Source organism: Paenibacillus sp. MAH-35, from assembly GCF_058135425.1.
The window spans coordinates 1-57,671 of record NZ_JBYUPU010000025.1 but is presented as its reverse complement, the minus strand read 5'-3'; the positions used below and the strand labels follow the sequence as shown (position 1 = coordinate 57,671).

Below are 57,671 nucleotides of genomic sequence, written 5' to 3'. Positions count from 1 at the left end.
ACAACAATCGTTCAAACCTAGGGAGATGTTAGAAAATAATATTGTTCCATACGACAATTTTGAAACGCTATACTCCTTATTCGAACCGGCTCATTTTCTTGTAACTGTAAATTATCCAAGCACTATTCAATTAGAAAGCAACTTGAAAAAGATTAGCGAAAACGTAATAGATGATACTCAGTCCGTTCACTTTGAAGGTGCCGTATATGGAGTATCATTGTTTGGCGGCAGTTTGAAAACGATCGCGCATGAAACACCAGAGTTGAAAGTTAAGGCAATCGCAAGCAAGTTGATCTCAACCGACCATATGAAACAATTTGTTAGAAGTTATCACCGGTTGGCGGCAGAGCTGTCCCGAATACTACATATTCCGATACCGGATAAAGAAATAACACTCGTCATTGTAGACAATGCCACCACCAGCGACAATATCCGCCAAACCGATTCGATCGTAAGAGTTAGCAAATATGTATTGCCGGAAGCGGATTTTGATTTTTCATCACCTACAGCAAATTTTATGTATACGAATATGCTTAGCTTAAACGTAGGCGATGTATTTTCGGCTCACACCCTGTTATCCAGGGACAACCAAAATCTTTGGGCCTTTATGCTGAAAGATTACATGTCGCACAAAGATTCTCCTCCGTACCGGTTATCTGAAAACGGGAGCAGATATAGGACTTTAGCCGAATCGTTTCAGAAAATCGAGGCGTATATGAATGCTCACTCTAACGAGGAAATCGAAGCAATGATTCGACGGCTGCACAAAACCATTCGCGACTATCCTCTGGAAAACGTCGATGTAACTACTATACTGAAGGGTTAGGCTGTGATCGGATTTGGACTTGAATGGAATGTTGAAGCGGTATTACTTGCACGGGAAAATAATTAGCTCCGGGATCGTCTGGGCTGCTATTGCTTTCGCAGCAGCACTCGCCGTCATTTGCTTCTATTTGCCGGAGCTTGGACTGGTTAGGACCGTTACGGTTAAAAATATCCGGATCGCCTACGAAGTGGCCTTTCCCGTATTCACAGTACTTATATTCTCCCAACTGCTCGCCGAGGATATGGAATCAAAAGTGATGCTGTGGCTGAAGTCGCTCCCCATCCATACCTGGAGCTTATTATTGGAGCGATGGCTGATGGGCGTCGCGCTCGTGCTGATTGTTTATGCAGGCTCCATACTATCAATCAGCAGGTTTGTTATCCCGCTTGAATTTGGCGATTTCATGTGGTCGATTCTGGCTCCTTCCATGCTTCTCGGGCATCTGGCTTTATTGCTGACCGTGCTTGGAAGAAACGGCGTTGTCGGCATGGCGGTACCATTGTTTTACTGGGTGATGGAGATGCTTACGAACGGGCAAATTACGGTCTCGCTTTATTTGTTTAACGAGAGCTTTCCCAAATTCGGTATAGATCCGCAATGGAACCGCACTTTGATCTGGATTTGTTCGGCTTGCCTGCTCGTGTTAAGCGTTTTTGCAATGAGCAGTCGGTTTCGAAAATAAGGTTCGTTTTACGGCTTTTTTACGGCTGCCCATGCCGAAGTGCACAACAAACCCGGAAGCTCAACGGCTTCCGGGTTTGTCTTGTCTATCTATGTTATGTCCCGACTAATACATATTCCTCAAGGCAGCACAATCTGCTGATCCGGGTAAATCCGGTTCGGATTCGCCAGCTTGTTGAGCTGCTGCAGCAGCTGCCAGGTTGTGCCGTACTGCTTGGCGATTCTCCACAAGCTGTCTCCCTGCTTGACGACGTATACGTTCGGCAGCGCCTCCGGAGTCGTAACGCCGCCCGGCGCTGCTGGAGAAGCGCCGGCATCGGTACCGGCGGCGGCTACCGTGATCCGCCCGCTCGCGCCTACGTTCACTTCGCCGGTCTTCTGAATGTAACGGATGACCGATTCTTCGAGTGACGAGTAGTCGCCGGCGAGCGGCTGGTCTTTAAACATCGTATATTGATCACCGCCTGCCGCCATGAAGTCGTTTGTCGCCATCAGATACGTTTTGTTCAAGTCCACAGGCTCGCTGCCGATTTGGAGCGACTGTACCCGGGCGCCCTTCGGCTTCGACGGATCGATCGCGAACGTCATGCCGCCTACATGCGGGAAGGAGCCTGCCGAATCGGGATACGCTCCGACACCGTGCTCGAGCGCCGCCAGCAAGTCCGCACCGGTAACGCGTTTGGTCTGAATATAGTTGCCGAACGGCAGCACCGTAATCACTTGGCCTTTCGTAATCGAACCGGCCGGGATCGAGGCGCGGATTCCGCCGCCGTTGGTGATGGCCACGTCGGCGCCAGTCTCGTCCAGCATCGCATCGGTAATCAGATTGCCGAGGTTCGTCTCGCTTGTACGCACGTTATCGCGTTCCCCGACCAGGTTCACCGCCGAGCGGCCCACCACTTCGGACAGCACAATCTCCTGCTCTTCCTTGACCTGCTTCACGATGTCCGCCACCGCCGGGTCGGGCTGGACGGCGTCCGCCTGCTTGCGGCTGATTAACCGCGCTTCCTTGCCCGTTACGTCTTGACCGCTCACAGTCAACTCCACGACGCCGACATGTTTGCCGTACTCGCCGGTTTGCGCGATCAGCGTGCCGCCCGCGGCACGGCCGTTCTCCAGCATCGTATGGCTGTGGCCGTCGATGATCACGTCGATCCCTTTCACCTGCTCGGCCAGCTTCAGGCTCGTGTCAACGCTCGAAGCGTCCAGTCCGAGATGGGACAGCGCCACGACGACGTCCGCTTTGCCATCCAGCTCCGCCACCATGCGGAGGCCTTCCTCGACCGGATCGGCGAACGTTAATCCTTCCACATTTTTCGGATGCGTCTTGTACAGCGTCTCCGGCGTCGCCAGCCCGAAGATGCCGACACGGACGCCGCCGACGGTCTTCACCACATACGGCTCCAGAAGGCGGCTGCCATCGGCTTTGTACACGTTGGCCGCCAGCATCGGATAGTTCGCCTGACCGGCCAGCTCCACGAGACGGCCGCTGCCGTAGTTGTAATCGTGGTTGCCGGTCGTCATCGCATCGAAGCCGATCGCGTTCATGATGCTGACGATGCTTTCGCCGCGCACCAGATTGGCGATCGTCTGCCCGTGCAGCGTATCGCCGGCGTCCAGCACGAGCGTGTTCGGATTGGCCGCGCGAATTTCTTTTATCACAGACGACAGCTTCGCATAGCCGATATGTTCGGCCGATTCTTCCACGCGGGAGTGCATATCGTTCACATGCACGATCGAGATTTTAGTTCCTTGGCTGCCGCTGCCAACACTGCCTGAAGCGGGAGTGATCTCGTACACGCCGACCGTGCCGGACACCTCATAGCCGACGAGCAGCAGCGCGTTGCCGGTCGGGCTTTGCTCCGCCGGTACGAAGCGGAGCCCCTCCGGACCGCTGTCGCCGCCATTCTCCTGCGTAAAGTCGCGGGAGTTGAAATACGTGGCGAATAACGGCTTCGCCGGATCGCTTATGTCGTATACCATAATGCCGCCGACCCGCTCCAGACCGATGAACGCGTACGTCTTCCCGGCGATCTCGCCGATCTTCACGTCTTCCGGCTCCGGACCCTTGTCGTCGCTCCGGTCGTCGAAGCCGAGCTTGCTGTTGCTCACATTGAACTGCTTCGGCAGCGCTTCTGCCGTAATCCGCTCGAAATCTTCGCCGCTGTCATACACGAGGCTCATGTCGCTCGTATCCCAGATCGAGAAGGACCGGGCGCCCAGGCCATAGATCGCGTTATACTTGCCGTCCGCACCTAGGCCCATCGTGTTCGTCATCAGCAGCCTTCCCAGCTGCGATTCGTCGTACAGCCCTTCCGCGACCATCGCGTCAAGCTGCTCCTGCGAAAAGCCTTTGTAAAACTCGGCTTTCAGCGCCAGCTTACCCGTCTCGTCCGCGACCCGGGTCTCTTCGCTGAATGTCTCGTAGTCCCGCGTATCGCCTTCGTTGGCGGTAACGAGATACGTTTTGCCCTGGGCGCTGTACGTCTCGGCTCCATCCGGCATGTACAGACCGAGCACCGGCCATGGACGAATGTTGACCGCCTTGTCTTTGTTCGACGCGTCGAATCCGTTGCCGCTGACGGAATGATCTTTGACGCCGAGTCCTTTGACCCCGGTGAATTTGTTCGTGCCCAGATCCAGCACGGCAACCGCATTGTTCTCCTGCAAAGTCACATAGGCGGTTTTGCCGTCCTTCGCAACCGCGATATATTCCGGTTCGAAATCGAAAGCCGCCGCCGCTCCCGGCTTGCCGATCCGGACATCGTCCGCGATGACGGACGGATCGTCGAAGCGTACCGTAGTCGCCTTCGCCTGCGCCGCTCCAGCGCTAAGATCGATTACCGTGACGGAGCCTTCCGGGTCAATCGTGTAATCGGCTGACGGCTGCCCTTCATTGGCCGTAAGCACCTTGCTTCCGTCCGGGGTGAAGATCAGCATGTCGGGCAGCGCTCCGACCTCGAGCACCCGGATCAGCTTGCCGTCCCGGTCGAGCAGCGCGACATGGCCGTTCTCCTGCTCCGGATCGTTCGGTACGGCTACCGCGACCACGTCGCCTTTCGGACTGACGGCCACGCTCGTAGGGCCGGTCGTCTTGCCGAGACGGGCATCCAGATCGCCCAGCGTTATTTTTTGCACGTGGGTCAAGGAGGTCAAGCTCTGTCCCGCTTTTAATCCGGACAAGTCCAGAATCTCCAGCCGCTTGTCATAACCGTTTACGACATAAGCCCGTTTCAGCCCCGCATCGTATGCGATAATTTCCGCACCGCTCTTGTCCCATTTCGCACCGCTCGAATAACTCGCTACATGTTTGACGCCCAGCACGCCGGTGCCTTCCTGCACCCAGGACGCCGGTTCCGCCGCATACGCATAACTTCCGAACTGGGCGAAGACAAGCAGTCCCGCGACCGTACCTGTCAGTTTTCCCCTCCACGATATCATTCCTGTACCTCCAAAGGTTTGTATGAAGCGATCCAACGCCCTTATTGTAACGAAGGAATGTAAACGGAAAGCCGGGGATTTGTTAAGCGGATGTCAATTATGCGGACGACCGGCTGCGGCAGGCGGCGCTAAAATTGTATATATCCAACTAAGATTCTGCATGTTAACCGATTCCGGCATGTTATAAGCTAAATGGTGTAAGGCATTCCGATCACGCTGATCAGAGCAGAAAGAAGGGGAAAACGTGACCGATTTCAGCCTATTGCGCTACTACGCTCCCTCTGAAAAAAGGGACAAACCGGAGCGCGTGCAAGCCGATTTGTGCATATACGGCGGATCGCCGGCCGGTATTGCTGCCGCTGTGCAAGCAAGCCGGATGGGACTAAAAGCCGTTATCGCCGAGTTCGGACAACACTTGGGCGGATTGACGGCCAGCGGCCTCGGACGGACCGACTTCGGCCACAAAACGTCGCTTGGCGGCATCGCCAAAGAGTTTTACCAAAAACTCGGGCGCCATTACGGAAGCGACGAGCCGGAAGGAACGGCCTGGTTCATGGAGCCGCATGTCGCCGAGCGCATTTTTACCGAATGGGTGGAACAAGCCGGCGTGCCGGTTTACTACGGACAGCACCTGTCGGGCGTGGAGAAGCAAAACGGTAAAATCGTGCAAATTACGATGGAAAACGGCAACGTATTCCGTGCCGAAGCTTTTATCGATGCGACGTACGAGGGAGACTTGTTCGCCCGGGCCGGAGTCTCCTATCATGTCGGCAGAGAAGCGAACGAAGTGCATAAAGAAACGTGGAACGGCATCCAATTCGGCTCGCCGTGGCATACATTCAAAGCTTGGGTCGATCCTTTCGTAAAGGAAGGAAAACCCGACAGCGGCCTGCTGTACGGCGTCTCCGACGCTGCGCCGGGTATCCAGGGACAGGGAGACCGTTCCATCCAGGCGTACAACTTCCGGATCTGTCTGACCGACGTCCCGGACAACCGGGTCGCCTTCCCGGCGCCTCCAGGGTACGACCCCGGCAAGTTCGCCCTGTTGTCCCGTTACCTTCAAGCGGGCGTATGGGACGCGCTGACCCTGCACAAGCCGATGCCGAACGGCAAAACCGATCTGAACAACTTCGGAGCGGTCAGCACCGATCATATCGGAGCGAACCACGCCTGGCCCGAAGCGGATTACGCCGAGCGCGAGCGGATATTCCAGGAGCATGTTCATTACAATCTCGGCATGCTGCACTTTTTGGCCAACGATGAAAGCGTTCCCGAACCGGTACGCCGGGAAGTAAGCCGCTGGGGACTGCCTGCGGACGAGTTTACAAGCACGGCCAACTGGCCTCACTACTTGTACGTCCGTGAAGGAAGACGGATGATCGGCGAAGTGGTCATGAACCAGAATCATTGTCTCAAATACTTGAAAGCGGAAGATTCCGTCGGTCTCGCCTCCTACGGCATGGACTCGCATAACTGCCGCAGGATCGTGCTGGACGGCCGCTGCGTCAACGAGGGAGACGTCGAAATACCGGTAAGCGGTCCTTACCCGATCTCGTACCGGTCCATCGTCCCGAAGGGAAACGAATGTACGAACCTGCTCGTACCGGTCTGTCTGTCTTCCTCCCATATCGCATACGGATCGATCCGGATGGAGCCGGTGTTTATGGTGCTCGGCCAATCTGCGGCTACCGCGGCGGCACTTGCACTGAGAGACGGCCGCGCCGTGCAGGATGTCGATTACGCCCTGCTGCGCAAACAGCTGCTTCAGGACGGTCAAACTTTAGATGTCCAATAAAATGAACGAAAAGAGGGGTCAACATGCTTAACAAACAAAAACCGTTCCGTCGAACTGCAACGCTCGCCTTGACCCTCTGTCTGTCGGCCGCCGCCTTGGCGGCCTGCAGCCAGGGGTCCACACCGCCCGCCAGCACCGCAGGCGACAACAACCAGCAGCCGAAGGCGCCGGAAAAACCGAAAGAGCCGGTGGAACTCGTCTTTTACGCCATTAACGGCGATCCCGAGGACAGCTTCAACTACCGGTTCGGGGACGATATCCGCAAAAAGTTTCCGGACTACACGATCAAATATATTTTCAACCAAAAAGGGATGACGCTGCCGGAGATGATCGCTTCCGGAACGCGGTTCGACATTACGTACCACGCAGTCGGGTTTTATGAAAACTTCCTGATCCCGAACGGGCTTCACTACGACATGACCGAGCTGATCAAAAAGCACGGAGTCGACCTGAACCGGTTCGAAGCCACCTCCATCGACGCCATCAAGCAGCTCTCCGGCGGTAAAATGTACAGTCTGCCCGTCTACGGCAACAATCTCGTCTTGTATTACAACAAATCGATCTTCGACAAGTTCGGCGTGGCTTATCCGAAGGAAGGGATGACCTGGAAGCAAACGATGGATCTGGCCAAAAACTTGACCCGCCAGGACGCAGGCGTGCAGTATCACGGGTTCGGCATGACGCCCACCTTGCTGACTCGGATGAATCCGCTTTCGATACCGAATGCCGATCTGGCATCGAATACGCCGACGATTAACAAAAACGAATCTTGGAAGCGCTTTTACCAAACGTTTTTCCTCGACCCGCAGCTTTCTCCGGGAGCGCTCCAAACGATTCCTGACGTGAACACGTTCACGAAAGACAAAAATGTGGCGATGATGGCTTACCTGTCGAGCGTCATTACGATTTTGACCGATCAGTTGAAGCAGATCGACTGGGATATCGTGCCGCTGCCAAGCTTCGAAGACATTCCGGGAACCGGGTCCCAGATCAATTCGATCAACTTCGGCATTACGAACATCGCCAAAGACAAAGATGCCGCCATGGAAGTGCTCGCTTACATGACTTCGGACGAATTCCAGACCCGCTTGTCCAAAAAAGGGATTATGCCGGTGCTCAAAAACGAAGAGGTCCGCAAAGTGCTCGGATCGGAATCCGAGTTCAAGGATAAAAACTTCAAGGCGATCTTCCAAAACAAGCCGGCCCCGATTCCGCCAAAAGCGCTTTACGACGCCGAGATGGTCAATATTTACGCCAAGTACGGAACCGAAATCTGGAAAGGAACGACCGACATCAACACGGCTTCCCGCCAGGCGGAAGAAGAAGCGAAGAAAAAAATCGAGGAGTTTCTGAACAAACCGAAATAAGCTTGCTGCCGCTTGCAGCCGGCAAGTATCGTTAGTCCGAGCGGGACGATCCGCCGACATGGCCGGTTGTCCCGCTTTTTCTCATGCAGCGCAGCCTCAAGGGGTCGCCAGACCGTTCAGCTTGCGGTAATGCGACGGGTTCATTTTACTGTAATGGGTAAAGACGCGGCTAAAATAAAATCCGTTCTCATACCCGCACAACCGGGCGATATGATCAATCGTATATTCCGTCTGCACGAGCAGCGTTTTAGCCTTCTCCATCCGCACCGAGATCAGGTAACGGGACGGAGCGATCCCGAACACGTGCTGAAACCTGCGGGTCAGCTGAACCGGGTGAATATGAAGCTTGGCCGCTACGTCCTGCAGCCGGATCTCGCGAAACGCATGACGGTCGATGATCGCCTTCGCTTCCTTCATCAGTTTGTCTTCAGCCAGCAGGCTGGAGATCGCCAGCGTCTCCGCATCCATCTGGAACAGCATCCAGATATCGTTGAGGAAATGCTGCTTCCATATCCCCCTTTGCGCGTGATCCATCCGTTCGAGGACGAGGAGATGCCGGAAATTGTTATACAGGCGGCTCTGCTCGCTTGTCGTATATTTAAAGGAAAACAACCGGCGAAGCAAATCGATCGAGCGCTCCTCGGCTGCCGCATAGCTGTCGTGCATTTTACATATGAAATAATGAAACGATAACGGGACGATCACCTCGCGCTTGAACTCCATGAAAGGCGGGCAAAACACCACATCGCCTCCCGTCGCTTCCCCTTCCACATTATCGATCGAGTAGCGAAATCGTCCGTTCTCGATGGCGAACATCGTCCAGGCCGGTTCTTTTGCGACCCGTTTCACAAATTGCGGTTTCTCTTTCCAATAATCACCGTAAATGACTGACACCGGATATGCTGTTTCCACCTGTTATCGCCTCCTGGTCTCCGTTTCCGTCACTTCCCGTTGTTTTCGACGAAAAGCCTCCCGTTTCCTCCATCATAGGCGGTGCAAATCCGATTCATGCCAACAAAAAAACCGTCCCTGCAAAATGGTAAGCAGGCAACGGTTGTTGATGCGATCCGGCGCCGGGAGTTAAGCTCCGCAGCATTTCTTGAATTTTTTGCCGCTCCCGCAAGGGCAGCGGTCGTTCCGTCCAACCTTCGCTTTCGTCGCGAAATCGTATACGACTGCTTTGGCCGCATCGTCGGACTCCTCGCCGGTTGCGGCGGCTGCCGACAGCTCGACAGAGGTGAACCCTTTGAGAAACCATTGTCTCGTACTGTTAAACAAAACGGTCGTGTAGTCCATAAAGGCCCGGACCGTCTCGATATCGCTGATGTCCAGCTGTGACTGCAGAAACTGGATGGCGTTGCCCGGATTGTCGCCGATCCGGACCGCAAATACGCATTCCTCCACGAGACTGTCCGCTTTTTCCCGGTCGACCTCGTATTCTCTCCGGATATAGTCGCTCATCGCCTGGAAGCCCGGATTCCGGTCGACGAATCCCGGTTCTCCCGCAAGCAGCAGTTGCTCCTTGGTGAACGGGTAGAACGGTATAGACGCCCTCGCCTCATGCTCCTGCTTGACTTTGCCGGAGTCCCATACCCGGATATTGGAATACCCGAGCTGGTCCAATTTGATCTCCAAATGATACTCGATGGAGTGTTCGATTACCGAGATAAACTCGATCCGGTCAACCTCTTCGCCGGTATAACGCGCGATCAGAGCGAGCAGCTCGTCCTCAGTCAGCGTGCCGTAATAATACAGCATTCCTTGCGTAAGCTTGATCCACGTCGTATTGCGCTGCACCGTATCCCGGTACGCCTTGGGAGACAGCTCGCGGAAGCTGTGAACAATCTCCTCCGGCATGACGAGAGAGCGCTTGCCGTTCACCGTCCCGGAGAACAGGATTCCCCAGCTAGTAAAATGCTGAACCTGATGGTTGCCCAGCGTCGTTACGGCGACGCCGCCGCGCTCCGCAACTTGCTTGATAACCGCCAATCGAGCGTCGTCCAGCTTCGATATATACGAATACAGCCGCTCCGGGACGCTTCGCTCCAGCACGCCGATCAGATCCTGCTTCTTCAAGGAGCTTGCTCCCGTTATATGATGATTCGACCGGATGGCCGACAATTCTTGCTTGTTCAGTCTGGAAAGCCCGCCCGCCAAGCCGATCGGCGCCTCGATATCCGCCCACCGCTTCTCGTCTTCCTTGCTCTCCATTTTTCGTCTGCTTTCTTTGGCAGCTTGCAAGGCGTTAAGCAGTTGCTGTTCTTCCTTCTTGCTCAGTTGTTTATTCATGCTACACCCTTTCCGAAAACGGCGAATCCTATCTCTGTAAGCCGCCGAGCTCCTTACTGAAATCCTGGTACAACCTGTCCAATTAGCCGAACTATATAATACCAGTATACCCGGATAGGAGCAAGACCCGGATTCGGGCGATGTTCCGGCTCCGCCTCAGCGGCGGCGGCCGCCCGGTCTGTGAACAAGATAGACTTCCGCTATGTCACACATCCCGGAATGCGTCATAATGTACAACTATCGGCGCCAATCGGAACCGAATCCGTGCGGGTTAGGATCGAGAAAGGGGGAACGCCCAATGATCGGCCTGGTAAGTTATGCCACTCCGCGTTTTTTCGCGTCACAGGACAAATTGGAGCAGTCCGCTCTCCGATACGGAGCGGACCGCGTGTTGGCTTATCGGGAAGAGGATCTGCTCGCCTCTTCGTTTTACCGGGACAATCCGTCCATTCTCCGGCAGCCACGCGGAGCCGGCTATTGGATCTGGAAGCCCTATTATATTTTGCAGGCGATGTCGGCGATGAAGCCCGGTGATACGATCATTTACAGCGACGCCGGCATCGAGATTACCGGGCCGCTGGACCCGCTGATCCGGCTGTGCCGCGAACAAGGGATCATCCTGTTCCAAACCCATAACCAGCTCAACCGGATGTGGACGAAACGGGACTGCTTCGTGCTGATGGACTGCGATTCCAGCCGGTACTGGGACGCGCAGCAGCTGATGGGCTCGTTCTCGCTATATCTCAATAACGACCGGAGTCGGAAATTTGTGCAGCAATGGCTGGACTACTGCTGCAACGAACAGATCGTGACCGACAGTCCCAACCGCTGCGGCTTGCCCAATTTGCCTGAATTCCAAGATCATCGGCACGATCAGTCGGTGCTGTCGCTGCTGGCCGTCAAGCATAAGATCGAGATTTTCCGTTCGCCGAGCCAGCAGGGCAACCGGTACAAGATGAAACCGTTTCGTCACCCGGGAGAATGCCGCAAATATGCGTCCAAGCCGTACCGCAATTCCCGCTACGATACGCTGCTCAACCATCATCGCGCCAAATAAGGCTGTCCGTGCCGGTTGAAGACCGAAACGGAACCGTATGGGACGGACGAACGGTTAATGGCCTGCATGCCCGCCGCCGCCCGAAGATTGGCCTCCCTGCTGCGCGCCGTCCGCGCCGCCCATGCTGCTATGCCCGCCTCCCGAAGCCGAAACGATCTCCAGCATCGAATCGATCTCGCCTTGAGCCGCACCGGCGAGCAGCTTTTCGTCCCCGGTGATCCAAGCGTGGTTATACGGCCCTTCCGTAGGCGTCTTTTCGTACTTCGGCTGGATCGACATCACATAAGCCATAACCGAATCCGGCATCTTGTCTTTGCCCGTCCAGATCAGAGGCGCGTGCTTGCCCAGATGCGAGAAGGGAGCCGCCGCGATTGCGATTGCGTTCGAATCGGCCGGCACGAACGACAGGTTGCGGCCAGGCACGGCGATGCCCCATCCGAAGCCGGTCTGCGGGTCGGAATACCGGGCGAACGCAATGGAGTTTTCGTAAGCGTCTTTGCCGGCGATCCGCTGCACCCGCCCGTACGGCTTCAACTGTTCCTCGACCTTTTTGGAAACGACGCTTTCCGGCCCGAGAATATACACGTTCGCCGCCCCGTTCCGCTTCGCGAGCGCTTCGGCCGTTTCTTGGGGAACCTCGTCTTTCTTGACGTACAGCAGCGGCTCCGGCATATGCGCGATCCAATTCACAGCAGGCAGCGTGAACGCCGGATCGTCCATCGAACCGACGATAACCGACTTCGGCAGCTCGTTTGCCGCTTTGGCGTAATAGGCGTCGATATTTTTGGCGACATCCGCCGGGTTCGCTCCCGTCACTTTATCCGTTTTCAGGCCCAGCTTCGTTAGCTGCTGCTCGATCTGCGGGGCCAGATCGCCGACCAGCACGACCTGCACCCCGTTATTGGAAGGCACCCCGGCCGGCTTCAGCCTTTTAATCTCGTTTAGCGTCACTTCCGGAATCGAGTCGTTGTTGACGAACAGCACCGGCCCGTTGTTCGGATGATGGATCAGATCGGCGCTGGCGGCCGCATGCTGCCATTGCCCGGGATTCGCAAGCACGATGCCGCCCGGACGGTTATCGTCCCGGTTGGCCATCCATAACGACCGGGAGACGAGCACAGCCGCCTCGTACGGATCGCCGGTATTGATCCGCGTCGTATTTTTCGTAGCGATCCACGGCATGTTAGCCGCCGCTCCTTCTCCCGGCAAGCCGGCCGCTGCGGATGGATCGTTTTTCCCGTTGCCGTCGAAGCAGCCGGCAAGCAGCATGGCGGTCGCTCCGACGAGCAGACCGTTCAGCACTAGCTTTCGTTTCATACAGTCTCTCCTTCTTCAAGCTTTACTGCGGACACGGTTGTTCGGCAACCAAGCGTCCGTACCACACAGTGTAGCCGCAACTTTTGAAGAACTTGTGAAGGAGATCCGGTTATTGCGGGATTACGGCAACAAATTCGCTGCCTGCCTCCGGGCCGTCCCCGCTAACCGCCCATACTTCCCCTTGATGCGCCTGTACGAGCGCTTTGACGATGGCCAGTCCGATCCCCCTGCCCCCCGTTTTCCGGTTCCGGGACTTGTCTCCCCGGTAAAATCGCTCAAAAATAAACGGCAAGATTTCCTTCGTTATACCCGCCCCCGTATCTTTTACGCTAAACCGGATCTGTCCGTTATCCGGCCGTGCGGACATCACAACCTTGCCGCCCGCCGGTGTCGCCTTCAAGGCGTTCGACAGCAAATTGACCAGCACTTGCCTCATCCGGTCCGGATCGGCCCGCATGACAAGACCGTCATCAACCGGCTCCGTCCGCAGTCCGACGCCCTTCTCCGCATAAGCCGGAGACAACAGCTCCGCACAACGCTCCAGCAGTTCCCCGACGCGGACGGTCGTGTACGATAGTCCGAAATCCCCCGACTCCAGCGCATTCAGATCCTCGAGATCGGATACGAGTCCGATCAGCCTGCCGATCTCGTCCAGGCATACCCGGTACCGCTCCGGCGAAGGCTGCCATATGCCGTCCCTCAGGGCGGACAGATGACTCTTGAGCGTAGTCAGGGGCGTCCTCAGCTCATGGGCGATATTCTCGGTCATCGCGATCCGGAGCCGTTCCTGCTCCTGAAGCTGATCGGCCAGCCGGTTCAGCGCCAGTCCGAGGGCTGCCAGCTCGTCCTCGCCCTGCACCTCGGTGCGGGTGCCAAGCTGGCCTCTTGCCATCATCTCCGCCGAATATTTCATCCGGACCAGCGGTCCCGCCAGCTTTTTACCAAGCCAAATACTGACCGGCACGACGATAAGTATCGAGCCGAGCAGCGTCCAGCCGATCGCCTGCATCACCGCCCGTTCGAGATGACTGCTCCAGCCGGCAGCGCCTCCTGCCGCTCCGCCGGACTCGAGCTGGTACATATTGAAGTGATAATGGATGCCCGCAACGAGCGTAACCGAAGACAAAATTAAAATGAGCGATACGACGGCGCCAAGCGTAACGGCTATGCGGACCCGAAGCGACTGTTTCATCTCAGCCTCCGCTAAACCGGTAGCCGATTCCGTACACGGTGACGATATAGTCCGGATTTTTCGGGTCGGCTTCTATTTTGTGCCGCAAGTTTTTGATATGCTGATCGATCGTCCGGGCATCGCCGTCAAAATCAAAGCCCAGCACCTTGCCCACCAGATCGTCGCGGCTGAACGTCCGATTCGGGTTACGGGCAAATACGAGCAGCAGCCTGTACTCGTTCGGCGTTAACGCAACCGTCTCCCCCCTCAGCACCACCTTTTGCTGCAGCGCATCAATAAGCAGCTCCCCGCCGCGGAACGGAATCCGGTCCGCAAGCAGATCACCTCCGTCCGTACGCCGTAGGATGGCGCGCACTCTGGCGATCAGCTCCAGCGGGTCGAACGGCTTGGTCATATAATCGTCCGCTCCGAGCGACAAGCCCAGCAGCCGGTTGCGCTGCGCGGTTTTGGCGGTCAGCATCAGGATCGGTACGGGACTGCGGCCGCGGATCGTCTCGCACACCAGTTCCCCGTCCCCGTCCGGGAGCATCAGATCCAGCACCACCAGATCGACGTGCCGGTCCCGAATCTGATCCAGCGCCAGTCTCCCCGATTCCGCCTCCAGCGTCCGATACCCTTCGCTGGCCAGGTAAGAGACGATCACCTCCCGGATATTATCGTCGTCCTCGACGACGAGTATCGTCTTCACGATCCACCGCCTCCTTCGCTTGTTCGTTACCCTCATCGTAATGCAAATGCGGCTGCAAGCTCAAGCGGGGGGAGGATTCTGTGGACGTTTAGTTTGGCTTGTATAGGTTACATGCTCTTCGGCGCTGGCATACCAAGAATATCCAGCGCGTCTTGGAGCACATCGCGGAATCGCTTTGTCAGCCACAGACGAATCTCCCTCTTGGGCGGTTCCACTTTTAACACCGGACAAGTCGCGTAAAAATGATTAAACAGCGTGGCGATTTCATAAGCGTAGGTGCATATGAGATTAGGCGCTAGCTCGCGAATTGCTTTTTGAAACACATCCGGCCAATAAGCAAGATGTCGGATCAGCTGCAGTTCCTGCTCTTCGAGTTCACGTATAACCGGTACTACATCGGCCGTGGAGTCTGCACCAGCTTTATGCAGAATGCTGCGAGACCTGGCATACGAGTAAAGCAGATAAACACCCGTATTGCCCGTTATTTCAGTCGCCTGCTCCAGATCGAATACCACTTCTGTCTGCAGATGAAATTTGAGCAAATAGTAACGCATCGCCGCGGCGGCGATCGCCCGGCTAGATAAACCGGTACGGCGTGAACGTTTGGCCTCGATGGAACGCTCCATTCGGTCGAGGAAGTCGGTTACGCGAATGCCGATCCCTTGACGCCCGGACATCGGATATGATGTCTTACCGTCCGATGTATCCACTCCTAGTTTCCTCGCCGTATCCGGACTTAGGGAGACGACACCGTAGCTGACATGCTTCAGTTTCTCAGCTTGTTCGCTGTAACCCAATGCAACCAGCGCTTGCCTCACCATCTCCTGCGGATATTGCTGTCTATGGTCGATTACGTTAATGACAGTGTCCGCTCTTCCAATTTTTCGGGCGCTGCCGGAAGAAGACGTCGTCCATAACCCGGCCTCAAATTTCTTATACTTGAAATCTTTGCCGAGCAAACCAAATTTCCATAGATGGTAGGCGATATCCTTCGCCGTATACGTCAAAATGCCGTTTGACCGGACCAGCACTTTATCCGCTTGATAGTCGCCTTCTCCGCATGCATCCCCGCCATCTTCCGGCTGCTTTAACACCCAGCACCCCTCCAGCTTGCCTTTTGTTTCACGATGGAATAGAGGTGTTCGTTGCAACAGTTGGAACGCTTGCTCCCAGAATCCTTCCCGGACGATGCTGCTTTCCCATACCAGGACGTCATAACGAATACCGAATTGGCGCATTTCCTTCACATGCTCTCTGACGATTCTTTCCGCGACAAGCAGTCCTGCCCATGCCAGATTGGAAGTGCCCCCCTCCAACTCGTGAAGAACGACGGTACGCTGTTGTTGCAGCGCCGGATTGTCTTTATACGCTCTGTTGACCTCGGCGTAAGTATCCCAGCAATAATCGCCGAATCGCTCGTATGACCCCGTAGACGGAGTATGAAGGAGCCCGACAACCGTATCCGCCAACTGGTTGCCCAAATCGTCAATGTAATTATGGACTTCCACTTGTCTGCCTTCCCGGACCAGCATTCTTGCCAAAGTATCGCCTATGCACGAATTGCGCAGATGTCCGATATGGGCCGATTTATTAGGGTTAATCGACGTATGCTCAATGACGATCTTCCCCTCTCTCCCCGTCGGAATGGCCGGTTCATAAGCCGCGGAGTCTGCCCACTTCTGCCAATTCATAAAAAAGTTTAGAAACCCGGGCGGAGCGACCTCCACTCTCGCAAACCATGTTTTAATCATCTCTTCCTCCCACAGGCGCTCGCAAATGTCGTGTGCGATGGAGATCGGGGATCGGCGCAAGGTTTTAGCGAGCAGCATCGCAGCATTTGTGCTGAAATCCCCATGCGACGCTTGATGCGGATGCTCGATGCCGATTTTTAAGTCTGTCGGCCATGCTTGGCCGGATTGCCCTACCAGTTGGGCGGCAATCCGTTCGACTGCCGAAGCGATAATTGTGCTGGCCATACTTATTCCTCCTGTCTGCATAAACTAAAATAAGCCCTCGTCTCTATAGTTAGAGACGAGAGCTTTTATGTTCCCGCGGTACCACTCCAAGTGTCCGGCCATACAGAGCCAGACCCCTCTTTTGGTAACGGTCTGTGACCGGATCTACCTACACTGCAAACACAGCTTCTGTAGATCATCTCCCGGGTCCGATTCATCCAAAACTTCCGTACCGGCTTTCACCTTCCCCGGCTCGCTGCGACTGGTTGTCTTTGACTACTATCCCGTTCCTCGATGCTGGATATGAACTTTTTACAATACTTTACAACATTTATACCGGAAGCCGCCGCCTCTGTCAAGCTTCAAACCTCAAGGCTCGAGATGTCCCGGAGCGCAGCGATGCTCCAGCGACCGGCTGAAATACTCGTCAAGCTTCTCCAGGCCGAACTCCTCGATAATCGCCCCGACGCCGAACTCGTCCGTTTCGCTGGACAGCAGCACCGAGCCGAGCAAGCCGGGATCGTGAATCGACACTTGGGGTCCGTACTTCCGCTTTATTTCCCGGAAGCGCGCCCCATTTTTGTCGATATGCAGAACTTCGCAGTCCAGATTGATCGTCGTCGTGACGAACGGGTAATAATTCGTGCTCTGCGCGACCACTTCGCCGAGCGGAGAAATAATCGCGCACGGCAGCCCGGCTATCGCTCCGGCGAAATGGGCCCGGCACGAATACGCCCAGTAGTTCTGCATGATCGCTCCGTGGTACATGGAAGGAAACACGATCAGATCGGGACGGGCTTGGACGTATTGCTGCCGCAGCTCGTCAAAGTTCAAGTCGAAGCAGATCGCGACCGCCACCGTGCCGAAATCGCACTGGAATACCGGAGCGTCCTTGCCGTACAAAATGCCGTTCTGATCGTACTCGGCAGGCACGAGATGGTTTTTGTGATACGCGCCGATCACCGAACCGTCGCGGCCGATGAGCTGTGCGGTGTTGCGCCAGCTTCCGTCCTCGGCCTGCACATGCGACGGGTACACGATATGGCAGCGATGGCTCGCCGCCTTCTCGGCCATAAAGTCGCGAATCCGGTTGCCCCTTACCCGGTAATATTCCAGCCTCTGTTCCTTCGGATACACACTGGAGAGCGGACGGTCGCACGCCTCCGGCAATACGATCAGGTCCGGCTTGTCGGGCAGGACGCTGTCAAGCTGCTTCTCCCAATGCGCCATCATGCGCGCCAGCGCTTCCTCGGCAGGAACCCCCGCCTCGATTCTGCAAGGGGCGGGGCCCAAGCAGCTCACCTTCACATAATTGGCCATAACCCATCTCCTCCGGTGCGTGTCTTCCGGCGTCCAAGCGCCGTCTGCTCCGTATTTCGTCCGGCCTTAGCTTTAACGGCCGCCGCCGCGCATATCCTTGGAGACGTTCAGGTTCACGCGTTTCTCGGCATATTCGTGACCCGGCCTTACGTCGGGCCTTAAAAGGGAGCGTACCGCAGCACGTGGAAAATCATCGCTTTGCGGCCTTATTCGGCCGCCGTCTCGTACAGTTCCCTGACCCCTTGCTCCGATACGCCACTCCCCCTCGTCCTCTGCCAAAGCTCAGGCAAGCACGCTCATCTGCTCGGCCAGCACTTCACCGCGCAGCGGCCGGCCTTCGGCATACGCTCTCAGATCGTCCAGCACCGCTTGAGCGATCCGCTGCAGGCCGTTATTGACAGCTCCGGCAATATGCGGGGTCAGCATAACGTTAGGCAGTGTGCGGAACGGGTGATCTGGCGCAGGCGGTTCCGGATCGGTTACGTCGAGACAAGCGAACAGTCGTCCCTTCTCCAGCTCTGCGACGAGAGCCGCCTCGTCGATCAGCGAGCCCCGGGCCGTATTAATCAGAATCGCGCGATCTTTCATCAGCGCGAGCCGCTCGGCATTCAACGTCCGGTACGTCTCCGGCAGCGAAGGGGCATGGATGGAAACGACGTCGCTTTGCGCCAGCACTTCCTCCAGCTCCGCTTTTTCGGCGCCCATCTCGCGAGCCTTCTCCTGGCTCACAAACGGATCGTACAGCAAAATCCGGACGTCAAAATTGCGCATCAGCTTGACGTAGTGCGAACCCGCCTTGCCCGCCCCGATCACGCCGGCCGTTATTCCGTACAACTCCTGCACGCCTGATACCGGCCCCCAGGCTCCTTCCCGGGTCTGCTTGCCCAGTCTCCACATATCCTTCAAGGAAACGATCGTAAACCCAAGCGCCGTCTCGGCCACGCCTTTGCCGAGCGCTTCCGTTGCATTCGTCACGCGGATTCCCCGCTCCCACAGCTCCGGCGTGACGATCGGCTTCACTGTCCCGGCAGCATGCAGAACAAGCTTAAGGCCTGGTGCCTGCTCCAAAACGTTCCCGGTAAGCGGGGTGCAGCCCCACGATGTAATCGCTACGTCAGCGCCTTTAATGAGAGATGCAAGGCGCGACTCGTCCGGCGGCCCGGGCTGGTCGTTCACCACGACGTCCCCCAGCATCCGCAGCTGTTCCATATGATTGCTCCGAAAGATTCGTTCTCTCTGTTCCTTTCCTTGCAGCAGTACGATTTTCATTGTGTTCCCCTCCATGTCGGCATTGTCCGTTCGACGCCGTTCATTCGGCGTCGCCCGTTGCGAGACTAGTGAGCCGGTTCGGCATTACTTCGGCCAAGCTCCGCACATTCCCCTTTATCATTACCGCTAATTGATCCAACCCTTTTCACATAACGATCCAGCGAAAACTCTGGTTCATTTTTGATTATATTTTGGATGGGAAGGACTGTCAAACAGTATTTTCATATGATTCACACCTGTTTAGCAAGAAGGAATCGTGACAACAATGGTGTTGTAGGCTATAATATCACTCAAGCCATCCTAAGGCGCGAAACTATATTTAACTATAAGTATACCAGTGAGTCGCCCGGCACTACGACGCGACCGGCACATAAGGTTGGAGGAATAACGAATGAAGCCAAAACGGACGACTTCCAGAAGCCGTCTGGAGGAAATGATCGCCGTACTAAAAGATGACATCCTTACCGGCAAACGGTCTGAAGGCGAATTTCTGCCCTCGGAGCTGGATCTCGGCGAGATGTACACGTTAAGCAAAAATACAGTGCGCAAAGGACTCGACGTGCTCGTCTCGGAAGGTTTTATCGAGAAGGTGCCCCGGATCGGCGCCCGCGTCATACGCAAGAAGCAAAAAACCGGAGAGCTGATCCGCTTCGGTTACTACCCGACGATGAACAACGAGATGGAACTGCTCGAGCTTGTCGAGCGGTTTAACGAGGCGAATCCGGACGTCCAGGTTGAACCCGTCCCCGTCGTGTATCCCCGGGATTACGAAGCGGTGCAGAAATATTTGCGGGAAGGCACGCTTCTCGACATCATGACGATCAATCTGTACAATTACGAATTTATCCGCGGCGACTCTCCCGAGAAAAGCGTGCTGGAGCCGCTGGAGCCGCGGGACGACCTGTATCCGTTCCTGAATGCGCCGTTTCAGTCAGGCGACCGGCAATACCTGCTCCCGTTCGTCTTCACTCCCGTCGTGCTTTGCTACAACAAGGATCACTTTCGCGAGGCCGAGCTGGCCGAGCCGGACAGCGGCTGGACGTGGGACGATCTGAGCGCCGCTGCAGACAAGCTGGCGTCCGGAGGAGACCGCCTCGGGTTTTATTTCCACCTCATGTCCGAGAACCGCTGGCCGATCTTCCTTCTTCAGAACGGGGTACGGTTCGGGCGGCGCGAGGATGGAAGCCGCCTATTCAGCGACCCTCTTGTCAAAGAAGCGCTCGAGGCCTGCATGAACATCGTGAACACCCATTTTCCGTATCATCTGTCCGAGGACGATAACGATGCGGTCTCGCTGTTCCTTAACGGCAAAGCTTCGATGATCATCGCCACCTATTCGTGCCTGAACGCCCTGAAGGAAGCGTCCTTCGAATACGATATCGCACCGCTTCCACACCTGAAAGAGCTGAAGACGATGCTGGTCGTCATCGGTCTGGGCATCAACAAAATGTCGGCCCATAAAGACGCCGCGAAACGATTCGCCGATTATTTGCTGTCCTATGAGACTCAACTGCACATCCGCAAACAAACCCTGAACTTGCCGAGTGTGAAGCGGGCCGCCGAATGGACCGGCGAGGAGGAGGTCCAACGACGTCCCTACCGGTTCCATATGTACCGGGAAATCATCCATACGTTCCGGACGTATGCCGATTTGAACCTCTCCGTGCAAGATATGATGGCGATGCGCAACGAGCTTCGGTATTACTGGTCCAAGCTGGAAAGTCTGGATACGGTGCTGGAGCGGCTGGATCAACAGTCGTAAGGAGCGGGGCGGCGGAGGCCGCCCCTTATTTTTAACGTACCCCTGCATCTGGGCAGGAAACTGTTCCGCACCCGGCTACACCCGCGTCCTCCCGGTCAGATCAAACGTATCGTGTCCGCACGAAGGGCAGCCTGCGCGTTTCAACTCCTCTATCGTTCCATGTGCCCCTCCGTACCCGACAGCTTCCGCACGGCCGCACCGTTTGCAAATATACGTACGGCGCGTCCGCTTCACGTCGCCGGTATATATCGCGTCTTCGAACGGCAAAGTGATCGGCGGCGCGGTCGAATCCGTCGTCTGGAGGACGATCATCTGACTGCGGTTGCCGATGATCTCCGCCCCTTCATACTCGTTGAAAAAAGGGATCATTTCCTTGACCGTCAGCCCCATCCGGACCAGCTCGCGCTGCATCTCCAACGAAGCGTCCGGCGACTTGTGCGCAAACGACAAAAAGATCGACAACCCCTTTTTCCTTCTCAGCGCCTCAATCCCCCGCGACAAAAACAACGTCATCCCCTGCAGCGTGTAAGGCGGATCGGTAAAAAAACAATCGAACCGGCCGCGCAGCGCCGGGGGAAGAGACTGCCGCAAATCCGCCTGATGACACTCGGCGACAGCCCCCACCTGCTCCGACGCACTCCGGATGTAATCCAAAAACCGCAAATCGATATCCGCGACCTCGATCCGGGTCCGATGCTTCCCCGCATTTCCCGGAAAAAGCCGGGTAAGCAGAAAACCGATCGATATGCTGACCAGATCGTCGTCGCCGACGCACAAGATCCGCTTGCCGATCAGCGACTGCTCGCGCAAGCCTAATATGGCGCGCTTCAGGCTGGACTCCATCGTACATTTGGACTGGTCGATCCTCACATCTCCCTGCGGCCGCTCCCGGAACAGCTCCCGCAGCACCGGCAATCCGTCAGCCAGCTCCGACCGCCAGCCAAGCGGGTCCGTCATCAGCTTGCGATACAGATCCTGATCGAACCCGCCGTATCCCAGCTCGTCTTCCACATAAGCCTTCCCCTCCGGGGAACAATGAACGCCGTCTTTTTGCACAAGGGCGCCGGCCCGAATCAGCTCTTTCTTGATCGCAGCGGCAACCGGAACAGGCAAAACCGTTTTCCTCGCCAGTTCTTTCGTCGAGATTCCCGGCTTCAGGTAACATTCCACCATCGTCTGCTCGACCGCCCGTTCGCCTTCCTCCAGCCGTACTTTCGCGGCTACCGCTTGCGTGAACTCCCTCAATAGATCCACTCTCCCAGGTTCAGTTAAATGCCAAAAAGGGCAGAGATGAACAAACGTCCATCTTCTGCCCTTCAAAAGGAAGGATCGCGGCTTGCATGCGCAAGAAATCCGTTTTCTCCGGCTCCCGGAGACACGAAGCTGCGACTTGTCGCACACAACAAAAGCCATGCTCAAGAGCACGGCTTTCCGCAATCCAAAGAATATACGCGATGGCCTGTTCTTAACTAATTGGAGTCCGTCCTTTCCCGTTCGACAAATAAGCCGCGCTGGCAGCTCGATCAAAAAGAAAAGGCAATCGACTCTATGCAATTGATTAGTTAAGAACGCTCGCAGACATCAACAACATCTCCAGCCATCTAGAATACGACCATTATAAAAGAAACCGATATGGAAAATCAACTGTGGGGCTCCCCAGTCTGCCTTTAGCTGAGAGAAAAGGAACCCGCCCTTTCCTGCTCCCATCAAAAGCAGCCCCTTACGCATGAGTCATTCGACGCGACAAAGGTTTCTGAAAGAAGCTTGTTCTTGCAAATTCGAAGAGCAAAACAACGCCATCCTCCATTGGTTTATAATAAATATTAAAATTATATAAACCAGAATAACGCAATCCAGTTGCAATAAACCCTAAATCAAACAATTTATTATGATTTCGTTGACAAACCGTTGCATATTACCTAGTATAAGAAATAAGCCGAAGCTAAATTTGTAAACCAACACAAAATAATAATTGTAAACCACAATAAAATGCAAGGAGGGACACCTGGGAGCGGCAAGCTGCGGCTGTGGCATCGTATACGGAGCTTTCGGCTACGACATGCAAGAGGATTGTTAATTCCGATTCAGCTACATGGAGGGTTACTTTGAGTACAAAAATCGCATTTCTGATGGACCGGAAAAACCGGACCAACCTGTTCGACACCGAGCATATGGAGCGTATCGCACGCCTCGGAGAGATCGCCCTGTTCGACGCCTCGGAAGCGCTTTCTCCTGATCATACAGCCGAGCTGATCGAAGGCGCCGACATTGCGGTCACTTCCTGGGGGTGTCCGCCGCTGGAGAAACCTATATTGGAGCGGGCCCCCGGTCTCAAGCTGATCGTGCATGCCGCGGGAACGGTGAAGCGTGTCGTCACTCCGGAGGTCATCCGCTCCGGCATCCGCGTCAGCAGCGCGAACTGCGTCCTGGGCAGACGGGTCGCGGAGACGGCGCTCGGTCTTACGATCGTGTCGCTCAAGAACATCTGGCAGCTGGCGGCCGATACGCGAAACAACGAATGGGGACGCAATTATGACAGGGTCAAGGAGCTCTACGGAGTCACGATCGGCGTAGTGGGAGCGGGCGCATCCGGCCGGCCCTACATCGAACTGATGCGCCAGTTCCAGGTTCGCATCCTCGTATACGACCCGAACGTATCCGCCGAAGCGATCTCCGGCATGGGAGGCATCCCGGCAGACCTCGACACGCTGCTTGCCGAGTCGGACGTCGTATCGATTCACGCCCCTGCGATTCCGGCGACGAACCGCATGTTTAACGCCCGGAGGCTAGCCATGATGAAGGATGACGCGATTCTGATCAATACGGCGAGAGGCTCCTTGATCGATGAAGATGCGCTGGTCGCCGAGCTGAGTACAGGACGGCTGAGGGCTTGTCTCGACGTAACGAACCCGGAACCACCGGGAGCGGACCATCCGTTCCGCACATTGCCGAATGTAACGTTAATTCCGCACGTCGCAGGAGTCGTTACGAACGGACTAAGAAGTTTGGGAGCGTTTACAGCGCAAGAATTGGAAGCGTTTGCAAATAGCGGTTTATTAAACGGCGAGATCGATCTCAGCCGGCTGGACATACTTGCCTAACCATTTGACATCCGACTAGGAGGGTTCCAAGGTGATCAAAAAACACTTCGCATCCAGCGCGTCCATCAGCATTCTGGCCATGACCGTGCTGCTCGCAGCATGCGGCGGCGGCGGCAGCGGCAGTACGCCGGCGGCATCTGGCCCCAGCCCGGCAGGCGGCGAGCAGCAGACTCCCCCTGCCAAAAAAGATCCGATTACGCTGACTATCTACACAGAAGGCGTCAACAAAGAGGAATTTGACGACCGCTTCCTCCCTTCCCTCACGAAAAAGTTTCCGCATATTACGATCGAGTACATTAAGGCGGCGGCAGGTACCACGATTACCGATCTTGTCGCCCAAAACAAAATACCCGACATTATGCGAATCGACGTCCCCGGTCTGAAAGCGAAATATTTGGATCTCGGCCTCGCTTACGGCCTGGATGAGCTGGTGAAGAAAAACCAGTACAATTTGAACCGGTTCGACGAAGTATTCATTCAGGAGATGAGAAATGCCGGAAGAACAGGCGAATTGTACGGTCTGCCGGTGCCGCCTTACTTTCCGCTCGTGCTCTACTACAACAAAGATTTGTTCGACCGGTTCGGAGTGCCGTATCCGAAGGACGGGATGACGTGGGACGAAGTATACGAGGTCGCCAAAAAAATGACCCGTGTCGAGAACGGGCTGGTATACCGAGGGTTCAGCTCCAGCATTACCGCCATGCTGCGCGACAACCCGTGGTCGCTGCCGATTCTCGACCCGGCAACGGACTCGCTGACCGATCCGGAGAAGTGGAAGACGCTGTTCACCACCTTCAAGAAATTTTACGACATCCCGAACAACGCCATGGACCCGAACTTGGCCAACGAAGGCAACGCATTCGGCAAAGGAACGGTCGCGATGATGGCCAATCAGCATAACATCTACCTGATCATTCCGGAAAACATCAATTGGGATATCGTCTCGTACCCGATGCTGCCCGGCTCTCCCAACTTGATGGGCCAGCGCGGACCGGCTTACTGGTCGATTACGAAGCAGAGCAAATATAAGGAAGAAGCGTTCCAGGTTATAACGGAGATGCTCTCCGACGAAGTGCAGCAGGAAGATTCCAAGAAAGGCATACCTACAACGCTGACCAACAAGGATATCCAAAAAACGTTGGGTGCGTCGCATCCCGTCTACAGCAAAAAGAATATGAACGCGGTGTTTTACTATCCGCCTACCGCTCCGACTCCGAAGCGCAAGCCCGAACTGACCGATGTTCCGGGGCGTAACCAGGAGGCGATCATCCGGGAAGCGTTCAACGACGTCGTGCTGAAAAACATCGATATGAATACGGCGCTGCGGACGGCGGACGAGAAGCTGAAGTTGGAGATCGCCAAGGAAAAAGCGGCATCCGGAGGCAAATAATTAGCGACTGCCCTAAGGGAAATCGGGACCGGCAACGGCGGCCGGTTTCCCTTGCCTTTCTTATACGCATCGTGTATGTTGGTAACAAAAACTGGTTACATACGGGCGGGATGGATATGCAGGACCAAGCAGGCAGAAAACATTTTCGCCAGCGGATGGACTTGATGGTCCGGACGATTCGCGAAGACATTTCAGCCGGGCGCTTACGGCACGGCGATTTCCTGCCTTCGGAAAAAGCTTACGCCAAGCAATACGCACTGAGCAACAAATCGGTTCGCCAAGGACTGGATGTGCTGGTAGCCGAACGGCTGCTTGAGAAAATACCGCGGGTCGGCAACCGGGTGATCGGCACCGCCGCCGCCGGACAAGCCGTACTCCGATTCGGGTATTATCCGTCGATGCTGGAACAGGCGGCGCTGGAATCGTTAATCGAGCAGTTCCATGCCAGACATCCGGATATTCGCGTTCAAATGATTCCGATGACGGCTCCCCAGACGTTCGGCGGTCTGCGAACCTACGTGGATACCGATGCGCTGGACCTGATCTCGATCAGTTCCTCGGCATTTGACGAATTTGTCACCAACGACGGGGCGGATTACTGGGAAACGGTCGATACGAATCCGCACATTTACCCTTTTTTAAATGAAACGTTACAGGCAGACGGACAACTCAAAGCTCAACCGTTCATTTTCTCTCCGCTTATGCTGATCTACAACAAAAGCCATCTCCGCAGCCTGGATCTGCTAGAGCCGGACAGCGGCTGGCGCTGGGGCGATCTGTTTGGGCATGCCTCCAAGCTGAATGTGGAGAAGGAGCGGATCGGGTTTTATTTTCATTTCCCGTCCTTTAACCGCTGGCCCGTCTTTTTGCTGCAAAGCGGCATGACCTTCGGCCGGGAGACGGACGGTACGATGAAGCTGCGCGGCACGCCTTTGGCGGACGGGCTGCGCACGTGCCAGGAGCTCATCACGACACAGAACCGGTTTCCGCTCATGCTGTCGGATAAGGAAGCGGATGCGGAAAAGCTGTTTTTCGACGGTAAAGTCTCGATGCTGATGACTTCCTACTTCAGCTTGAACATGCATCCTCATAATCCGAAAATCAAATACGACATCGCTCCCCTGCCTTACGTGAACGAAAGCAAGACGCTGCTGCTCGTGATCGGGCTTGCGATCAGCAGCCGGTCGCAGCATAAGGATAACGCGAAGCTGCTGCTTGATTTTCTGATTTCTTACCGTTCCCAACTGACAATCCGGCAGACAACGCTTAGCATACCGAGCTTGAAGCCGGCCGCCGAATGGACGGGGAAGGAGACGATGTACCGGCCGTCCCGATTTCATATGTACCGGGAGATTATCCCGACCTTCGCCCAGCAAAAAGATCTGCGTCTAAGCAAATCCGAGCTGGGACTTATCCAGCGGGAAGCCCGGTTGTACTGGTCGGGCCTTGAAGCGGAGGACGTCTTTCTGGACAGGCTGGAGAAGCTGCTGTCGCATCCCGGTCAGAACGCGGATGGATCGGCGTAATGTTACCGCCAGATATCCCCTCGTCTTGCAGGCAGAGAAAAAGCCGATTCTCAAAGAATCGGCTTCTTCCGGTCAGTCGGTGTTAGATCCAGGCGCGGCTAACGATTACCAAGAGGATAAACAGTACGAGAATAACTCCCGTCGTTGTGCCCAGACCACCGCAAGTTCCAGCGAAAGACATGTTCGGCAACCTCCCCCTTATCATGATGAAATATTGTATTGCGGCTATTCCCTACTTGCTTGGATAGAAGCCTATTTTGCGGATAAATCGTATATTTTTTTCGGTCCGGCCTACACGGAAGTCCCGAATTGGAAACGATTGTAACCTCTCTTTCTGATTGGAGACGGCCAGATTTGCAAAGCCTATACGTAGATTTTCCGCAAAGGACGGGCACCGACTATGCGCATTCAACGAGCTTTGCTAAGTATCAGCCTTCTTACCGCTTTGCTAACGCTGCCGCATCCCGCCGCTTCCGCCGAGGAGCAAGCTGCGCCCGCGGCCCGCATGGCGGCGATCGTCATCGACGATTTGGGCAACAATATGGCCGGAACCGAGGAGATCGTAGGTATGCCTTTTCCCATTACGGTAGCCGTCATGCCGTTTCTCCCCTCCTCCCATAAAGATGCGGAAGTTGCTCACCGCAACGGTCACGAGGTTATCGTCCATCTGCCGATGGAGCCGCTGAAAGGCAATAAGAGCTGGCTCGGCCCCGGAGCGATCACCTGCGACCTGAGCGACGACGATATCCGCAAGCGGGTCCATGCCGCAATCGACGACATCCCTCATGCTATCGGGATTAACAACCATATGGGCTCGAAGGCAACGGTAGACGAGCGCGTCATGCGCGTTGTGCTGGAAGTATGCCGGGAACGGGGACTCTTCTTTTTGGACAGCCATACGAACTACAGAAGCGTCGTGTCGAAGCTGGCCAAGCAGATCGGGGTACCCTGTATCGAAAACCATTTGTTTCTCGACGACGTCAAAAGCAAAATGCACGTCCTGAACCAGATTAAGCTGCTGCAAAAACATTTGCGCGAGCACGAGCCCTGCATCGCGATCGGGCATGTCGGAAGCGGGGGCAAAATTACGGCGGAACTTGTCCGGCAGCTTCCGGGCACGATGGAAGACGTCCAGTTTGTCGGCGTATCGAAGCTCGTCCGTTAAAAAGGCCGTCTGCCGCTGCGGCGTGCGTCATACGGAACGTCACGATGCGTCAGGCCGCATCGCTTGAACCAGTCTCCGGAACACCGGGCCGCTCTCCATCAGCTTGGCATAAGTCCCCTGCTCGGTTACGGTTCCATGCTCAACCACATAGATGAGATCGGCGCTCGCGATCGTACTCAGCCGGTGGGCGATGAAGATCGTCGTCCGCCCACTGCGGCGCTCTTCGATGCTTCGCAGAACGAGGCGTTCCGTCTCGCTGTCCAGCGCGGACGTCGATTCATCCATAATCAACAGCTCGGGATCGGCCAGCAGCGCTCTTGCGATGGCGATCCTTTGTTTTTGTCCTCCCGACAAAGCGGCTCCCCGTTCGCCGATCCAGGTGTCGTACCCGTCAGGCAGCGTCTCCGCCGTCTCGCTGAATTGGGCGGCCGCGCACGCTTCCCGGATGTCGTCGTCCGTCACATTTTGGCCGAATGCCAAGTTAAACCGTATCGTATCCGGATACATGTACGTCTCCTGGAACACAAGACTTACTTTACTCGCCCAATCGTCTCTCCGGACCGTTTCGAGCGGGATGCCATTAACCGTGATCGTGCCGCCCGCCGGCTCGATCAATCGGACCAGCAGCTGAGCAATGGTCGATTTGCCGCTTCCGCTTTCGCCTACGAACGCAATCTTTTTGCCGACCGGAATGTCCAGATTCAAGTTATGCAGTGCGGGAGTCAGAAGCTCGCCGTACGCAAACTGGACCGCGTCGAATCGGATGCTGCGAATCGGCTCCTCGAACCGTATCGTCCCTGCTCTGATCGACTCGGAACCGGCCCCTTCCCGGTAACGCTCTACGCTGGCGAAAGAACTGGAGATGCCGATCAGAAAATGGTAGCTGCCGCTAATCGAATCGATCAATTGAGCCGCAAATTGATACACGACAACGAAAGTACCAATTGTAACGGCTTGATTCAGCACCTGGTAGCCCAGAAAGGCAAGCACGATCAGATTAAAGCCCCACTTGATCGCTCCGGCGTACACGGCATGTTTGTTTGTGATAACGCCCTCTTCCTTGCTTTTGTACATATAACGTTGGTACCGGTTGTTCAGCTCCTTGTACTCCCGGTCCTGCCGGTGAAAGGCCAAAATCTCCCTCGTATGGGTAATCCCCTCTTCCAGACGGCCCATAATATCGGCACGGCGTTCGCTTTTGGCTTTGGATGCCATCTTAAGCTTTGCCGCGAACGATTTGCCTAGCAGGATGTATATCGGGCTTATGGCAAGCACGATAAGCAGCGCCGAGGGGCTCGCGAGCCCTACGATCGTCAGGAGCGCGACCGTTTTGACCAGCGTTTGGATTCCTTCGGGGAACCGCTGACCGAACGTGGCGGAGACGGTTTCCACATCTTGCGTCAACAGCTGCAGACGGTGCGTTTTTGGAACGGAGCGATAAGCAGCGATTGGCGTAACGTGCATCCGGTTCATAAAGTCCGCTATCAGCTTCTGCCGAACTTTCGCTTTCAGCCGGAGGAGCATCGTTTTGACGATCGTAAACAGCGCAGAGTCCAATAAAGCTGCAAGGATGTACAAGATCAGGATATAAGGAAGTCGGCCGTATTCCCCCGCCGTGAACACATCGTCGATAATCAGTTTCTGAATGCCGGTCCCGGCTAATCCGGCTGCCGGTCTGTATAGGCAAGCCCGAGCTCCCGAAGCTTACGGAAGACGTCCAGTTGAAGATCCCGGGCCGCTTGTTCCTGAATGACCCGCTGCCAATGGTTGCGGAGTACCGTCAATGCCAGCATCAGCATGATCAGCGCGCCGATTCCCGCGAGCAGCCAATAAAAAAGCGAGACGCTACGGCTCGGCAGCAGGTGGTCGATCACGATTTGAATTCCTTTCGGAATCGTCATCTCAATGAGAGATAAGAGCAGATTGCACACCAACAGCCCCGCGAAGAGAAGTCGATAGGGCGACAAATACGACAGACAATACCCATATGTACGCCGGGATCGCTCCCGGACCCTGTCCTCTCCTGCGAACCGGCTGCAAATGACCCGATAGTTCCAAGTGGCCACCCTCCTATTCAGTTTGGTCGATCAGCCCTGATTGCATGCGGCCTACAGCTTTTTCCAAAATCGGTTCGAAACATGGCAGGATTAGGACGAACGCAGTCGAATTAGGTAAGGATTCCCATGAAATGAGGGGCCTGAAGTGACGCCGATAAAAGAAACTTTGCTGCAGCTGTTTATCTCTTTAATGCCGTTCGTGATGTACAACATCTACTATCGGGACAACAAGCAAAACCATACCAAATCGTTCATTCTGATCACCGCCTCGTTAAGCCTGCTGCTCTCGATGACTTTCGCCGCCGGGGTGGAGAACGGCATTTTTTTCGATGCCCGGTATATTCTGATGTATTTCAGCATCATGTTCGGCGGAATTGCAGTCGGGTCGGTTGTCTTTGCCGAATTTATCATCTACCGGCTGCTGCTGGGTGGAGACGGCACCTTTGTCGCGATTCTCATCGTAGCCTTCACGTTTCCTCTCTCGGTGCTGTTTTACAAACTGTTCCAACAGGCGAAACGGTTGTCGCTGATCACGTTTTTCGCCGGGATCGTCATCTCTTCCGTACCGTTTCTCATCTCGTATCTGTACTTCGATCCCGGCTATTTCGTCAAACATCTCGGCTTCCACATCCTCGTTCTGCCTATCCAGAACTCCATCGGCATCTGGCTGCTTATCTCGCTGTTCAGCAAATCCGTATCGGACAAAAAAATATATGTCAGCTATCTGGAGAACGAGAAAGTGAATACGATCAGCCATGTAGCCGCCTCGCTCGCCCATGAGGTGCGCAACCCGCTTACCGTTGTGAAAGGATTTCTAACCTTAATCCGCGAGCGCCCGGCCCCCGACGAGAAAGTCGCCCACTATATCGACATCAGCATATCGGAGATTCAACGGACCGAATCGATCCTGTCGGAGTTTCTCTCGATCTCCAAGCCGCTTAGCGGCGGGCTGGAACGTACGAACCTGTCCGAGCTGCTGCACATCATGATGGAAGTGATGAGCTCTTACGCTAATATGAACAACGTGCGGCTGGAGGTGAGCCGGCCGGACCACCCGGTGTGGATCATGGCGAATCCGGACGAAATCAAGCAAACCTTGCTCAACTTCATCAAAAACGCGGTGGAGGCGTGTTCCGCCGTATCGAACGGAAAAGTCGCGCTCCGCCTGGACACGGTCATGCAGGACACGCTGCTGTTTATCGAAGACAACGGGATCGGCATGAAGCAGGAGCAGATCAACCGGCTCGGCTCGATCTATTTTACGACCAAATCCAGCGGCACGGGGCTCGGTCTGACGTTCTCCTATCAGGTAATCCGCACGCTGGGCGGGACGATATCCGTTCATAGCGAGCCCGGAGAAGGAACGCAGTTCACGATCACGCTGCCTTTGCTGTCCGAGTGAGGGGGATCGCCTGCTCCCCGCCGGCGGGCGAAATTTTATGATTCGGCGCAGTTGTATGGAAGCGCTTTACCGTTTGCGGAAGCGGTCGTTTCCGTACGTTATTAGGTTCAGCACGCCACCGCCGAAACCCTTCTTATTTTTCTATATTTTCCCTGATTTATACACGACCTGAGAGCCGCTCCTTTTTTTGCCCTAGCGAAAGTTTGTGTTGTCAGGGAAAGACTTGTGCCCTATACTAAAATCAAGACACATTAGTCAAACTTGCGGCATAGATTATTATAAAAGTTGCACTCGGCAAACAGTTTGTCACACAGGAAATACAGGATGGTGATGGCGATGTCTGCAAAAGACGTAGCATTATCCAAAGCTGCTGTCGGCAGTCAGATCGTGCTGAGCCGCATCGAGGTTCAAGGCGTCCTGCGCCGGCGGCTGCTCGATCTCGGATTCGTCCCGGGCAGCGTGGTGGAAGTCGTACAGCGCAGCCCGCTCGGCGATCCGACCGCATTTCGCGTCAACAACACGACGATAGCGCTGCGCAAGGAAGAAAGTTCACTTATATTCGGGGAGCCTTTGGGAGGCGATGGGACATGAGAACCTATACGTTAGCGCTCGCCGGCAATCCGAACACGGGAAAAAGCACGTTGTTTAATACATTAACCGGTCTTCGTCAGCATACCGGCAACTGGGCCGGGAAGACGGTCGTCCGCGCGGAAGGCGAATTTACGCACGGCGATGCCGCTTATAAAATTATCGACCTGCCGGGCACGTATTCCCTATACTCCAACTCGGCCGACGAAGAAGTCGCCCGGGATTATATCATTTTCGAGCAGCCGGACGTCACGATCGTCGTTATCGACGCCACCTCGCTGGAGCGCAACTTGAATTTGGCGCTGCAGGTGCTGGAGATGACGAACCGCGCCGTCGTATGCGTCAACCTGATGGATGAGGCGGCGAAGCTGGGAATCCGGATCGATCTGGCCAAGATCGGACAAAGGCTCGGGGTACCGGTCGTAGCGATCTCCGCCCGCAATAAGACAGGTATCGACGTGCTGCTGGAGCAGGTCGAGCGGGTCGCTACCGGCAAGCTTGTACCGCATCCAGTGATGATCCCGTACAACGAGCAGATCGAGCGTAAAATTGCGGAGCTGGAGCCTGTCATCCGGGAAACGTTAGGCACCCGCTACCCGACGCGCTGGATCGCCCTGAGACTGCTGGACGGAGACGAAAGCTTGCTGCAATCGTTAAAGGCGAGAATGGACGCTCCGCTCGGGTCATCTTCCGCCGTCAAGGAGGTCGTGCGTCATGAGCAACCTGTCTGCCACTAATTCCGACCGGCTCGACGCCCTTCTAGACATCGCACGGAAATCCGGCGACGGCGACTCCGTCCGGGACGGAATCGTCAGCGATATATACAGATTGAGCCGGGACATCTGCAAAGAAACGGTTCGATACGAGGATAAGAAAAAACTGGAAGGCGCTTATAAGCTCGACCGGATCGTCACCTCCAAGCTATGGGGCTACCCGATCATGTTCCTGATTCTGGGCGTCGTATTCTGGCTGACGATCGCGGGAGCGAACGTGCCCTCCGCACTAATCGCCGATTTCTTCGGCGTGATCGAGTCGTATTTGACCGCCGGATTTCAGGCGGTGAACGCGCCAGCCTGGCTGCACGGCATCCTGGTGCTCGGCTTCTTCCGGGGCACCTCGTGGGTCATTAGCGTGATGCTGCCTCCGATGGCGATTTTTTTCCCGACGTTTGCCCTGCTCGAGAATTTCGGTTACTTGCCGCGGGTCGCTTTTAACATGGACCGGTTGTTCAAAAAGTCGGGCGGACACGGCAAGCAGGCGCTGACGATGTCGATGGGCTTCGGCTGCAACGCCGCCGCGATCTTGTCGACGCGGATTATCGAGTCTCCGCGCGAGCGGATGCTCGCGATTCTGACCAACAACTTCGTTCCTTGCAACGGCCGCTGGCCGACGCTCATCCTACTCTCGTCGCTGTTCATGGCAGCCGGCGTGGCGGGCGGACTGCACACGGTAGCTACCGCCATGGTCGTGATGAGCATGGTGTTGTTCGGCATCGTTATTACGCTTACCGTATCGTGGGCGCTGTCCAAAACGATGCTTCGCGGCGTGCCGACTCACTATACGCTGGAGTTGCCACCGTACCGCAAGCCGCAGTTCGCCAAGACGATTCTGCTCGCTTCCCGCGACAAATCGTGGAGCGTTCTGAAGCGCGCCGTCATCGTAGCCGCTCCGGCCGGCGTAATTACGTGGATTCTCGGCAATATTATGGTCGGCGGCGAAAGCATACTCGCTCATATGGCCGCCTTCTTCGATCCGTTCGCCCATGCGATCGGTCTGGACGGCTATATTTTGATGGCGTTCATCCTCGGACTTCCGGCGAATGAAATCGTGCTGCCGATTTTGCTCATGGGCTACCTGTCCTCCGGAGCGATGGTTGATGCCGACGGTCTCGACGGAATCAAGGACATCTTCCTTAATCACGGCTGGACTTGGCTGACGGCGCTTAATATGATGCTGTTCTCCCTGCTCCATTACCCGTGCGGCACGACGCTGTTTAACATTTACAAGGAAACGAAAAGTGCGAAGTGGACGGTGCTGTCCGCCCTCATCCCGCTCTCGATTGCGATCCTCATCACTTTTATTATCGCTCAGACGGCCCGCGCGCTCGGCTGGGTCTAACCGTCAGCAAAGAGGCTGTCGATTCATTGTGTAGAAGTGTTAGCAGGCCGCTCCAAGTGAAAAGTTACCTTCTTCTGCTCAAACAGGTTGTCCGGAATCCCTTGATTTCATTAGGATTGTAAGGTAGGGGATTCCAGACAAACTCGCCAGAAGGTAATCTTTTCCCTTTCCACTTGGTTGTCCACATTGAATCGACAGCCTCAGCAAAAGCCCTCTATCGGCGTACGGCAGCACGAATGACTGCGTACGCTGGATAGAGGGCTTTTTGTATTGGAGTGGCTAATTGGGACGCTCCAGCGAGAACAGCTCGCCCAGCTTGCCGTAGTTCGAGCCGGCGAGCCGGCTTATCGGCTGCAGCTTGCGGGCGTCGATCCGTCCGTTCTCGTACAAAGCCTCGGCGATATGAAACCGGACGACACGGCCGATCAGCAGATCGCAAGCCGGCGCACCGGCGTCTCCTCCCAGCGGAATAGCTTGCTCCAGCACGCATTCCATCCGGATCTTCGCTTCCGCCAGCCCGGGAACCGCGATGACGGAGCTCGGGACAGCCGTGAATCCCGCCAGCTCCACTTCGCTTACGTCCGGAGGCAGACTGGCCGCCGTCTTATTCATCTTCTCCACGATCGCCTCGTCCGGGATATGGACGACGAATTGTCCGCGCTGGATCGCATGGGCAGCCGTATCCTTTTCGTCTCCTCCTTGCGTTGAACCGACACCGACAGAAGCGGCGGCCGGCTCGCCACAATCGAGAAGTAACTGAACGGCGCTGCATTCAGCACCCCTTCCGCCGACAACGTCGTGACGAGCGCTATCGGCCGGGGAATGACGCTGCCGATAAGGAGTCAATTTCATAACCATTATGAATTTGACTTATTAAGCAGCTTGTAATTGTCACGGTCGCTGTGTAAAGCCGGATCTATCGAGATCATCCCACCTGCTCCTATCTGCTGCCTGTTATTGTATAGCCATGCCCGATTGCCAGCGGGATTACTCGCCGGGCGTCCGGCTGCCGAACCGGCTGCGGAACCAGACGGCCGCGGCTTCCGCCTCCGAGGCGGTTAATTGATGGCCGTACGACTCCCAGTGAACGTCGACCTCCGCACCGGCTCCTCGCAGCAGGTTCCCGAGCTCCTCCGTCTCGCCCGGGGAGCAGATCGGATCGTTCGTTCCCGCCCCGATAAACACCGGCGTCCCGGTCAGATCCGGGAGCGTCACTCCCCGGCGCGGCACCATCGGATGGTGGAGAATCGCTCCGCGCAGTACGCGTTCGTGATGGAACAGCAGACTGCCTGCCAGATTCGCCCCGTTCGAGTAGCCGACGGCCACCAGATTCGAGCGGTCCAATTCGTACCGGACAGCCGCCTCGTCCAGAAACCGCCTCACTTCATCCGTGCGGAACAGCAAATCCTCTTCGTCGAAGACGCCTTCCGCAAGACGTCTGAAAAACCGCGGCATCCCATTTTCAAGTACGTTGCCTCGAAGTCCCAGATAGGATGAGTCCGGAGCGATCGCCCGGGCTAACGGCACAAGGTCCCGTTCGTTGCCTCCGGTGCCGTGAAGCAGAACAAGCGTCGGGGCCGCCGGATCGGCCCCTTTCTGAAAGAGATGGTTCATTTCAGCTTCGCCTCCCGTTCGCGGACTTTTATCGGCAGCAGGCTCGCTTCGATCTGCGCCCGCTGCGGTTCGTACCATTCGGGCAGCATCAGCTTCTCCCCTAAAGCGCCGGCGTTCTCGTCCACGGCGAACCCTGGAGGGTCCGTAGCGATCTCGAACAAGATGCCGCCCGCTTCCCGGAAATACACCGCATTGAAATATTGACGGTCTATAACCGGCGTCGGCTGGTAGCCGTGCTCCGTCACTTTCGTTCTCCACGCCTCGTGCTCGTCAAAATGTTTCGCCCGCCAGGCGATATGGTGAACCGTACCGGCTCCGCCGCTCCCCCAGTCCATATTGGCCAGCCGCACGTCAATAACGTTGCCGATCTCGCCATGTGCCCGAAACCGCACATATTCATCGGTGCTGTCCACCTTTTTCAGGCCGAGTATGCTTTCCAGCGCCTCGATCGTTTTTGCGGAATTGACGCTGTACAGAACCGCTCCGGCAAAACCTTTGATCGCCTTGTCCACCGGAATGCCTCCGAACGACCATGTGCTTGCAGGCCCTTCCTCCCGTTCCACCAGCTCCAGCCTCAGTCCTTCGTTATCGGAAAATTGCAGAACCTGTTCCGAGAAACGAACCGATTTCACGACCGGGACGCCGAAGCTGCCCAGCCGCTCCTCCCAAAAACCCAGCGATCCCGGAGGGACCGCGTACGAAGTAATCCCGGTCTGCCCTCCTCCGATCCTGCCTTTGCGCGAGCCGGGAAACGGAAAAAACGTAATGATCGTGCCCGGACTGCCCTGCTCGTTGCCGAAATACAGATGATACACTTCGGGAGCATCAAAGTTAATCGTCTTTTTAACCAGCCTAAGGCCTAACACGCCGGCGTAAAAATCTACATTTTCCTGCGGGCTTCTGGCAAATGCCGTAATGTGGTGAATGCCTGCCGTTTGCAAAGTCATCTTGAATCCCTCCTGCTTGATCGTAATCGCCTGGCCCGGAATGAAGCGAATATCCGCAGCTCCGGCTGCTGCGCTTTGTGAACATTCGTCTGCGACGGGGTTCCCTAAACTGCTGTCCCTCTCATATAAAGACAGGAATAACGGCGTTGCAATCTACGAACGTTACAGCAGCTAATGAGCCGTCCGGTACCTATGGAAAGCTGCCTCTTACTGGAGGCCGGACCGACATGGAATTCGAAAAACAGCGTTTCATTATTTTGCCCTCTCCCTTCTCCCGCATCCAACGTTTCACTTTATCTTAAATATCATTATCTTAATTTAAAGATATATGATTTTAAACTTCTTGTCAATATAGGTTTTGTGCCTGAACGCTATTTGCTTTTTGCTTTTTGCAGCCTTACAGATAAGTTTTACATGCGGACAGCCTCATTCCGTCCCGATCGATCTTATTATTGTCCCGATCCACCATGAAACCGGCAAGGCCGACGATTATGATGGAAGTATGAAAAGCTCCTAGACCCAGTCATCCGGAAAACGTTTCTCCAATCGGAAGGAGTGTGAGCATGAGCGAACCGGTACGTATAGGCGTGTTAGGCTTTGCCCACGGCCATGTATCGACTTACTGCAGCGAATGGAACAACTCCGAGCTTGGCATTCAGGTTGTAGCCGGATGGGACCACGGCCCGGCGAGACTGCGGAAAGCGTCGGAAACGTTCGGGCTGCAGCCTTATGAAGACGTTTCCGCCCTGCTCGATCGGGACGATATCGCCGCAGTCGTGATCGCCTCGGAGACGTCGAAGCATGCCGATCTGGCCGAACAAGCGGCGGCCGCCGGCAAAGCGATTATTTTACAAAAGCCGATGGCGCTTACGATCCGCGAGGCGGACCGGATCGTCGAGGCGGTCCGTAAGCACGGCGTACCGTTTACGATGGCATGGCAGATGAGAGCCGACCCGCAAAATAGGCAGATGAAGCAATGGATCGACAGCGGCGAGCTCGGGCAGCTGTTCATGATCCGCCGAAGACACGGGCTCGCGATGGCGCTTCAGGAAAGTTTCGCCGACTCCTGGCATGTCCAGCCCGAGTACAACCGCGACATTTGGGCCGATGACGCCGCTCATCCGATTGACCTGCTCTATTACTGGCTGGGTGTTCCGGAAAGCGTAACGGCCGAGATCGAGTCGCTGTACAACCCGCGCATTCCGATGAATAACGGGATCGCCATCTTCCGCTATCCGGGCGGACCGATCGCCGAGGTTAACTGCTCCTTCACCTGTACGGCGGCGGAAAATACGACGGAGATTATCGCCGAACGCGGAACGATCGTGCAAAATTACGGCGACGCCACCAGCTGCAACATCGCCCGGCCGGGAGACGGGCCCGGGTTGAAACGATTCGAAGCGGCGACCGGCGTCTGGACGGCCAGCGATATCGAAAGTCCGCCTAATCACGGCTATCGCATACGCGGCTTGGCGCGGCCGCTGGCCGAATTTGTGCGGGGAGAACGGCCGCCTTTGGCTACGGCGGAGGAAGGACGCACTTCGCTGCGCCTCGTGCTGGCCTGCTATGCTTCTTCGCTGCAAGGCCGGAGAGTGACGCTGGACGATCCGATGATCGAGCGTTTGTAAGCGATAACAGACTAGGAACCAATACGTAAAATCCATTATAGGACGAGAGGCAGGTGAAGCTTTCCGCCGCCTTGGTGCAATCCCGGTCATAGGTGTGAGTGAACGATGGTGTCGGCGGAGAGCCCAGCCTGATTCCGATACACCTAATACGCCGGCATTGCACGGACCGGGCGAGCCGGGAAGCAGTGCGAATGGCATTAAAAATCGGGATAGTCGGATTAAACGGAATCGGTAAAAACCATGCGGCTTGTTATCAGGAGGATGACCTGGCCGACCTGATCGCGGTATGCGACGTCGTGAAGGAACGCGCGGACGCGGTCGCCGAGAAATACGGCGTAAAGGCGTATTACAGCTTGAAGGATATGATCGAAAACGAGCCGGATCTGCAAATCGTCGACGTAACGACCGGCGGAATCGACAACGGAAGCTGGCATTTCGAACCGGCGATGGAAGCAGTCAGCTACGGGAAGCATGTGCTCGTCGAGAAGCCGATCTGCCACGACGTGCAGCAGGCGCGCGAGCTGGTCGCTTATGCGGATAAGCAGAAAGTGTACCTCGGCTGCAACTTGAACCACTACTTCACCCCTCCTGCCGAGAAAGCGAAGCAATATGTGGATAACGGCGAGATCGGAGAGCTGGTCTACTGCTTGACCAAGATGGGTTTTAACGGCGGGGAGCTGAATTACGCTCTGGCAGGTTCGCCGAAAATCAAAGGTCATCCTTACTTCCATATGAAGGCGTTTCTGACTCATCCGTTCTCGGTTATGCGTTACTTCTGCGGAGACATTACGCACATCCAGACGTTCTCCGACCGTCCCGGCTTCCGCAGAAGCGCAGGCGACGTCATGGTATCGATCAACAGCATTCACGTCAAATTCGCAAACGGCGGCGTCGGTTACCTGCTCAGCCAAAGAGGCGATGCGGTGTACGGTCTCGGCGGATGGTGGAGTGTCGAGATGGCGGGGACGCGCGGCACGTTTTGTATCGAGAACTGCGTAGAGAAAGTGTCGTTCTGGAAAGCGGAGAAAGGCATTCCGGCCATCAGCGTGCAGAAGGAACCGGAAGTGACCCACTATGGAACGACCGATTTCAACCGGACCTTCAACAACCGGCTGCATGCCTTCCTGGAGGACATTTCGAACGGAGTGCCGCGCGATCAGCTTCGCGCGAACGGACGGGATGCGCTCGCGGTGCTGGAATATACGTTTGCCGTAATGGAATCGTACGAGCGGGGCGGTGAAGTCGTCAGACCGCATGCACTGCCGCCGCTGATCGGCGATCCGCACACGATGCGTTAAGGGGGACTTTACAATGATAAAGCTTGGCGTCAATTCCGTTTTGTTCAAGCAATTCGACTTTGCCACCGCTGCCAAACAAATCGCGCTTTGCGGTTATGACGGAGTGGAAATATCGGCCATCCAGGGGATGTGCGAGCATCTCGATCTGAGCAGGTGGAAGGAACAGAAAGACGAGCTGCAGGCAATCGTTCAGGAGAACGGCCTTGAATTTCTGTCGACGGAGGTCGCCTCCTTAAGCGAAGAGCGGCTGCTGCCGGCATTCGAAGCGGCGGCGGAGATCGGAATACCGGTCATCAACGTCGGCCCCGGAGGCAAGCTCGGCGTCGAGGAAGACGTAGTCGCTTCGATCGACAAGCTGGCCCGCTTGTCCGAGAAAGCCGCCTCCTTCGGCGTTACCTTATGCGTGAAAGCACACGTCGGCAACGCCATCTACAATACGCCCACGACGCTACGGGCGATGAAGGAGATCGGCTCGGCCGCCTTCGGCATCGATATGGACCCGAGCCATATTCATCGCGCCGGCGAAAACGCCGAAGAGGCGCTGCCGGCCGTCCTTAGCCGGGTCAAACATATTCATATCCGCGACTGCAAAGGCCGGGAACGCGGACCGGGTCCGATCGAGATGCAGGCGTGCGGACGGGGTGATATCGATTTGTTCGGCTACTGCAAAGCGATGGTCGACGGCGGCTACAACGGCCCGGTCGTCCTCGAAGTAATCGGGGCGACTCCCGAGCATTCGCTCGCCCAGGTTTCGATCGTAGCGGCCGAATCGTACGGGTATTTGAACGCTTGCCTGAAACAGCTGGGCGCCCGCTGATCGATACGCGGCGGCTGAGCTTGCGAAGTGAGCGGTGAGCTTCCCTGCGGCTCATACTCAAAAACATACTACTTACCGCCTCTTCTAATGAAATAAGAGATGTTTGTACCCTCTCTTTTCGGCTTATTCAGAGGATGGGAAAAGATTACCTTCTGGCGAGTTTTGCCTGGAATCCCCTACCTTACAATCCTTATTCAATCAAGGGATTCCGGACAACCTGTCTGAGCAGAAGAAGGTAACTTTTCACTTGGAACGGCCTGCTAACACTTCTACACAATGAATCGACAGTCTCACAAACCGCTCCTATTCGGCAGGTACCTTTTACGCTCATAAGCAGGAGATGCGCCAAAAACCGGGCTCCTAACGCCGGACCGGGCATCCACTTTTAGGAGGAATCCAAATGTCAACCAAAAAACCGAATGTGATCCTTTTCGGCATCGACAGTTTGCGCCGCGACCATATGAGCTCGTACGGCTATTCCAGGCTGACCACGCCGCACCTCGATAAAATCGCCTCGGAGGGCGTCCTGTTCGAGCAGCATTTCAGCCCCAGCATCCCTACAACCCCGGCGTATGCCGCGATGCTGACCGGCATGGACGTATTCGGAACCGATGTGGTCGCGCTCCGGCACAAAGGCCCGCTCGGCGACCATGTGCGCACACTGCCCGAGGTGCTCGGCGAGAACGGCTACAATACGACCTGCATCGGATTTACCGGCAATCCGTCGTCGCGCGGGTTTCAGACGTACCTGAACTTCGAATCATGGCACCCGGACGAGACCGGACGCGCGCCGAAGGCGCAAAACCTGAACGAGGTCGCCATTCCTGAGCTGGAGCGGCTTGCCGCCGACGATAAGCCGTTTCTCCTGTTCCTGCGGCATATGGACCCCCACTCTCCTTACTTGCCGCCGCAGCCGTATGAGCGCACCTTCTACGGAGGCGACGAGAAAAATCCGTCCAACTCGTCGATGGAACCGGTATACGGATTCAAGCCGTTTGCCGATTTTCTGAAATCGTGGATCCCCGAAGGCGTCACCGATCACGCCTATGTGACCGCCCAATACGACGGCGCCGTCGCTTATATGGATGCGTGCATCCAGTCGATCTTCGCCAAGCTGGACGCGCTCGGCATTACCGAGGAGACGCTGATCGTCATTACGGCCGATCACGGCGAGACGCTGTACGAGCACGACTGCTACTTCGATCATCACGGCTTGTACGACTGCACGCTCGTCGTGCCGCTGATTATTAAATATCCCGGCGTCGTCCCTGCGGGCAAGCGGTGCTCGAGCGTATCGCTGATCCAGGACATTATGCCGACCGTGCTCGATCTGCTCGGAATCGAAACGAATATCCAGTTCGACGGACAAAACCTGGTAAAATGGATGAACGGGGACGAAATCAAACGGATCAGCGAATTTTATATTACCGAATGCACCTGGATGCGCAAGCACGGCTGGCGTACGCCGGAATGGAAGCTGATCCGCGCGCTGGAGCCGGACTTCCACTTCAAGCCGGAGGTCGAGCTGTACAACCTGATCCGCGATCCGGAGGAGAATCACAACGTCGCGGACCAGGAGCCGGAGATCGTGGCGCTTCTCGAGAAGCGGATGAACGATTATATCGCCAAGCGCGAAGCGGAAACGAACCGTGTCAATCCGATCTTCACGAACTTGAACTGGCACGGCAAAGGCAAGCCGTTCACGACTTCGCAGGAAGCGTACGACGGCATGTATATCGGTTCGATCGTCAACGCCCGGTCCCTTCAGGAGAAAAAAGCGGAGAAGTGAGAACGCGTAACCGGACGGCACCGATCGCCGATTCCCGGATCCTTCATAGAACACGAGCGTATTGCCTGAACAAGGCTCATTACACCGATCCGGCGTACGGAAAGGAAGGTTCACCATGATCAAAATCGCGGTGATAGGCGTTAATCATATCGGCGGCATTCATTGCCGCACGTACCGGCAGCATCCCGATACGGAGCTTGCCGCCGTCTGCGACCTGATGCCGGAGCGGGCGCAAAAAGCCGGGCTGGAATACGGAGTGCCCGCCTATACGGATATGGCCGAAATGCTGGCCAAGGAACCGATCGACGTCGTCATCGTGGCGACGTCCGGCGTAGAGAAAGGCAGTCACCATTACGCGCCGGTGATGGCGGCGATCGAAGCCGGCAAAGACGTGCTCGTCGAGAAGCCGATCTCCAACCGGATCGACGAGGCGAGACGGATGGTCGCATTTGCCCGCGAACGGGGCGTCCGCTTCGCCTGCAATCTGAACCACCGGTTCACGCCCGCCGCCTTTCGCGCGAAGGAGCTCGTTACGGAGGGAAAGCTCGGCTCTTCCCTCCTCTTCCTGAATATGCGGCTGACCATTCAAAATCCGCAGGAAGATACGGAATGGCTCCACATGCGAGCGCTTCACCCCCATTCGATCGACGTGATGCGGTATTTCGCCGGGGACGTGGCGCGGGTCCAATCGTTTATGACGAAAGCTCCGGGCCGCCAGTCATGGTCGACCGTATCGGTCAATATGCAGTTTGCCTCCGGAGCCGTCGGACATTTGACCGGCAGCTACGATATGTCGATGCGCCATCCGATCGAATGTTGCGAAGTAGCGGGCAATGAAGGTCGGATCGTCATCGACAACGTATACGAAAGCATGACCTATTATCCGCATCATTCGGGCGATCTGACCGTATTCCGCAATCCGATCTTTAACGGAATGATGGGTTTTAACGATACGTTTCGGATTCGCATCAACCGTTTTGTGGAACAAATCAAGGCGGGCGTTGCCCCCGGCGATATCGATGCGTCGGGCGCCGACGCGCTCGCCGCGCAGGAGATTATCGAAGCCGCGATCCGCTCCCACGAGCTCGGCGGCCAGCCCATCGATGTGCCGAAGCCGGAAGCTTCAACTTAGACCACCGGAGGAACGCTGACATGAATAAGCAAGCGAACGTATTATGGTTTACCGGCTTATCCGGAGCAGGAAAAACGACAACCGCCGAATATGTAAGAGACCGGCTGCTCGAGCAGGGACGCCGTGTGGAGCTGCTAGACGGCGATACGCTGCGTCAGACGATCTGCAAAGGACTTGGCTTCACTCGCGAAGAACGGCTTGAAAATATAAAACGCATCGTTTACGTTGCGGGGCTGTTGGCGAAGCACGACGTGATCGTTCTCGTCTCAGCGATTACCCCCTACGCGGAGATGCGCGATTATGCCCGCAAGGAGCTTGCCGGATATGTCGAGATTTATGTGGAATGCCCGCTGGAAGAATGCGAACGGCGTGACGTCAAGGGGCTGTATGCCAAAGCGAGACAAGGCGAGCTGAAGCATTTTACAGGAATATCTGATCCGTATGAAGTTCCGCTCGCACCTGATGTGACAATCCGGACGTCGTCCGATTCGCTCGAAACGAACAGCGCCGCCATCCTAACGCGGCTCGGCCTGGTGTAACCGCTTGACGAATGGGCCGATTAGGAGGAAACTGGAATGAAGATCATACTGATCTCGCTGGATACGCTGCGCGCCTCCAGACTTGGCGCTTACGGTTATAACAAGCCGACCAGCCCGCATATGGACCGGATCGCCCGCGAAGGGGTGCTGTTCGAGCGGGCTTATGCCGCGGATATTCCGACCGAGGTGGCGCATACCGGCGTCTTTACCGGCAAAATCGGGCTGACTACCGGCGTCGTCTCGCACGGCTCGGAGCTGACCGCCTTGCCGAAATCGACCACATGGCTGCCCTCCCTGCTGCGGTCGGCCGGATTTACGACCTCCGCTGTCGATAATTTGTATCAATTGAAGGAATGGTTCGCCAGAGGGTACCGGTATTATATCAACAGCGTAGGCGGCAACCGCTGGATCGACGGCAAGACGGTAAACGAGCTTGCTTTTCCTTGGCTGGAGCAGCATAAGGACGATTCGTTTTTTCTGTTCCTGCATTACTGGGACGCGCATACGCCGTATTTGCCGCCCCAAGAGCTGGTACCGCAGTTTTACGATGGCGGACGCGATCCCCGGGACCCGGCCAACCGCAGCATGGAACAGGCTTACAACCATCTGGCCTATCCGTTCTTCAAGCATCATCATTACGATCTGATCGGCGCAGTGACCGACAGCGATTACTACGACGCGTTATACGACGCGGAGATCCGCTATCTGGACGACCGGCTGAAGGAGCTGGACGACCGGCTGGAGGCGCTCGGCATCCGCGAGGATACGCTGCTTGTCCTGTTCGGCGATCATGGAGAAAGCTTGACCGAGCACGATATTTATTGGGATCATTGCGGGTTGTACGAGCCGACTGTACACGTTCCGGTCATTATGAGATGGCCCGGACGGATGCCGGAAGGCCGCCGGGTGCCGGGATTCGTCCAGCAGGTCGATCTGCTGCCGACGATTCTCGAAGCCGTCCGCCGCGAACAGCCGGCAGACATTCGCAGCGAGAAGCTGCAAGATCCGGACGGTCTGGACGGCAAAAGCTTGTGGCCCGCTATCGAGGGAACGGCCGACCGGACCCACGACACCGTTTATTTGAGCGAATGCGCCTGGCAGGCGGCTAGGGCGATCCGGACCGACCGGTACAAGCTGATCCGGACTTACGATTCCGGCCCCTATATCCGGCCTGAGAGAGAACTGTACGACCTGCAGACCGACCCCGGGGAGACGGTCAATTTGGCCGACTCGCTGCCGGAGTTGGCGGATCGGCTCGAACGCGAGCTGCACGACTTCGTAAGCCGCAAGCTGAACGGCCGGGAGGACCCGATGGAGCGGCAGCTCCGGGAAGCCGGGCTTCCCTTCCGCAGACGGATCGAGCAAATTCTCGCTTCCGCCGGACTGTCCTGGGACGACTGGAAGCAGGATCCTCGCCGGGAACGTTTCGACTCGGCCGTTCATACCCGCTAACCGTTACGCATCAAAACCGTCATAAAGCGACCGAATGTTCGGAGTTATAGGGCGAGGAGTGAAGCAAAGGATGAAGGATATGATCAGAAGCAGCGGATTAATGAGAGAGGAATTCCCGTTTTGGATTACCCGGCATGTCCAAGGAGCGATCGCGGAGCACGGCCACGAATTCGTGGAGCTCGTATACGTCGTCGGGGGAAGCGGGTATCACATTTTCCAGGGGACGGAATATGAGATCGGGGCCGGGGACGTATATATCATCAATCCCGGTGAAACCCATGCCTACTCCGTAAATCCCGGCGAGCATATGGAAATCGTCAACTGTTTGTTCATGCCGTCCTTCATCCCCGACGCGCTTCTGAAGGAGCTGGAGATTACCGCTTCGATGGACTATTTCTACGTTCATCCGTTTATGAAACAAGATGTCCGCTTCAACCACCGGCTCAATCTGCACGGGCAGGATGCGGTATTCGTGCTCCAGTTGCTGGACAGCATGATCCGGGAAATCGGCAACCGCGGACTCGGCCACAAAACGTTGATCCGGCTGCAGCTGATCGAGCTGCTCGTCCTTCTCTCCCGTTACTACTCTCTGATGCAAAGCCGGGGGACGATTCCTTCCCCGCGCCAAGTCGACCGGGAAATAACGGCAAGACGCATTTACGGTTATATGGAACGCAATTACGACAAGAAGATTACGCTGGAATCGCTGGCCGGACTGTTCAATGTCAGCATACGCCAGCTGAACCGGCTGATGAGGCAGGAATTCGGCCGCAGCATCATCGATGTGCTGCATGACATCCGGATCGAACGGGCCAAACGTCTGCTGACCGAATCGGAAGAAAAAGTGATCACCGTCGCTTCGCTGGTCGGTTATGACGACCCTTCGTTCTTCAGCCGCCTGTTCCTCCGACATGTCGGCTGCCCGCCGAGCCGGTACCGCCAAGGGCTGGAACTGCGCCGGCTGCAGCGCGAAGTGCGTTGATTCCCGACTTGGGAAAGGAGACCTTCACGATCCGTTATGGGGAAAAGACGTCCGAATGTTCTGCTGATTACCGCGGACCAGCTCCGCTACGATTGTATCGGCTCCAGCGGCAAATATCCGGTCTGCACGCCGAATCTTGATCTGCTAGCTTCTCAAGGCGCCGTATTTTCGGGCGCTTATTCGCATATTCCGGTATGCGGACCGGCCAGGCAATCGCTGATGAACGGGCGAAGGGCCGAAACGTTCGGGGCATTATGGAACTTTAACGGGGCCCTGCCCGTCGCCTCGCTCCAGCCGGACGGGTACAGCTGGGCACGAACGCTCGAAAGCAGCGGCTACGTGTCCGCTTTTCTGGGCAAATGGGGCGTTCATCCGACCTTGGACGCCACCGCTTTCGGTTACGGTTCGTATACCGGCGAAGCCGAATACGCCCGGTTCGTCAAGCAGCGCTATCCGGACGTGAAGTTCTCGAACGGATTTTTCGGCGAGGCGAGTCCGATTCCGCTCGAACATTCGCGCACCCATTGGCTCGCGGCGCGTGCCGAGGAGCAGCTCGAGCTGCTGCACAATTCCGGGAAGCCGTGGCATATGGCGCTTCATTTCCCGGAGCCGCATCTGCCCTGCCGCCCTTCCGGACATTTCGCCACGATGTACGATCCGGACACGGTTCCGCAGTGGGACGGTTTCGCAGAGACGTTCGTGGGGAAGCCGTATATCCAGAAGCAGCAGCTGCTGAACTGGGGGATCGAGAACTTTACCTGGAACGACTGGGCTCCCGTCGTCGCCCGGTATTACGGCATCATCAGCCAGTTGGACGAAGCGGTCGGGCGCGTGCTGCAGACACTGGACCGGCTTGGCGCCGCCGATGACACCCTCGTCCTTTTTACCGCCGATCATGGCGATATGTGCGGCTCGCACCGGATGATGGACAAACATTATATTTTGTACGATGATGTCGTGCACGTCCCGCTGATCGTCCGGTACCCCGGCGTCGTGAAGGAAGGAACGGCGTGTGGCGGGCTCGTCTACAATTTGCTGGATCTCGCCCCGACGCTGCTCGACCTGCTCGGATTGCAGCCGGACGATCCGGATCACCTGCAGGGCCGTTCCTGGGCCAAACTGGTGAGCGGCGGACTGGACGACCCGGATTGGCGGGATGCCGTCGTGGCCTCGTATAACGGGCAGCAGTTCGGGCTGTATACGCAGCGGATGATCCGGACGAAGGAATGGAAATACATCTGGAATCCGACCGATACGGACGAATTGTATGAGCTGACGGCCGATCCGGCCGAGCTGACGAACCGGATCGGCGAGCCGGAGCTGGCTGGCCTCGTCGCCGGTCTGCGGCGCAGACTTTACGAGACGCTGGACGCGGACGGCGACGCGCTCGTCGCCAACGAATGGATGCGCCGGCAGCTGCTGGGCGGCAGCAAGCTATAGAGAGCTGGGAGCGATTCGTGGAGTCGCTCCTGTTTTTTTGCGGTTAAGAATGTTTATTTTGCAAAACATTAAAGCGTTAAAACACCAAAACATCAAAACAGCAAAACCAAAACAGTAAAACATTAAAACAATATAATAGTAAATGGCAAAACGGTACAATGGTAAAACGGCAAAACAAAACACTCTTTTCTAAGAAATGTCGCCGCTTACGTAAGATCATTCATTGTGGCAACGTGGCATAGGTTTCATTTTAAGAGGGGGGCGAATAAGAGGGAATAAGAGGGAATAGTAGAGAGTAAGAGCGGTTTGCACCCTTTATTTTGTCCGAAAACCCGCCTCGACACGGAATAAGAGCGGTTGGAAGCTGTTAAAATCCGCGAATGGGGTGCAGTCGCCATCGGTTGGTTGAAATAAGGGGTGCAAACCGCCTTTATTTGACGCTGTCATCCCATTCCGCCGAAAATAAAGGGTGCCAGAGAGGCTGTCGATTCATTGTGTAGAAGTGTTCGCAGGCCGTTCCAAGTGAAAAGTTACCTTCTTCTACTCAAACAGGTTGTCCTGAATCCCTTGATTGAATAAGGATTGTAAGGTAGGGGATTCCAGACAAAACTCGCCAGAAGGTAATCTTTTCCCTTTCCACTTGGTTGTCCATAATGAATCGACAGCCTCGCCAGAGACTCTTAGGATTTAGCCAGCACGAATTTCGTGGATAAGCGGCTATCCCATCCATACAATTTACTATAGCGTAACATTCCGTTAACGATGCGATAATAGTCGGCTTGTATACTAATAGAAACGATGAAAGGAGGTGCTGCGGAAATGTACTACGAAGAAGACCGGGTTCCCTTCGACCAGCCGGACGAAGTAACCGAAGACAACGCCAAAGACAAGAGCCAGGACCCGAAAGAAGCAGTTGTCTAAACGACAGTGCTTTTTTTTATTTTGTACATGTCATTGAATGATCTGCCCTCGCTGCGAAGAAAGAGAGGCTTCGGGGACAACCTCCCCCTTTCAGTCCGCAGACCTTCATTCCCCAATCGCTAATTAATAGGCAGATCGATTCGTCCTGCGACGCCCCTCGATCGCCACGAGACAAACCTTCGCTTCCAGTAGACCCTCTCCTTTCTCTTTAAAACCCATTGTTAGTTTGGTAGTGAACGATTTCGATACAGTCGTTTGATCCGCTTCCCGCCGCTCCTCAAGGAACCTTTTCCGGCTGGGTGAATATCCTAGTTTAGCACACTTCGGGGGAGGGAACGCGATGTACTATTACGATCCTAGATGGGGCGGTTGGAGGTACAGCCATACTGCGCCCCGGCCGTTTCTTCCCGATTATGCCGCTAACGTTCATCCCGGCCTCCCCGCCAGTCCCCTTTCGGGTTTCGCGTCAGCCGTCGGGAAGGAAGCTCCGGCAGTAGCAGCGTCCGGCTCCGATCAAGGAACAGACGGCGACCAACGCGCGGTCCGTGCCGGAAAGGCGGGTGACATCGTCGTCATCTGCATCAACGGGCGCAGCGGGATGAACAGCCCCGGAATATCCAAGCTGCGCGATACGTTATACATCCGGCTGTCCCCACTCGGCGTCCCGGCCCGCAACGTCTTCCGGAGAAGCTGGAACCAGAACGAAGACGGCAACCCGCTGGGCGCTCCGTGGATCTGGGATTTGAACAACGAAATCGAGGAAAGAAGCCGCAAACCCAGCTATTTGGCCATCATCGGCCATTCGTACGGCGGCTGGGCGGCTTGCCGGCTGTCCCGGGTTACGGCGAAAATTCCTAATTATATCGGTCTGATCGACCCGGTGTTCGGCCCGGGCAACACGATGAACGCCGCCGATATCCCCAAAGCTCACATGATCAAGAACTGGTATCAGCACAACGGAGTGACGAGCGGCAATCCGTGCACCGGCTTCGGCATGATCCCTTGTTTTCCCGTCGAAAACGGTCTGTCCTGCGGCTATCAGGACGTTCCCGGCGCGCAAAATATGCTCGTCCGTTATATGCGCAGCTGGGACGGCACGCCCGCGACCGTCGAGTGCCCGGGCATCGGAGAGGTACCGGTACCGGCAACACACGGCAATATCGATGACGATCTCTGGATTCAGCGGCAAATCACCGAGCATATCGTTCAGGATGTTAAGAAGCTGCTGTACAGCGGCTCCAAGCGTTGACAGATCTCCGGCAAGCCGGCAGCTCCCGTTACAACGAAAGAAGCCTTAAGACCCGCCCGGAGCGCGGGAGCCGAAGGCTTTTTGGCTAATTCATCGACGCTTTCCTTCCTTCACATTCCGGTGGCAAGGCCATGTTCGCGAGGAAGGCTCCTTCATCGCCGCCTTTCCCTTTCACCGGCTATTCTCCAAGGTTTTTATAATAATACACTGTAGCATGAAGCTCGCCGTCTGCCGATCTGGCATACCCGGGAATCCTTCCGGCCCTCGTATAGCCGATCGAGCTGTAAAGCCGGTTGGACGGGTCCCCTTCCCTCGTGTCGAGCACGAGCAACGTCCTGCCTAATTCGGCGGCTTTCGCTTCAGCCTGAAGCATCAGCCGTCTGCCGATTCCATGCCTGCGGTAATCGGGGTGCGTCATCAGCTTGGCGATCTCCGCCCGGTGCGAGCCGTTCGGCTTCGTACATACGTGCAGTTGCACGCTGCCTGCGACCCGGCCGCCGGCCAGTGCCGCATACAAGACCACATCCGGGCCGGGCACGCCCTCCCAGTACCGGGTCGCCTCCTCAGCCGAAAGCGGCGGCATAAAGCCGACCGATGCCCCATCCTCCACGACACGAATTAACAGCTCGGCGAGCTCGTTTATCCTGGAACGGACCGAATGAAGCGGTACGATTGTCACGTCCATTTGCATCCTATCACCTCCATTGGAAGTTTGCACTGCATGGTCTTAGTATAATCCGCCACAGCTGTCAGTCCAATCTTCAAGGATTATCGCACGCATAGAAACGCCCCTGCCGTCGCGATCGCGCCTTTCACCAGCAATATGGACCGGAGAAACCCGCTGCAAGCTGAAGGAGATCGGTATGCCCGACCGGAGAATCCGTGCTTCTTTCCCAGACACGAAAACCGAGAGAGCCTCCCGGTCCCCTCGGTCTTAACGCTATATACGCCCATCTTCCGTTACTTCTCCGGCAGCCTGCCGCTTCTTACAACACCCCGTAAGACTTGAGTGTCTTCAGCCGTTCCACAGTCACAAACCCACGCCATTCCTGCTCCGCAGCGATGCTCGGCGGTTGCCAGCTGATCGGCCATCCTCCGTCCTCCTGCTGTTGTTCGGCGAGCGCCTTCAAATGAATCTGCTTGTCTTCCCCGGATACGAATTTGCCGGCATAACTTTCCCGTTGAGGCGCCCAATCCAGCACTTTATGCACATATCCCGAAGCGTGTGGGTCTTTCTCGATGACGCCGGGAGCGCCCAACCATTCATCGACTTTACGCCAGTAGGCGGCCGCCCTTCCGGTATCCGGGGTATGCTGGAGAAACTGAATCCAATGCGTGCCGTCATGAAAGCCCGACGGTTCGTTCGACTCCATATAGCTCCATATATAGCGTACATTCTCCTCGAACCACTGCTCCCGCACGACCGCCTGGTCCCCGTAATACTTGTACAGCAGGCCGATGACCGTGCCTGTCGGGTTTATCGAAGGACAGCGGTCGTCCTCTGTCGACCACCACGGCGTATGGGCGTAACCATGGACGCTGCTTCGTATGAGCGGCAGCCCACCGTTCTCTAGCGTAATCGTCCGCAAATACCCGGCGATCCCTTCCATCATCGCCGGATCGAAGCAATCGATCTCCTCCATCACAAGCAGCGCCATCTCGGTCGGGACCGGCTGGCTGTGCGGATCGCGAATATCCGGCTCCAGCGCGTTGCCGAACCCTCCATCGGCATTTTGATAACCACGAAGCGCCTGAATGACCGCCTCCTTCGTTCCTCCTTCGAAATGATACTCGTACCGTTTCCGGTCCAGCAGCCGCGCATAGCTGTACAGGAACGATCCGGCTTTGTCCATAATGGAATGGTTAGTCATAACTGGATTGGCCTCCTTCGAAAATAAATCTGATTACGGCGAGTTTCACTCCGAATCCGGCGTATACCGTTCGTATAATTGCCCGGCCATCTCGCGAATCCCGGCGCGAAGCTCGTCCGGCTCCAGCACGTCTGCCTGCATGCCCAATGTAAAGAAAAAACGAACCGCCCAATCCCACTCGGAGGCGGGACAATCGAATTCCACCGTCCACTCGTCATCGGCTATTTGCTTGACATGCTCTCCGATATGGTAGTCCTGCTCGGCCAGCAGCGCACCGCGGTAGGTCAGCTTGGCGGCGATGCGCACAACAGGTTTGGCCGGCGCTTCCTCGTCTTCCACCCTCAGAAGCTGTTCGCTTAACGCCTCATCCGGCTGGTCGATCGCCTCCAGCTCCTCGATCCGGTCGACACGGAAGTTGCGTACTTCCTTATGCAGAGGGGAGAACGCCTCACAGTACCAGAACCCATGCGCCGTATAAATTTTGCGGGGATACAGGCGGAGCCGCCGGTGATGGTTTTCCGACCGGTACAGCACATGAACCCACCGGGATTTGGCCGTATGCTCGAGCAAGGCGGATAAGTGGGGCGTTTTCGTTTTGCGGACGGGCACTTCGAGCTCCATCCTGTCGAGCAGCGGCTCGATTTGCTTCAGCGTTTCCTCCGGCAGGACCGACCGGATTTTGTCGAGGACCGTCCATCTGGCCTGGTTAAACGGGGTGTCCGTTATATTCGTCATCGCCCGGAGCGCAAACAAGACGGTCAGCGCTTCCCGGGAATCGAGCTGCAGCGGCGGCAGCCGGAAGCCTTCCATCATCCGGAATCCTCCGGACGGTCCTGTCATCGAATACAGCGGGATGCCGATCTCCGACAACGACTGCATATCCCGCAAAACGGTCCTTTTCGAAACTTCGAACTTGTCGGCCAGCGACTGGGCCGTCTCCGGTCTTTGCTGCAGGGCGATCAGGATCGCCATCAGCCGGTCTGCTCTCTTCAACGCCTCTCCCCCGTTTCTTACTCCCCCATTATATCCGTATAATGGTGACAGCATGGATGTCACTAATTGTACCCGGCTTTCCGGGAAAATGAGAGTATTTGTTTCAAATTCGCGCAGCCCCGATTTTTTTGTTGTTAAAAAAAGGGATATTTTGATAAAAAGGTTGACTTGACGTCCTTCATTCAATACAATAACAGTACGCTTAATTTCCGATTCTCCAATCGGAAAGCGGGGGAACCATTCTTTAGGGGCGAATCGTCCGGTCCGTTCATCGGGACCGCGTAGGGAACCATCTTTCCCGAGTCCGTCAGCTAACCTCGTCAGCAGTAGATGGGGTCATTCTGTATGTTCATTCTGCACACATGACCCTGGGATACAGGGTCTTTTTCTATTGGTATAAGACCCTGTCGAGCGTTGTTGGGAGACAATCCCTTTTCGCCCGGGGTCTTTTCTTGTTTACACCCTTGACCTCAATCATCATCTTCTGCTGACCGGAACGGCGAATTACGAATGGATTGGACGATAGTAGCACAGAAGGGAGGAATCGCAAGCACACGGTCCCTAAGATCTGACTAGCATGCCGGGTAGATCGAAAATTAGAAAAACGGGAGGAATGTGCATGGCACAGCCAAAGTACATTACAGATATCGATAAAATTGCAAACATACCGGAGACGGAAAGAAAAAGACTGAAGCAAATTACCGAGAAATTCGTGTTCCGCGTCAACGATTATTATTTGAACCTCATCAATTGGGAAGATCCCCGTGATCCCATCAAAAAACTGGTCATCCCGAACGAAGGCGAGCTCGCCGAATACGGGCGCTGGGACGCCTCCGATGAAGATACGAACTATGTCGTGCCCGGCTGCCAGCACAAGTACCGGACAACGGCTCTCCTGATCGTATCCGAAGTATGCGGCGCGTATTGCCGTTATTGCTTCCGCAAGCGGCTGTTCCGCAACGACGTCAAGGAAGCGATGTCCGACGTCGAGCCCGGCCTCGCTTATATCGCCAAACATCCCGAAATCAATAACGTGCTGCTTACGGGCGGCGACAGCCTGATCCTTGCTACCGCGAAGCTGCGAATGATCCTGGAGCGGCTGCGGGAGATGGAGCATGTGAAAATTATCCGTCTCGGCTCGAAAATCCCCGTCTTTAATCCGATGCGGATCTACGAGGACGAGGAGCTGCTGGAGACGATTCGTACTTACTCCACGGCCGACAAGCGCATCTATGTCATGGCCCACATCAATCACCCCCGCGAAATAACGCCGGAGGCGAAGCGCGGCTTCCAGGCTTTGCACGAGGCGGGAGCGATCGTCGTCAACCAGACGCCGGTGCTCAAAGGCATCAACGACGATCCGGCCGTACTCGGCGAACTGCTCGACCGGCTGTCGTGGGCAGGCGTCACCCCGTATTATTTCTTTATTAACCGGCCGGTGGCGGGAAATCGCGATTTCGTGCTTTCGCTTGAGGAAGCGTACCGGATCGTGGAGCAGGCGAAGGCCAGAACGTCCGGTCTCGGCAAGCGTGTCCGCCTGTCGATGAGCCATACGTCCGGCAAAATCGAAATACTCGCGGTCGAAGACGGCAAGGCGTATTTGAAATATCACCAGTCCCGCGACGATAATTACGGCAAATTTATGGTGCTCGACTGTCCGAAAGACGCCGCCTGGTTCGACGATTTGCCGGGCAACGAGAAGTTCTGGAAGAAGCCTAAGAAGAAAACGAACGAAGTGGTCTCTGTTAACGAGCTGCCCGACATGCCAGTAGCCAGAGTGGCCCGAAGCAGATAAAACGCCAGCAGAAAAGCCGTCCGGCTTGCACAATGACCGGACGGCTTTTGGCTATGTTATTTCAGGCTCCCGAAGCTACAACCGAATCTCGCCGCCGCCCGCCGCCGACTTCACGATCGCATCGGCAATTTCGACCCCGTGAATCGCATCCTCGAACGACACGTAGTCCGGCGCTTCTCCTCTTCCCAAACAGTCGCACAAATAAAGGAGCTGCTCGCGGAGCGAACCGGCCGTCTGCTTGTGGAGCGTCTTGATATGGATATTCGTATCCGGCGTCGTTCGCCCGGTCTCGTTCCACAGCTGCAAGCCGGAGTTGGACGTTTCGAAAGACGCGGTTCCGCCGCTGCCGATCACTTCGATCTGGTCGGCGATCGCGATGCCCGCCCGATCCGGCGTCATCCAGTTGCTGTGCAAAAAGGCGAGAATCCCGTTCTCGAATTCGAGGCACGCCCACAGCACCTCCGGAGTTTCCGATCCGGAGGGCGATCTGCCGTATGCCCGGACGGTCCGGACCCGGCTCTGCGCGTACCAGACCGCCAGATCGATATCGTGGATCATGAGTTCGTAGACGGTGTGCGTCCGGCTGTAGGTAGCGAATAAATGCTGCTCCCGGGCCCGCTTCATATACATGCTAACCGGCCGGCCGATCTCCCCGTCCGCGATCGCCCGCCGGATGTCCGCATAACGCGGGTCGAACCGCAGCAGATGGCCCGGCATCACGTAGCGCCCCTGCTCCAGCGCGACCCGGTGCATCTCGGCAGCTTCGCTAAGCCGGGTGGACACCGGCTTCTCCACCAGCACGTGCTTGCCGGAGCAAAGCGCCTTCACGACCGGATCGAGATGCAGGTGCTCCGTTGTCACCACGCTGACGAGATCGATATCGTCCCGCTCAAGAAGCTTGTTGTAATCGGTATAACACGACGATACACCGTACTTGATCTTCGCCACGTCCAGACGATCCGGTCTCGGATCGGCGACGGCCGCCACTTCCGCGTGCGGAAGCGCATGAAACGCCTCGAGATGGCACTCCCCCCAGTTTCCTAACCCGATAATGCCGACTCTGACTGTACTTGCCACGATCCAGCCCTCCCCTTACGGCCGCAAAATGATTTTCCCTTTCGTCACCTTGCCCGCGACCAGATCTGCGAAAGCGGACGCCCCTTCCGCTAGCGGGCGTTCCTCCGTCCAGCCGTCCTCTGTAATTTTCCCGGAAACCAGCAGCTGGACCGCGTCTTTGAAATCTTGCCGCGTGTAGCAGAACGATCCGAGCAGCTCGATCTCGGAACGGATCGTATAGTTGATCGGCAGCACCGTATCGTCGATGCCCAGGCCGATATTCATTAGCGTCCCGCCCGGATTAAGCAGTCTGACGGCCGCTTCCCGGGTCGGCTGAAATCCCGCGGCGTCGATGACGACGTCCGTACCCCGCCCTCCGAAAGCTGCCTGCACCCGCTCTTCCAAATTGTCCTCGCGTACATGGGCCGTATCCGTTATGCCGATACTGCGGCACATCGCCAGCCGGTCCGGATTCGTATCGACGACCATCACTTTGAAAGCGCCCAGCAAAGCCGCCGTCTTCGCGCACAACAGCCCGATCCCTCCGGCGCCGAAGACGATTACATTCGCAAAAGGATGCCGCTCCATCGCCCTTCGGGTCGCCCGCAGCGAGCAGGCAAGCGGCTCGGCCAGGGCGGCGCGCCGGGAACTCATCGCCGCCGGAACTTCAGTTAATGTATCGACCGGTACGATCGCCCATTCTGCGAAGCCTCCCGGCCGGTGGATGCCGATAATGCGCCGCTCGCCGCACAGCTGCGTCAGCCCTTTCAGACAGCGGTCGCACGTTCCGCAGAACAGCAGCGGATTGACGACCGCCTTTTTGTTCAGCCATGCCTCGTCTCCCGGATCGCCGACCTGCTCCACGATCCCGCAAAATTCATGCCCCATAATAAGCGGCGGGACGCGAAGGCTGTTATGTCCCAGATACCCTTCAATCTCCGATCCGCATATCCCTACCGCCTCGATCCGCAGCAGCGCCTCCTGCTTCCCGGGAACCGGGCGGTTATGCTCCTCCAGCTTCATCGTTTCAGGTGCCGTCCAAACCAATACGTTCATCCCGCTTGCCTCCGTCTCCATGTTTTGCTTTATTTCGGGTCCTCCGCAAACCAGCTCGTCCCGATCTCCCGCCGCTCGCTTGCCTCATTCTTCCGCAGCACCTCCATACATTCCTGATAGGAGCGCTGAATATGTCTGCGCATGATCTGCTCCGCCGATGCCGGATCGCGCGCCACCAGCGCCTCGATCAGCTCGCGATGATCGTTGTACTCCTTCTGCTTCGTGGAAGTCATGCCGAGAATCCGGTTGACCAGCTCGATCTGAAACGAGATCGATTCGTACACCTGGATGAGCCGGGAATGCCGGGAAAGTTGAATGATGCTCTGATGCAGATGCAGCGATTCCTTAAGCAAGGTCGGTTTCGTCTCGTCGTGCAGCCAGTCGCCCATCTGGCCGTAAAATTCGACCAATTCCCGGATTTCCTCATCCGAGGCATGCTGAGTGGTCAGATGGATGGCCAGCGCTTCCAGAGATGAACGCAGCGAATAAATCTCGAAGATGTCGGCCGCCTCCATCTTTTTGACAACAGGGCCTTTGCTCGGAACGATCGTAACGATCCCTTCCCCGGACAGATGGCGGATCGCTTCCCGGACCGGCGACTGGCTGATGCCGTACTCCTTGGCCAGCTTGATCTCGACGATCCGCTCCCCGGGGTTCAGCTCGCCGCTTAATATTTTCCGCTTAATAAGCTCTACGAGCTCGTGGCTCATGCTTTTTTTCTGAAGCAGGATTTTCGGTTCCGTTGGTTGCACAGGTTCCAACTCCTTTCTTCACGGTGATTTTATA

45 protein-coding genes, 2 pseudogenes, 1 riboswitch and 1 other annotated feature (1 of these 49 running past the window's edge) are annotated in these 57,671 nt (G+C 56.1%); of the genes and pseudogenes, 25 read left to right on the top strand and 22 right to left on the bottom strand.

Annotated elements, in window-relative coordinates; translation table 11 throughout:
• Positions 1-826, top strand: the end of a protein-coding gene (locus AC3Y2E_RS22860) for an ABC transporter permease (RefSeq protein ID WP_379214465.1). The gene continues 1,328 nt to the left of window position 1, outside the view; the window shows 826 of its 2,154 coding nt (coding positions 1,329-2,154); its start codon lies off the left edge, out of view; the stop codon is at positions 824-826.
• Positions 827-839: 13 nt separating this feature from the next.
• A complete protein-coding gene (locus AC3Y2E_RS22855) occupies positions 840-1,508 on the top strand; it encodes a hypothetical protein (protein WP_379214463.1) in 669 nt (222 codons plus the stop codon).
• 119 nt (positions 1,509-1,627) lie between these two features.
• On the opposite strand, the gene AC3Y2E_RS22850 is transcribed toward AC3Y2E_RS22855, so the two are convergent.
• Entirely contained in the window at positions 1,628-4,948 is a 3,321-nt protein-coding gene (locus AC3Y2E_RS22850) for a choice-of-anchor I family protein (protein ID WP_379214461.1), read from the bottom strand.
• Positions 4,949-5,192: 244 nt separating this feature from the next.
• On the opposite strand from AC3Y2E_RS22850, the gene AC3Y2E_RS22845 reads away from it, so the two are divergent.
• Together AC3Y2E_RS22845 and AC3Y2E_RS22840 are read left to right on the top strand one after the other, a co-directional pair.
• Entirely contained in the window at positions 5,193-6,743 is a 1,551-nt protein-coding gene (locus tag AC3Y2E_RS22845) for an FAD-dependent oxidoreductase (RefSeq protein ID WP_379214459.1), read from the top strand.
• 23 nt (positions 6,744-6,766) lie between these two features.
• Positions 6,767-8,110, top strand: coding sequence for an ABC transporter substrate-binding protein (locus AC3Y2E_RS22840; RefSeq protein ID WP_379214457.1), 1,344 nt, complete (start codon positions 6,767-6,769; stop codon positions 8,108-8,110).
• A gap of 96 nt (positions 8,111-8,206) precedes the next feature.
• On the opposite strand, the gene AC3Y2E_RS22835 is transcribed toward AC3Y2E_RS22840, so the two are convergent.
• Together AC3Y2E_RS22835 and AC3Y2E_RS22830 are read right to left on the bottom strand one after the other, a co-directional pair.
• A complete protein-coding gene (locus tag AC3Y2E_RS22835) occupies positions 8,207-9,022 on the bottom strand; it encodes an AraC family transcriptional regulator (protein ID WP_379214455.1) in 816 nt (271 codons plus the stop codon).
• Positions 9,023-9,190: 168 nt separating this feature from the next.
• Positions 9,191-10,399: a YecA family protein gene (locus AC3Y2E_RS22830; protein ID WP_379214452.1), complete on the bottom strand. Its 1,209-nt coding sequence runs from the start codon at positions 10,397-10,399 to the stop codon at positions 9,191-9,193.
• A gap of 298 nt (positions 10,400-10,697) precedes the next feature.
• Between AC3Y2E_RS22830 and AC3Y2E_RS22825 the strand changes: the two genes are divergently transcribed.
• On the top strand, positions 10,698-11,456 hold the full coding sequence (locus AC3Y2E_RS22825; RefSeq protein WP_379214450.1) for a hypothetical protein: 759 nt from the start codon (positions 10,698-10,700) through the stop codon (positions 11,454-11,456).
• A gap of 54 nt (positions 11,457-11,510) precedes the next feature.
• Here the strand turns inward: AC3Y2E_RS22825 and AC3Y2E_RS22820 are convergent, their stop codons facing one another.
• The 6 genes from AC3Y2E_RS22820 to AC3Y2E_RS22795 all read right to left on the bottom strand — a co-directional run bounded on the left by AC3Y2E_RS22820 (position 11,511) and on the right by AC3Y2E_RS22795 (position 19,197).
• On the bottom strand, positions 11,511-12,773 hold the full coding sequence (locus tag AC3Y2E_RS22820) for a cell wall-binding repeat-containing protein (RefSeq protein ID WP_379214448.1): 1,263 nt from the start codon (positions 12,771-12,773) through the stop codon (positions 11,511-11,513).
• A 109-nt stretch (positions 12,774-12,882) separates the two neighbouring features.
• Positions 12,883-13,965: a sensor histidine kinase gene (locus tag AC3Y2E_RS22815; RefSeq protein WP_379214446.1), complete on the bottom strand. Its 1,083-nt coding sequence runs from the start codon at positions 13,963-13,965 to the stop codon at positions 12,883-12,885.
• Position 13,966: 1 nt separating this feature from the next.
• On the bottom strand, positions 13,967-14,653 hold the full coding sequence (locus tag AC3Y2E_RS22810) for a response regulator transcription factor (protein ID WP_379214444.1): 687 nt from the start codon (positions 14,651-14,653) through the stop codon (positions 13,967-13,969).
• A 107-nt stretch (positions 14,654-14,760) separates the two neighbouring features.
• The gene (locus AC3Y2E_RS22805) at positions 14,761-16,629 is read right to left on the bottom strand and encodes an arginine--tRNA ligase (RefSeq protein ID WP_379214442.1); all 1,869 of its coding nucleotides are present in this window, start codon (positions 16,627-16,629) and stop codon (positions 14,761-14,763) included.
• Between the two features lie 48 nt (positions 16,630-16,677).
• Positions 16,678-16,909, bottom strand: a binding site (T-box leader).
• A gap of 68 nt (positions 16,910-16,977) precedes the next feature.
• Positions 16,978-17,928 carry a carbon-nitrogen hydrolase family protein gene (locus AC3Y2E_RS22800; RefSeq protein WP_379214440.1) on the bottom strand — a complete coding sequence of 317 codons (951 nt, stop codon included), beginning with the start codon at positions 17,926-17,928 and terminating at the stop codon, positions 16,978-16,980.
• 282 nt (positions 17,929-18,210) lie between these two features.
• Complete coding sequence (locus AC3Y2E_RS22795; RefSeq protein WP_379214438.1) at positions 18,211-19,197, bottom strand: hydroxyacid dehydrogenase; 987 nt, start codon at positions 19,195-19,197, stop codon at positions 18,211-18,213.
• Positions 19,198-19,588: 391 nt separating this feature from the next.
• Between AC3Y2E_RS22795 and AC3Y2E_RS22790 the strand changes: the two genes are divergently transcribed.
• Positions 19,589-20,959 carry an extracellular solute-binding protein gene (locus AC3Y2E_RS22790; protein WP_379214436.1) on the top strand — a complete coding sequence of 457 codons (1,371 nt, stop codon included), beginning with the start codon at positions 19,589-19,591 and terminating at the stop codon, positions 20,957-20,959.
• Between the two features lie 75 nt (positions 20,960-21,034).
• Here the strand turns inward: AC3Y2E_RS22790 and AC3Y2E_RS22785 are convergent, their stop codons facing one another.
• Complete coding sequence (locus tag AC3Y2E_RS22785) at positions 21,035-22,204, bottom strand: bis-aminopropyl spermidine synthase family protein (RefSeq protein WP_379214434.1); 1,170 nt, start codon at positions 22,202-22,204, stop codon at positions 21,035-21,037.
• Between the two features lie 860 nt (positions 22,205-23,064).
• On the opposite strand from AC3Y2E_RS22785, the gene AC3Y2E_RS22780 reads away from it, so the two are divergent.
• From AC3Y2E_RS22780 to AC3Y2E_RS22770, 3 genes are all read left to right on the top strand, one after another.
• Entirely contained in the window at positions 23,065-24,060 is a 996-nt protein-coding gene (locus AC3Y2E_RS22780; protein ID WP_379214432.1) for a hydroxyacid dehydrogenase, read from the top strand.
• A gap of 31 nt (positions 24,061-24,091) precedes the next feature.
• Positions 24,092-25,450, top strand: a complete 1,359-nt coding sequence (locus tag AC3Y2E_RS22775) for an ABC transporter substrate-binding protein (RefSeq protein ID WP_379214430.1) — start codon at positions 24,092-24,094, stop codon at positions 25,448-25,450.
• A 116-nt stretch (positions 25,451-25,566) separates the two neighbouring features.
• Positions 25,567-26,976 carry an extracellular solute-binding protein gene (locus AC3Y2E_RS22770; RefSeq protein WP_379214428.1) on the top strand — a complete coding sequence of 470 codons (1,410 nt, stop codon included), beginning with the start codon at positions 25,567-25,569 and terminating at the stop codon, positions 26,974-26,976.
• A gap of 82 nt (positions 26,977-27,058) precedes the next feature.
• Here the strand turns inward: AC3Y2E_RS22770 and AC3Y2E_RS22765 are convergent, their stop codons facing one another.
• Positions 27,059-27,157, bottom strand: coding sequence for a YjcZ family sporulation protein (locus AC3Y2E_RS22765; RefSeq protein WP_190931235.1), 99 nt, complete (start codon positions 27,155-27,157; stop codon positions 27,059-27,061).
• 219 nt (positions 27,158-27,376) lie between these two features.
• On the opposite strand from AC3Y2E_RS22765, the gene AC3Y2E_RS22760 reads away from it, so the two are divergent.
• Positions 27,377-28,141: a divergent polysaccharide deacetylase family protein gene (locus tag AC3Y2E_RS22760; RefSeq protein ID WP_379214425.1), complete on the top strand. Its 765-nt coding sequence runs from the start codon at positions 27,377-27,379 to the stop codon at positions 28,139-28,141.
• Positions 28,142-28,180: 39 nt separating this feature from the next.
• On the opposite strand, the gene AC3Y2E_RS22755 is transcribed toward AC3Y2E_RS22760, so the two are convergent.
• Positions 28,181-29,773, bottom strand: a complete 1,593-nt coding sequence (locus tag AC3Y2E_RS22755; protein WP_379214523.1) for an ABC transporter ATP-binding protein — start codon at positions 29,771-29,773, stop codon at positions 28,181-28,183.
• A 26-nt stretch (positions 29,774-29,799) separates the two neighbouring features.
• Complete coding sequence (locus AC3Y2E_RS22750) at positions 29,800-30,207, bottom strand: ABC transporter transmembrane domain-containing protein (RefSeq protein ID WP_379214423.1); 408 nt, start codon at positions 30,205-30,207, stop codon at positions 29,800-29,802.
• Positions 30,208-30,343: 136 nt separating this feature from the next.
• Between AC3Y2E_RS22750 and AC3Y2E_RS22745 the strand changes: the two genes are divergently transcribed.
• The 4 genes from AC3Y2E_RS22745 (at position 30,344) to AC3Y2E_RS22730 (ending at position 34,306) form a co-directional block, all read left to right on the top strand.
• The gene (locus AC3Y2E_RS22745) at positions 30,344-31,600 is read left to right on the top strand and encodes an ATP-binding protein (RefSeq protein WP_379214421.1); all 1,257 of its coding nucleotides are present in this window, start codon (positions 30,344-30,346) and stop codon (positions 31,598-31,600) included.
• A gap of 336 nt (positions 31,601-31,936) precedes the next feature.
• On the top strand, positions 31,937-32,191 hold the full coding sequence (locus AC3Y2E_RS22740) for a FeoA family protein (RefSeq protein ID WP_379214419.1): 255 nt from the start codon (positions 31,937-31,939) through the stop codon (positions 32,189-32,191).
• Positions 32,188-32,925: a FeoB small GTPase domain-containing protein gene (locus tag AC3Y2E_RS22735; RefSeq protein WP_332074631.1), complete on the top strand. Its 738-nt coding sequence runs from the start codon at positions 32,188-32,190 to the stop codon at positions 32,923-32,925. Before AC3Y2E_RS22740 ends, AC3Y2E_RS22735 begins: the two co-directional genes overlap by 4 nt.
• Positions 32,903-34,306 (top strand): nucleoside recognition domain-containing protein, encoded by a 1,404-nt coding sequence (locus AC3Y2E_RS22730; RefSeq protein ID WP_379214416.1) that lies wholly within the window; start codon positions 32,903-32,905, stop codon positions 34,304-34,306. Before AC3Y2E_RS22735 ends, AC3Y2E_RS22730 begins: the two co-directional genes overlap by 23 nt.
• Positions 34,307-34,585: 279 nt before the next feature.
• Here AC3Y2E_RS22730 and AC3Y2E_RS22725 read toward each other — a convergent pair.
• From AC3Y2E_RS22725 to AC3Y2E_RS22715, 3 genes and pseudogenes are all read right to left on the bottom strand, one after another.
• A pseudogene (locus AC3Y2E_RS22725) lies at positions 34,586-35,142 on the bottom strand (flavin reductase family protein).
• A 151-nt stretch (positions 35,143-35,293) separates the two neighbouring features.
• Positions 35,294-35,920: an alpha/beta hydrolase gene (locus tag AC3Y2E_RS22720; protein ID WP_379214414.1), complete on the bottom strand. Its 627-nt coding sequence runs from the start codon at positions 35,918-35,920 to the stop codon at positions 35,294-35,296.
• Entirely contained in the window at positions 35,917-36,867 is a 951-nt protein-coding gene (locus tag AC3Y2E_RS22715) for a ring-cleaving dioxygenase (RefSeq protein ID WP_379214412.1), read from the bottom strand. The genes AC3Y2E_RS22720 and AC3Y2E_RS22715 overlap by 4 nt, the downstream gene beginning before the upstream one ends.
• Positions 36,868-37,430: 563 nt before the next feature.
• On the opposite strand from AC3Y2E_RS22715, the gene AC3Y2E_RS22710 reads away from it, so the two are divergent.
• The 10 genes and pseudogenes from AC3Y2E_RS22710 to AC3Y2E_RS22665 all read left to right on the top strand — a co-directional run bounded on the left by AC3Y2E_RS22710 (position 37,431) and on the right by AC3Y2E_RS22665 (position 50,114).
• Positions 37,431-38,495: a Gfo/Idh/MocA family protein gene (locus AC3Y2E_RS22710; protein WP_379214410.1), complete on the top strand. Its 1,065-nt coding sequence runs from the start codon at positions 37,431-37,433 to the stop codon at positions 38,493-38,495.
• A 191-nt stretch (positions 38,496-38,686) separates the two neighbouring features.
• Positions 38,687-39,793 (top strand): Gfo/Idh/MocA family protein, encoded by a 1,107-nt coding sequence (locus AC3Y2E_RS22705; protein WP_190931246.1) that lies wholly within the window; start codon positions 38,687-38,689, stop codon positions 39,791-39,793.
• 13 nt (positions 39,794-39,806) lie between these two features.
• Entirely contained in the window at positions 39,807-40,610 is an 804-nt protein-coding gene (locus AC3Y2E_RS22700; RefSeq protein WP_379214407.1) for a sugar phosphate isomerase/epimerase family protein, read from the top strand.
• Between the two features lie 400 nt (positions 40,611-41,010).
• Positions 41,011-42,399 (top strand): sulfatase family protein, encoded by a 1,389-nt coding sequence (locus tag AC3Y2E_RS22695; protein ID WP_379214404.1) that lies wholly within the window; start codon positions 41,011-41,013, stop codon positions 42,397-42,399.
• Between the two features lie 115 nt (positions 42,400-42,514).
• Positions 42,515-43,531 (top strand): Gfo/Idh/MocA family protein, encoded by a 1,017-nt coding sequence (locus AC3Y2E_RS22690; RefSeq protein ID WP_379214402.1) that lies wholly within the window; start codon positions 42,515-42,517, stop codon positions 43,529-43,531.
• A gap of 14 nt (positions 43,532-43,545) precedes the next feature.
• Positions 43,546-44,070: pseudogene (cysC, locus tag AC3Y2E_RS22685) on the top strand (adenylyl-sulfate kinase); the annotation flags it as partial.
• A gap of 36 nt (positions 44,071-44,106) precedes the next feature.
• Entirely contained in the window at positions 44,107-45,522 is a 1,416-nt protein-coding gene (locus AC3Y2E_RS22680) for a sulfatase family protein (protein WP_379214400.1), read from the top strand.
• 70 nt (positions 45,523-45,592) lie between these two features.
• Positions 45,593-46,504: a helix-turn-helix domain-containing protein gene (locus AC3Y2E_RS22675; protein WP_379214398.1), complete on the top strand. Its 912-nt coding sequence runs from the start codon at positions 45,593-45,595 to the stop codon at positions 46,502-46,504.
• 36 nt (positions 46,505-46,540) lie between these two features.
• The gene (locus AC3Y2E_RS22670; protein ID WP_379214396.1) at positions 46,541-47,944 is read left to right on the top strand and encodes a sulfatase family protein; all 1,404 of its coding nucleotides are present in this window, start codon (positions 46,541-46,543) and stop codon (positions 47,942-47,944) included.
• A 1,261-nt stretch (positions 47,945-49,205) separates the two neighbouring features.
• Positions 49,206-50,114 (top strand): hypothetical protein, encoded by a 909-nt coding sequence (locus tag AC3Y2E_RS22665; protein WP_379214394.1) that lies wholly within the window; start codon positions 49,206-49,208, stop codon positions 50,112-50,114.
• Between the two features lie 178 nt (positions 50,115-50,292).
• Here AC3Y2E_RS22665 and AC3Y2E_RS22660 read toward each other — a convergent pair whose 3' ends face one another.
• From AC3Y2E_RS22660 to AC3Y2E_RS22650, 3 genes are all read right to left on the bottom strand, one after another.
• Positions 50,293-50,805 (bottom strand): GNAT family N-acetyltransferase, encoded by a 513-nt coding sequence (locus tag AC3Y2E_RS22660; protein WP_379214391.1) that lies wholly within the window; start codon positions 50,803-50,805, stop codon positions 50,293-50,295.
• Between the two features lie 295 nt (positions 50,806-51,100).
• Complete coding sequence (locus AC3Y2E_RS22655; RefSeq protein WP_379214389.1) at positions 51,101-51,985, bottom strand: prenyltransferase/squalene oxidase repeat-containing protein; 885 nt, start codon at positions 51,983-51,985, stop codon at positions 51,101-51,103.
• Positions 51,986-52,030: 45 nt separating this feature from the next.
• Positions 52,031-52,978, bottom strand: a complete 948-nt coding sequence (locus AC3Y2E_RS22650; protein ID WP_379214387.1) for a helix-turn-helix transcriptional regulator — start codon at positions 52,976-52,978, stop codon at positions 52,031-52,033.
• 189 nt (positions 52,979-53,167) lie between these two features.
• Positions 53,168-53,319, top strand: a riboswitch (cyclic di-AMP (ydaO/yuaA leader).
• Between the two features lie 278 nt (positions 53,320-53,597).
• On the opposite strand from AC3Y2E_RS22650, the gene AC3Y2E_RS22645 reads away from it, so the two are divergent.
• Positions 53,598-54,773, top strand: coding sequence for a KamA family radical SAM protein (locus AC3Y2E_RS22645; RefSeq protein ID WP_379214385.1), 1,176 nt, complete (start codon positions 53,598-53,600; stop codon positions 54,771-54,773).
• Positions 54,774-54,848: 75 nt separating this feature from the next.
• Here the strand turns inward: AC3Y2E_RS22645 and AC3Y2E_RS22640 are convergent, their stop codons facing one another.
• From AC3Y2E_RS22640 to AC3Y2E_RS22630, 3 genes are read right to left on the bottom strand one after another with little or no spacing between them, the layout of a single operon-like run.
• Positions 54,849-55,850, bottom strand: a complete 1,002-nt coding sequence (locus AC3Y2E_RS22640) for a Gfo/Idh/MocA family protein (RefSeq protein WP_379214383.1) — start codon at positions 55,848-55,850, stop codon at positions 54,849-54,851.
• A gap of 15 nt (positions 55,851-55,865) precedes the next feature.
• Positions 55,866-56,885, bottom strand: coding sequence for a zinc-binding dehydrogenase (locus AC3Y2E_RS22635; RefSeq protein WP_379214380.1), 1,020 nt, complete (start codon positions 56,883-56,885; stop codon positions 55,866-55,868).
• A gap of 29 nt (positions 56,886-56,914) precedes the next feature.
• Positions 56,915-57,637, bottom strand: coding sequence for a GntR family transcriptional regulator (locus AC3Y2E_RS22630; protein WP_379214378.1), 723 nt, complete (start codon positions 57,635-57,637; stop codon positions 56,915-56,917).
• Positions 57,638-57,671: the final 34 nt, after the last annotated feature.

What these genes read in the sequence shown, in the direction of transcription:
- AC3Y2E_RS22850 (WP_379214461.1), bottom strand. Translation starts at nt 4,948, where the DNA reads ATGATATCGTGGAGGGGAAAACTGACAGGTACGGTCGCGGGACTGCTT.
- AC3Y2E_RS22840 (WP_379214457.1), top strand. Translation starts at nt 6,767, where the DNA reads ATGCTTAACAAACAAAAACCGTTCCGTCGAACTGCAACGCTCGCCTTG.
- AC3Y2E_RS22830 (WP_379214452.1), bottom strand. Translation starts at nt 10,399, where the DNA reads ATGAATAAACAACTGAGCAAGAAGGAAGAACAGCAACTGCTTAACGCC.
- AC3Y2E_RS22825 (WP_379214450.1), top strand. Translation starts at nt 10,698, where the DNA reads ATGATCGGCCTGGTAAGTTATGCCACTCCGCGTTTTTTCGCGTCACAG.
- AC3Y2E_RS22820 (WP_379214448.1), bottom strand. Translation starts at nt 12,773, where the DNA reads ATGAAACGAAAGCTAGTGCTGAACGGTCTGCTCGTCGGAGCGACCGCC.
- AC3Y2E_RS22815 (WP_379214446.1), bottom strand. Translation starts at nt 13,965, where the DNA reads ATGAAACAGTCGCTTCGGGTCCGCATAGCCGTTACGCTTGGCGCCGTC.
- AC3Y2E_RS22805 (WP_379214442.1), bottom strand. Translation starts at nt 16,629, where the DNA reads ATGGCCAGCACAATTATCGCTTCGGCAGTCGAACGGATTGCCGCCCAA.
- AC3Y2E_RS22800 (WP_379214440.1), bottom strand. Translation starts at nt 17,928, where the DNA reads ATGGCCAATTATGTGAAGGTGAGCTGCTTGGGCCCCGCCCCTTGCAGA.
- AC3Y2E_RS22795 (WP_379214438.1), bottom strand. Translation starts at nt 19,197, where the DNA reads ATGAAAATCGTACTGCTGCAAGGAAAGGAACAGAGAGAACGAATCTTT.
- AC3Y2E_RS22790 (WP_379214436.1), top strand. Translation starts at nt 19,589, where the DNA reads ATGAAGCCAAAACGGACGACTTCCAGAAGCCGTCTGGAGGAAATGATC.
- AC3Y2E_RS22770 (WP_379214428.1), top strand. Translation starts at nt 25,567, where the DNA reads ATGCAGGACCAAGCAGGCAGAAAACATTTTCGCCAGCGGATGGACTTG.
- AC3Y2E_RS22765 (WP_190931235.1), bottom strand. Translation starts at nt 27,157, where the DNA reads ATGTCTTTCGCTGGAACTTGCGGTGGTCTGGGCACAACGACGGGAGTT.
- AC3Y2E_RS22760 (WP_379214425.1), top strand. Translation starts at nt 27,377, where the DNA reads ATGCGCATTCAACGAGCTTTGCTAAGTATCAGCCTTCTTACCGCTTTG.
- AC3Y2E_RS22740 (WP_379214419.1), top strand. Translation starts at nt 31,937, where the DNA reads ATGTCTGCAAAAGACGTAGCATTATCCAAAGCTGCTGTCGGCAGTCAG.
- AC3Y2E_RS22735 (WP_332074631.1), top strand. Translation starts at nt 32,188, where the DNA reads ATGAGAACCTATACGTTAGCGCTCGCCGGCAATCCGAACACGGGAAAA.
- AC3Y2E_RS22730 (WP_379214416.1), top strand. Translation starts at nt 32,903, where the DNA reads ATGAGCAACCTGTCTGCCACTAATTCCGACCGGCTCGACGCCCTTCTA.
- AC3Y2E_RS22720 (WP_379214414.1), bottom strand. Translation starts at nt 35,920, where the DNA reads ATGAACCATCTCTTTCAGAAAGGGGCCGATCCGGCGGCCCCGACGCTT.
- AC3Y2E_RS22715 (WP_379214412.1), bottom strand. Translation starts at nt 36,867, where the DNA reads ATGACTTTGCAAACGGCAGGCATTCACCACATTACGGCATTTGCCAGA.
- AC3Y2E_RS22710 (WP_379214410.1), top strand. Translation starts at nt 37,431, where the DNA reads ATGAGCGAACCGGTACGTATAGGCGTGTTAGGCTTTGCCCACGGCCAT.
- AC3Y2E_RS22705 (WP_190931246.1), top strand. Translation starts at nt 38,687, where the DNA reads ATGGCATTAAAAATCGGGATAGTCGGATTAAACGGAATCGGTAAAAAC.
- AC3Y2E_RS22700 (WP_379214407.1), top strand. Translation starts at nt 39,807, where the DNA reads ATGATAAAGCTTGGCGTCAATTCCGTTTTGTTCAAGCAATTCGACTTT.
- AC3Y2E_RS22695 (WP_379214404.1), top strand. Translation starts at nt 41,011, where the DNA reads ATGTCAACCAAAAAACCGAATGTGATCCTTTTCGGCATCGACAGTTTG.
- AC3Y2E_RS22690 (WP_379214402.1), top strand. Translation starts at nt 42,515, where the DNA reads ATGATCAAAATCGCGGTGATAGGCGTTAATCATATCGGCGGCATTCAT.
- AC3Y2E_RS22680 (WP_379214400.1), top strand. Translation starts at nt 44,107, where the DNA reads ATGAAGATCATACTGATCTCGCTGGATACGCTGCGCGCCTCCAGACTT.
- AC3Y2E_RS22675 (WP_379214398.1), top strand. Translation starts at nt 45,593, where the DNA reads ATGAAGGATATGATCAGAAGCAGCGGATTAATGAGAGAGGAATTCCCG.
- AC3Y2E_RS22670 (WP_379214396.1), top strand. Translation starts at nt 46,541, where the DNA reads ATGGGGAAAAGACGTCCGAATGTTCTGCTGATTACCGCGGACCAGCTC.
- AC3Y2E_RS22665 (WP_379214394.1), top strand. Translation starts at nt 49,206, where the DNA reads ATGTACTATTACGATCCTAGATGGGGCGGTTGGAGGTACAGCCATACT.
- AC3Y2E_RS22660 (WP_379214391.1), bottom strand. Translation starts at nt 50,805, where the DNA reads ATGCAAATGGACGTGACAATCGTACCGCTTCATTCGGTCCGTTCCAGG.
- AC3Y2E_RS22655 (WP_379214389.1), bottom strand. Translation starts at nt 51,985, where the DNA reads ATGACTAACCATTCCATTATGGACAAAGCCGGATCGTTCCTGTACAGC.
- AC3Y2E_RS22645 (WP_379214385.1), top strand. Translation starts at nt 53,598, where the DNA reads ATGGCACAGCCAAAGTACATTACAGATATCGATAAAATTGCAAACATA.
- AC3Y2E_RS22635 (WP_379214380.1), bottom strand. Translation starts at nt 56,885, where the DNA reads ATGAACGTATTGGTTTGGACGGCACCTGAAACGATGAAGCTGGAGGAG.